This is a genomic window from Microbacterium hydrothermale (assembly GCF_004854025.1).
Lineage (GTDB): Bacteria > Actinomycetota > Actinomycetes > Actinomycetales > Microbacteriaceae > Microbacterium > Microbacterium hydrothermale.
In genome coordinates, this window is record NZ_STGM01000008.1 from 57672 (window position 1) to 115342 (window position 57671).

At 71.7% G+C, this 57671-nt stretch carries 50 protein-coding genes (2 of these 50 cut by a window edge); 35 read left to right on the forward strand and 15 right to left on the reverse strand.

The annotated features are described in order from the left end of the window. From FB047_RS14290 to rbfA, 6 genes are all read left to right on the forward strand, one after another. Positions 1–2037 carry the 3' portion of a glycogen/starch/alpha-glucan phosphorylase gene (locus FB047_RS14290; RefSeq protein WP_136587881.1) on the forward strand. The gene continues 459 nt to the left of window position 1, outside the view, so 2037 of the gene's 2496 nt are visible here — the last part of the coding sequence; its start codon lies off the left edge, out of view; it ends in the stop codon at positions 2035–2037. Positions 2038–2344: 307 nt separating this feature from the next. Continuing rightward, positions 2345–2947, forward strand: a complete 603-nt coding sequence (locus FB047_RS14295) for an HD domain-containing protein (RefSeq protein ID WP_136587963.1) — start codon at positions 2345–2347, stop codon at positions 2945–2947. A gap of 216 nt (positions 2948–3163) precedes the next feature. Next, on the forward strand, positions 3164–4153 hold the full coding sequence (gene nusA, locus FB047_RS14300) for a transcription termination factor NusA (protein WP_136587882.1): 990 nt from the start codon (positions 3164–3166) through the stop codon (positions 4151–4153). A gap of 34 nt (positions 4154–4187) precedes the next feature. After that, positions 4188–4439, forward strand: coding sequence for a YlxR family protein (locus FB047_RS14305; RefSeq protein ID WP_136587883.1), 252 nt, complete (start codon positions 4188–4190; stop codon positions 4437–4439). Positions 4440–4532: 93 nt separating this feature from the next. Then, positions 4533–7340, forward strand: coding sequence for a translation initiation factor IF-2 (gene infB, locus FB047_RS14310; RefSeq protein ID WP_205823050.1), 2808 nt, complete (start codon positions 4533–4535; stop codon positions 7338–7340). Between the two features lie 222 nt (positions 7341–7562). Continuing rightward, positions 7563–8045, forward strand: coding sequence for a 30S ribosome-binding factor RbfA (rbfA, locus tag FB047_RS14315; RefSeq protein WP_136587885.1), 483 nt, complete (start codon positions 7563–7565; stop codon positions 8043–8045). 202 nt (positions 8046–8247) lie between these two features. On the opposite strand, the gene FB047_RS14320 is transcribed toward rbfA, so the two are convergent. Next, positions 8248–9126 carry an HhH-GPD family protein gene (locus FB047_RS14320; RefSeq protein ID WP_136587886.1) on the reverse strand — a complete coding sequence of 293 codons (879 nt, stop codon included), beginning with the start codon at positions 9124–9126 and terminating at the stop codon, positions 8248–8250. Between the two features lie 144 nt (positions 9127–9270). Here FB047_RS14320 and FB047_RS14325 point away from each other — a divergent pair, with 144 nt between their 5' ends. The 5 genes from FB047_RS14325 to FB047_RS14345 are packed head-to-tail and all read left to right on the forward strand — an operon-like array spanning position 9271 to position 12443. Continuing rightward, entirely contained in the window at positions 9271–9774 is a 504-nt protein-coding gene (locus tag FB047_RS14325; RefSeq protein ID WP_136587887.1) for a nucleoside/nucleotide kinase family protein, read from the forward strand. Then, positions 9774–10667: a tRNA pseudouridine(55) synthase TruB gene (gene truB, locus FB047_RS14330; protein ID WP_136587888.1), complete on the forward strand. Its 894-nt coding sequence runs from the start codon at positions 9774–9776 to the stop codon at positions 10665–10667. The genes FB047_RS14325 and truB overlap by 1 nt, the downstream gene beginning before the upstream one ends. Continuing rightward, positions 10664–11032, forward strand: a complete 369-nt coding sequence (locus tag FB047_RS14335) for a hypothetical protein (RefSeq protein WP_136587889.1) — start codon at positions 10664–10666, stop codon at positions 11030–11032. Before truB ends, FB047_RS14335 begins: the two co-directional genes overlap by 4 nt. Positions 11033–11082: 50 nt before the next feature. Beyond that, entirely contained in the window at positions 11083–11502 is a 420-nt protein-coding gene (locus tag FB047_RS14340; RefSeq protein ID WP_136587890.1) for a hypothetical protein, read from the forward strand. Further along, entirely contained in the window at positions 11499–12443 is a 945-nt protein-coding gene (locus FB047_RS14345; RefSeq protein ID WP_136587964.1) for a bifunctional riboflavin kinase/FAD synthetase, read from the forward strand. Before FB047_RS14340 ends, FB047_RS14345 begins: the two co-directional genes overlap by 4 nt. A gap of 162 nt (positions 12444–12605) precedes the next feature. Here FB047_RS14345 and FB047_RS14350 read toward each other — a convergent pair whose 3' ends face one another. Next, a complete protein-coding gene (locus FB047_RS14350; RefSeq protein ID WP_136587965.1) occupies positions 12606–13961 on the reverse strand; it encodes an MFS transporter in 1356 nt (451 codons plus the stop codon). 127 nt (positions 13962–14088) lie between these two features. Here FB047_RS14350 and FB047_RS14355 point away from each other — a divergent pair, with 127 nt between their 5' ends. The 3 genes from FB047_RS14355 to FB047_RS14365 all read left to right on the forward strand — a co-directional run bounded on the left by FB047_RS14355 (position 14089) and on the right by FB047_RS14365 (position 20209). Beyond that, a complete protein-coding gene (locus FB047_RS14355) occupies positions 14089–16446 on the forward strand; it encodes a heavy metal translocating P-type ATPase (protein ID WP_136587891.1) in 2358 nt (785 codons plus the stop codon). A 220-nt stretch (positions 16447–16666) separates the two neighbouring features. Further along, the gene (locus FB047_RS14360; RefSeq protein ID WP_136587892.1) at positions 16667–18826 is read left to right on the forward strand and encodes a DEAD/DEAH box helicase; all 2160 of its coding nucleotides are present in this window, start codon (positions 16667–16669) and stop codon (positions 18824–18826) included. 354 nt (positions 18827–19180) lie between these two features. After that, entirely contained in the window at positions 19181–20209 is a 1029-nt protein-coding gene (locus tag FB047_RS14365; protein ID WP_136587893.1) for a 6-phosphofructokinase, read from the forward strand. 116 nt (positions 20210–20325) lie between these two features. On the opposite strand, the gene FB047_RS14370 is transcribed toward FB047_RS14365, so the two are convergent. Both FB047_RS14370 and FB047_RS14375 read right to left on the reverse strand, forming a co-directional pair. Beyond that, on the reverse strand, positions 20326–21204 hold the full coding sequence (locus tag FB047_RS14370) for an endonuclease domain-containing protein (RefSeq protein ID WP_136587894.1): 879 nt from the start codon (positions 21202–21204) through the stop codon (positions 20326–20328). 184 nt (positions 21205–21388) lie between these two features. Then, positions 21389–23503, reverse strand: coding sequence for a S9 family peptidase (locus FB047_RS14375; protein WP_136587895.1), 2115 nt, complete (start codon positions 23501–23503; stop codon positions 21389–21391). Between the two features lie 209 nt (positions 23504–23712). On the opposite strand from FB047_RS14375, the gene FB047_RS14380 reads away from it, so the two are divergent. The 4 genes from FB047_RS14380 to FB047_RS14395 all read left to right on the forward strand — a co-directional run bounded on the left by FB047_RS14380 (position 23713) and on the right by FB047_RS14395 (position 27936). Continuing rightward, a complete protein-coding gene (locus FB047_RS14380) occupies positions 23713–24930 on the forward strand; it encodes an inorganic phosphate transporter (RefSeq protein WP_136587896.1) in 1218 nt (405 codons plus the stop codon). After that, positions 24930–25259 carry a peptidase gene (locus tag FB047_RS14385; RefSeq protein ID WP_136587897.1) on the forward strand — a complete coding sequence of 110 codons (330 nt, stop codon included), beginning with the start codon at positions 24930–24932 and terminating at the stop codon, positions 25257–25259. The genes FB047_RS14380 and FB047_RS14385 overlap by 1 nt, the downstream gene beginning before the upstream one ends. A gap of 190 nt (positions 25260–25449) precedes the next feature. Beyond that, entirely contained in the window at positions 25450–26358 is a 909-nt protein-coding gene (locus FB047_RS14390; protein ID WP_136587898.1) for a phosphodiesterase, read from the forward strand. 114 nt (positions 26359–26472) lie between these two features. Further along, a complete protein-coding gene (locus tag FB047_RS14395) occupies positions 26473–27936 on the forward strand; it encodes an aspartate ammonia-lyase (RefSeq protein ID WP_136587899.1) in 1464 nt (487 codons plus the stop codon). Between the two features lie 70 nt (positions 27937–28006). Here FB047_RS14395 and FB047_RS14400 read toward each other — a convergent pair whose 3' ends face one another. Beyond that, positions 28007–28873, reverse strand: coding sequence for a fumarylacetoacetate hydrolase family protein (locus FB047_RS14400; protein WP_136587900.1), 867 nt, complete (start codon positions 28871–28873; stop codon positions 28007–28009). An 81-nt stretch (positions 28874–28954) separates the two neighbouring features. Here FB047_RS14400 and FB047_RS14405 point away from each other — a divergent pair, with 81 nt between their 5' ends. The 3 genes from FB047_RS14405 (at position 28955) to FB047_RS14415 (ending at position 31431) form a co-directional block, all read left to right on the forward strand. After that, positions 28955–30115: a PrsW family intramembrane metalloprotease gene (locus tag FB047_RS14405; protein ID WP_136587901.1), complete on the forward strand. Its 1161-nt coding sequence runs from the start codon at positions 28955–28957 to the stop codon at positions 30113–30115. Between the two features lie 247 nt (positions 30116–30362). Beyond that, entirely contained in the window at positions 30363–30728 is a 366-nt protein-coding gene (locus FB047_RS14410) for an FKBP-type peptidyl-prolyl cis-trans isomerase (protein ID WP_013583439.1), read from the forward strand. A 142-nt stretch (positions 30729–30870) separates the two neighbouring features. Next, the gene (locus tag FB047_RS14415) at positions 30871–31431 is read left to right on the forward strand and encodes a YceI family protein (RefSeq protein WP_136587902.1); all 561 of its coding nucleotides are present in this window, start codon (positions 30871–30873) and stop codon (positions 31429–31431) included. An 84-nt stretch (positions 31432–31515) separates the two neighbouring features. Here FB047_RS14415 and FB047_RS14420 read toward each other — a convergent pair whose 3' ends face one another. The 3 genes from FB047_RS14420 to FB047_RS14430 all read right to left on the reverse strand — a co-directional run bounded on the left by FB047_RS14420 (position 31516) and on the right by FB047_RS14430 (position 34142). Beyond that, positions 31516–32433: a DMT family transporter gene (locus tag FB047_RS14420; RefSeq protein ID WP_136587903.1), complete on the reverse strand. Its 918-nt coding sequence runs from the start codon at positions 32431–32433 to the stop codon at positions 31516–31518. A 186-nt stretch (positions 32434–32619) separates the two neighbouring features. Next, the gene (locus FB047_RS14425) at positions 32620–33924 is read right to left on the reverse strand and encodes an MFS transporter (RefSeq protein ID WP_136587904.1); all 1305 of its coding nucleotides are present in this window, start codon (positions 33922–33924) and stop codon (positions 32620–32622) included. Further along, complete coding sequence (locus FB047_RS14430; protein ID WP_136587905.1) at positions 33921–34142, reverse strand: DUF167 domain-containing protein; 222 nt, start codon at positions 34140–34142, stop codon at positions 33921–33923. Before FB047_RS14430 ends, FB047_RS14425 begins: the two co-directional genes overlap by 4 nt. A 201-nt stretch (positions 34143–34343) precedes the next feature. On the opposite strand from FB047_RS14430, the gene rpsO reads away from it, so the two are divergent. Continuing rightward, on the forward strand, positions 34344–34613 hold the full coding sequence (gene rpsO / locus FB047_RS14435; RefSeq protein ID WP_058623437.1) for a 30S ribosomal protein S15: 270 nt from the start codon (positions 34344–34346) through the stop codon (positions 34611–34613). 194 nt (positions 34614–34807) lie between these two features. Here rpsO and FB047_RS14440 read toward each other — a convergent pair whose 3' ends face one another. After that, positions 34808–35824, reverse strand: a complete 1017-nt coding sequence (locus tag FB047_RS14440) for an isopenicillin N synthase family dioxygenase (RefSeq protein ID WP_136587906.1) — start codon at positions 35822–35824, stop codon at positions 34808–34810. Between the two features lie 203 nt (positions 35825–36027). On the opposite strand from FB047_RS14440, the gene efeU reads away from it, so the two are divergent. The 3 genes from efeU (at position 36028) to efeB (ending at position 39657) form a co-directional block, all read left to right on the forward strand. Beyond that, on the forward strand, positions 36028–37041 hold the full coding sequence (gene efeU, locus FB047_RS14445; protein ID WP_136587907.1) for an iron uptake transporter permease EfeU: 1014 nt from the start codon (positions 36028–36030) through the stop codon (positions 37039–37041). Between the two features lie 64 nt (positions 37042–37105). Next, the gene (gene efeO, locus FB047_RS14450) at positions 37106–38335 is read left to right on the forward strand and encodes an iron uptake system protein EfeO (protein WP_136587908.1); all 1230 of its coding nucleotides are present in this window, start codon (positions 37106–37108) and stop codon (positions 38333–38335) included. A gap of 2 nt (positions 38336–38337) precedes the next feature. Beyond that, complete coding sequence (gene efeB, locus FB047_RS14455; RefSeq protein WP_136587966.1) at positions 38338–39657, forward strand: iron uptake transporter deferrochelatase/peroxidase subunit; 1320 nt, start codon at positions 38338–38340, stop codon at positions 39655–39657. Between the two features lie 217 nt (positions 39658–39874). Here efeB and FB047_RS14460 read toward each other — a convergent pair whose 3' ends face one another. Beyond that, positions 39875–40942, reverse strand: a complete 1068-nt coding sequence (locus tag FB047_RS14460) for an acyltransferase family protein (protein ID WP_136587909.1) — start codon at positions 40940–40942, stop codon at positions 39875–39877. Between the two features lie 137 nt (positions 40943–41079). Here FB047_RS14460 and FB047_RS14465 point away from each other — a divergent pair, with 137 nt between their 5' ends. From FB047_RS14465 to FB047_RS14475, 3 genes are all read left to right on the forward strand, one after another. Next, on the forward strand, positions 41080–42312 hold the full coding sequence (locus FB047_RS14465) for an LLM class flavin-dependent oxidoreductase (RefSeq protein ID WP_136587910.1): 1233 nt from the start codon (positions 41080–41082) through the stop codon (positions 42310–42312). 1 nt (position 42313) lies between these two features. After that, entirely contained in the window at positions 42314–42958 is a 645-nt protein-coding gene (locus tag FB047_RS14470; protein ID WP_136587967.1) for a CE1759 family FMN reductase, read from the forward strand. A 663-nt stretch (positions 42959–43621) separates the two neighbouring features. After that, positions 43622–44224 (forward strand): class I SAM-dependent methyltransferase, encoded by a 603-nt coding sequence (locus FB047_RS14475; protein ID WP_136587911.1) that lies wholly within the window; start codon positions 43622–43624, stop codon positions 44222–44224. A 439-nt stretch (positions 44225–44663) separates the two neighbouring features. Here the strand turns inward: FB047_RS14475 and FB047_RS14480 are convergent, their stop codons facing one another. Continuing rightward, positions 44664–45446 (reverse strand): DNA/RNA non-specific endonuclease, encoded by a 783-nt coding sequence (locus FB047_RS14480; RefSeq protein WP_167494257.1) that lies wholly within the window; start codon positions 45444–45446, stop codon positions 44664–44666. A 46-nt stretch (positions 45447–45492) separates the two neighbouring features. On the opposite strand from FB047_RS14480, the gene FB047_RS14485 reads away from it, so the two are divergent. Then, positions 45493–46254 carry a fructosamine kinase family protein gene (locus FB047_RS14485; RefSeq protein ID WP_136587913.1) on the forward strand — a complete coding sequence of 254 codons (762 nt, stop codon included), beginning with the start codon at positions 45493–45495 and terminating at the stop codon, positions 46252–46254. A gap of 189 nt (positions 46255–46443) precedes the next feature. Here FB047_RS14485 and FB047_RS14490 read toward each other — a convergent pair whose 3' ends face one another. Further along, complete coding sequence (locus FB047_RS14490) at positions 46444–47055, reverse strand: DedA family protein (protein ID WP_136587914.1); 612 nt, start codon at positions 47053–47055, stop codon at positions 46444–46446. A gap of 133 nt (positions 47056–47188) precedes the next feature. On the opposite strand from FB047_RS14490, the gene FB047_RS14495 reads away from it, so the two are divergent. Beyond that, positions 47189–49153, forward strand: a complete 1965-nt coding sequence (locus tag FB047_RS14495) for a glycosyltransferase (RefSeq protein WP_136587915.1) — start codon at positions 47189–47191, stop codon at positions 49151–49153. A 79-nt stretch (positions 49154–49232) separates the two neighbouring features. On the opposite strand, the gene FB047_RS17270 is transcribed toward FB047_RS14495, so the two are convergent. Further along, positions 49233–50603 (reverse strand): aggregation-promoting factor C-terminal-like domain-containing protein, encoded by a 1371-nt coding sequence (locus FB047_RS17270; RefSeq protein WP_240752832.1) that lies wholly within the window; start codon positions 50601–50603, stop codon positions 49233–49235. A gap of 305 nt (positions 50604–50908) precedes the next feature. Here FB047_RS17270 and FB047_RS14515 point away from each other — a divergent pair, with 305 nt between their 5' ends. From FB047_RS14515 to FB047_RS14535, 5 genes are all read left to right on the forward strand, one after another. Next, the gene (locus FB047_RS14515) at positions 50909–53206 is read left to right on the forward strand and encodes a polyribonucleotide nucleotidyltransferase (RefSeq protein ID WP_136587917.1); all 2298 of its coding nucleotides are present in this window, start codon (positions 50909–50911) and stop codon (positions 53204–53206) included. A 240-nt stretch (positions 53207–53446) separates the two neighbouring features. Continuing rightward, complete coding sequence (locus FB047_RS14520; RefSeq protein ID WP_136587918.1) at positions 53447–54472, forward strand: aldo/keto reductase; 1026 nt, start codon at positions 53447–53449, stop codon at positions 54470–54472. A 78-nt stretch (positions 54473–54550) separates the two neighbouring features. After that, positions 54551–55153 carry a histidine phosphatase family protein gene (locus FB047_RS14525; RefSeq protein ID WP_136587919.1) on the forward strand — a complete coding sequence of 201 codons (603 nt, stop codon included), beginning with the start codon at positions 54551–54553 and terminating at the stop codon, positions 55151–55153. Positions 55154–55229: 76 nt separating this feature from the next. Further along, positions 55230–56042: a 4-hydroxy-tetrahydrodipicolinate reductase gene (gene dapB, locus FB047_RS14530; protein WP_136587920.1), complete on the forward strand. Its 813-nt coding sequence runs from the start codon at positions 55230–55232 to the stop codon at positions 56040–56042. Continuing rightward, complete coding sequence (locus FB047_RS14535) at positions 56039–56491, forward strand: hypothetical protein (protein WP_136587921.1); 453 nt, start codon at positions 56039–56041, stop codon at positions 56489–56491. Before dapB ends, FB047_RS14535 begins: the two co-directional genes overlap by 4 nt. 25 nt (positions 56492–56516) lie before the next feature. Here FB047_RS14535 and FB047_RS14540 read toward each other — a convergent pair whose 3' ends face one another. Next, positions 56517–57431 carry a TIGR01777 family oxidoreductase gene (locus FB047_RS14540; protein ID WP_136587922.1) on the reverse strand — a complete coding sequence of 305 codons (915 nt, stop codon included), beginning with the start codon at positions 57429–57431 and terminating at the stop codon, positions 56517–56519. Beyond that, positions 57424–57671: the 3' portion of an OsmC family peroxiredoxin gene (locus FB047_RS14545; protein ID WP_136587923.1), read on the reverse strand. It continues 178 nt past the right edge of the window; 248 of the gene's 426 nt are visible here — the last part of the coding sequence; its start codon lies off the right edge, out of view; the stop codon is at positions 57424–57426. Before FB047_RS14545 ends, FB047_RS14540 begins: the two co-directional genes overlap by 8 nt.

The following is a 57671-nucleotide window of genomic DNA, read 5'->3' on the forward strand; positions in this document are numbered from 1 at the left end:
ATCCCGGCGATCGGCTACGGCATCCGCTACGAGTACGGCATCTTCCGTCAGGCCTTCGCCGACGGACAGCAGGTCGAGCAGCCCGACGCGTGGCTGCGCATGGGCTCGCCCTGGGATTTCGCCCACCCCGAGGCCGCGCAGACGATCTCGTTCGCCGGAACCACCGAGACCTACGACGACGAGGGCGTCGAGCGCACCCGCTGGGTCCCCGAGTGGAACGTGCTCGCGGTGCCGTACAACATGATGGTCCCCGGCTACCACAACGGCCGCGTGAACACCCTGCGCCTGTGGCGCGCGGTGGCCACCAACGCCTTCGACCTGCACACCTTCAACTCCGGCGACTACGTCGAGTCGGTGCGCGCGCAGACCTTCGCCGAGAACATCTCCAAGGTGCTCTACCCCGAGGACTCCACCCCCCAGGGCAAGGAGCTGCGCCTGCAGCAGCAGTACTTCTTCGTCGCGGCATCCATCGCCGACTTCATCGAGAACGTCCTGCCCGACGACTTCGACCTCGAGAAGCTCCCCGAGCGCGTGATCTTCCAGCTCAACGACACGCACCCCGTCATCGGCGTGCCGGAGCTCATGCGCGTGCTCGTCGACGAGAAGAAGCTCGAGTGGGATGCCGCGTGGGCCATCACCCAGAAGTGCTTCGCGTACACGTGCCACACGCTGCTGCCCGAGGCGCTCGAGGTCTGGTCGGTCGACCTGCTCGGTCGGCTCCTTCCGCGTCACCTCGAGATCATCTACCGCATCAACGACGAGTTCCTGCTCGAGGTGCGCGAGCGCTTCGGCGACGACGAGATGCTCATCCGCAACATGTCGATCATCGGGGAGCACCCGTTCCGTTCGGTGCGCATGGCGTATCTCGCGACCGTCGCCGGCTCCAAGGTCAACGGCGTCGCGGAGCTGCACTCGCAGCTGCTGCGCGACAACGTGCTGAAGGACTTCGCCACGATGTGGCCCGACAAGTTCACCAACGTCACGAACGGCGTCACGCCGCGCCGCTTCCTGCGCTTGGCGAACCCCGACCTCTCCGCCCTCATCACCGAAGCCCTCGGTGCGGGCTGGACCGTCGACCTCGAGCGCCTGCGCGGCCTGGAGGCCCTCGCCGACGACAGCGACTTCCGCGAGCGGTTCGCCGCGGTCAAGGCCGCCAACAAGCGCCGCTTCGCCCGCGTGCTCGAGGCGCGCGGAGACCAGCCGCTCGACGACGGCCACATGCTCGACGTGATGATCAAGCGCCTCCACGAGTACAAGCGGCAGACGCTGAAGGTGCTGCACATCGTCAGCACCTACGAGGGCATCGTCTCGGGTCGCCTCGACGTCGACACCGTGCAGCCGCGCACGTTCCTCTTCGGCGCCAAGGCCGCCCCCGGTTACGGCATGGCCAAGCGCATCATCCACCTCATCAACGCCGTCGGCGAGGTCGTGAGCGCCGACGAGCGCGTCAAGGGCAAGCTGAAGGTGCTGTACCCGGCGAACTACAACGTGACCCTCGCCGAGAGCATCATCCCCGCCGCCGACCTGTCGGAGCAGATCTCGCTCGCCGGCAAGGAGGCCTCCGGAACCGGCAACATGAAGCTCGCCCTCAACGGCGCCCTCACCATCGGCACCGACGACGGGGCGAACGTCGAGATCCGTCAGCTCGTCGGCGACGACAACTTCTTCCTCTTCGGCATGAGCGAGCCCGAGGTCGAGGCGCTGTGGGCCGAGGGCTACCGCCCCGCCGACTTCTACCAGGCCGACGACGAGTTGCGCCGCGCGATCGACCTGATCGCGTCGGGGGCGTTCTCGGGCGGCGACCGCACGGTGTTCGAGCCCCTCGTGTCGAACCTGCTGTACGACGACCGCTTCATGGCGCTCGCCGACTTCCGCTCGTACCTCGACGCGCAGGACCGCGTTGACGCCGCCTACGCCGACCAGGACGCGTGGGTGCGCTCGGCGATCCTCAACGTGGCCCGCAGCGGATACTTCTCCTCCGACCGCGCGATGCGCGACTACCTCGACCGCATCTGGCACGCCACCCCGGTGAGCTGACGCGGCCTGCGGATGCCGCGACCCGGGCGCTCGCCCGAGGTCGCGGCATCCGTCGTTCCGCCGGTGGGGGCGGGGCGGGCGCGGGATGCGGGGCGGTGGCGCGCGTTGCGGGTGCATAACGCAGGAGATCCGGATGCCGCGCGGCCCGCGCCCCGCGGAACCGCGCGGTCGTCGTGGCGTTCGGTGCCCGGATCTCCTGCGTCCTGCCCGCGCGCTGGCGGGAAGGCTGCGAAGGGTGGCCGCCGTGCGTCTGGTCGACGAGCGCGGGTTCCGCGAGAGTGGGGGTCCACCCGATCCCGGAGGCCCCGTGCGCATCAGCGACTTCCCCGTGCCCGACACCCTCGCCGCCCGCGGCGCCCTCGCGCTGGCGCAGCAGTACCAGTCGCCCGCGATCACGGCGCACGTGCTGCGGTCGTGGCTGTGGGCCGAGGCGTTCGCGGTGGTCGACGGCATCCGGGGCATCGACCACGAGCTGCTGTACGTCGCGGCGGTGCTGCACGACATCGGCACGGTGACGGAGTTCGACAACCACACGATCTCGTACGAGCACGCCGGCGGTCACGTCGGCGTCGCGCTGACCGCGGGCGCGGGCTGGGAGCAGCCCCGGCGCGAACGCGTGCTCGAGGTGGTCGTGCGGCACAACTGGCCGGGCGTGGATCCGAGAGAGGATGCCGAGGGGTACCTGCTCGAGATCGCGACGGGCCTCGACATCTCGGGGTCCCGCCCCGACGCGCTGCCCGAGGACTTCCGCCGCGAGGTGCTTGCCGTCCACCCGCGCGGCGCCCTCGCCGAGGAGTTCGGCGCGTGCGTGCGCGATCAGGCCGCCCGCAAGCCCGACACCGCCGCGCGGCGCCTGGTCGACGGGGGAGTGGTGGCCAAGCTCGCCGCGAATCCGCTCGAGCGTCTCTGAGGGCGGTGGAGCCGGATCGACACAGCGCAGGAGATCCGGCGTCCGAGGCCTCCGGTTCTCGTGCGATGCGCCATTTCGCCCGGATCCTCCTGCGTCGTGTTGCCGTACGCGAGGGGTCCGACGTTCCACGGGTCGCGAGCCGGGTGGCATCCCGGGTATCGTAGGAGGGTTGTCGGCGCCGGTCGCGCCGACGAAAGCTGAACAACGGAGGGCCTTGTGGACATCGATCTCGCACTTCTGAAGACGATCGAACGCGAGAAGGAGATCCCCTTCGACGAACTCGCGCGCATCATCGAGCAGGCGATCCTGACCGCCTACGCCAAGCACATCTCGTCCGAGGGCGAGATCCCGGCGGGCGCCCGCGCCTCGCTCGATCGCAAGACCGGTCACGTGGGCATCTTCACCCCCGTCACCGACGACGAGGGCGCCGTCATCGGCGAAGAGGAGCAGGCTCCCGACGACTTCGGCCGCATCGCCGCCTTCGCGGCCAAGCAGGTCATCAGCCAGCGTCTGCGCGATATCGCTGACGACGCGGTGCTGGGCGAGTTCCGCGGCAAGGAGGGCGACATCGTCGCCGGCGTCGTGCAGCAGGGACCCAACCCCCGCATGGTGCACGTCGACCTCGGCACGGTCGAGGCGATCCTCCCGCCCGAGGAGCAGGTGCCGGGCGAGACCTACCCGCACGGCTCCCGCCTGCGCGTGTACGTCACCAGCGTGGCCAAGGGCAACAAGGGTCCGCAGATCACCGTGTCGCGCACGCACCCGGGCCTGGTCCGCAAGCTCTTCGCCCTCGAGGTGCCCGAGATCGCCGCGGGTCTCGTCGAGATCGTCTCGCTCGCCCGCGAGGCCGGGCACCGCTCCAAGATCGCCGTCAAGGCCAACGACCCGACGGTGAACGCCAAGGGCGCCTGCATCGGAGAGCTCGGCCGCCGCGTGCGCGCGGTCACCGAGGAGCTCGCCGGCGAGAAGATCGACATCATCGACTACGACGCCGAGCTGCCCCGTTTCGTGGCGAACGCCCTGTCGCCGGCGAAGGTGACGTCGTCGTTCGTGCTCGACGCGTCGACCAAGGCCGTGCGCGCCCTGGTGCCCGACTACCAGCTGTCGCTCGCGATCGGCAAGGAGGGTCAGAACGCCCGCCTCGCCGCCAAGCTGACCGGCGCCAAGATCGACATCCAGCCCGACAGCATCCTCGAAGACAACTGACCGTCAGATCGTCCGGGCGATCGCGAGGTGTAGGATGGAACCCGTACGAACGTGCGTCGGATGCCGCGCACGCGCCCCCCGATCCTCGCTTCTGCGTGTGGTCGCCGACGGATCGGTCCTCGTCGCAGACGAGCGAGCGGTGCTGCCGGGCCGGGGAGCGTGGGTGCACGAGACGGACGCGTGCGTGAGCAAAGCGCTCGCGCGTCGCGCCTTCGTACGAGCATTGCGTGTGTCAGGCCCGCTTGACACGCAGACCTTCGAATCAACCCTCCAGCGAAAAGGCTGAACGGCTATGGACACGAAGTGAACGGCTCGAAATGAGACCCGTCCGCAACTAGCGGTCTGCCCTGTCCGGGGTAGGCCCTCAGACAGGAGAATTGTGGCAAAACCACGCGTGCACGAGATCGCTTCCGAGCTCGGCGTCGACAGCAAGGTCGCGCTTGCGAAGCTGAAGGAGCTCGGCGAGTTCGTCAAGAGCCCCTCATCCACCATCGAGCCCCCCGTGGCTCGCAAGCTCCGCGCCGCCCTCGCGGCCGAGGGCTCCTCCGGATCGTCGGATGCCAAGCCCGCCGCCCCCGCGGCGCGCCCCGGTTCCGGCGCCCGTCCGGGCCCCGCCCGTCCGGCGGCCACCCCCGGCGCCCGTCCCTCGGGCCCGACCCCCGGACCCGCCAAGCCCGCCGCGCCGGCGGCTCCCGCCGCAGCGCCCGCGCCCGCGGCATCCGCCCCGGCCGCCTCGGCTCCCGCGGCGTCGACCCCCGCTCCCTCCGCCCCGGCCAAGCCCGGCGCGAAGCCCGCGGCTCCGTCGGCGGCGCCGACCCCCGGTGCCGGTGCGCCCAAGCCCGGCCCCAGCTCGCCTCCGCGTCCCGGTGGCGCGCGTCCGGGCAACAACCCGTTCGCCTCGTCGCAGGGCATGGGCCAGCGTCCCGCCGGCCCCCGTCCGGGTAACAACCCGTTCGCGTCGGCGCAGGGCATGGGCCAGCGCCCGACCCCCGGCAACATCCCGCGTCCCCAGGCTCCGCGTCCCGGTTCGCCGCGCCCCGGCGCGCCGCGCCCCGGCGGTGCCGGTCGTCCCGGCGGCGGCGGTCGTCCCGGCGCCCCGTTCCAGCAGCGTCCCGGCGGTCCCGGTCGTCCCGGCGGTGCCGGTGGCGGCTTCCAGCGCCCCGGTGGCGGCGCTCCCGGCGGCGGTTTCGCCGGTCGTCCCGGTGGCGGCGGTGGCCGCGGCCGTGGTCCCGGCGGTGGCACCGCGGGTGCCTTCGGCAAGGGCGGCGGCAAGTCCAAGCAGCGTAAGTCGCGTCGGGCGAAGCGGCAGGAATTCGAGATGCGGTCGGCGCCGGTCGTCGGCGGCGTCAACGTCTCGAAGGGCAACGGCGAGATCATCCGACTGCGCCGCGGTGCCTCCATCGCCGACTTCGCGGACAAGCTCGAGGCGCTGCGCGGCTACACCGTGCAGCCCGGCACGCTCGTGACCATCCTGTTCAACCTGGGCGAGATGGCCACCGCGACCGAGTCTCTCGACGAGGCCACCTTCGAGGTGCTCGGTGCCGAGCTCGGCTACAAGATCCAGATGGTCTCGCCCGAGGACGAAGACAAGGAGCTCCTCGAGGGCTTCGGTCTCGACCTCGACGCCGAACTCGAGGCCGAGAGCGAGGACGATCTCGAGATCCGTCCTCCCGTGGTCACCGTCATGGGCCACGTCGACCACGGTAAGACGCGACTGCTCGACGCTATCCGCCAGACCAACGTGGTCGCGGGCGAGGCCGGCGGCATCACGCAGCACATCGGTGCGTACCAGATCTGGACCGAGCACGAGGGCATCGAGCGCGCGATCACCTTCATCGACACCCCGGGTCACGAGGCGTTCACCGCCATGCGTGCCCGTGGTGCGCAGGTGACCGACATCGCGATCCTCGTGGTCGCGGCCGACGACGGCATCATGCCCCAGACGGTCGAGGCGCTGAACCACGCCCAGGCGGCGAACGTGCCGATCGTGGTCGCGGTGAACAAGGTCGACAAGCCCGACGCCAACCCGGCCAAGGTGCGCCAGCAGCTCACCGAGTACGGTCTGGTCGCCGAGGAGTACGGCGGAGACGTCATGTTCGTCGACGTCTCGGCCCGACAGAACCTCAACATCCAGGCTCTCCTGGATGCGGTCCTGCTCACCGCCGACGCCGGTCTCGACCTCACGGCCAACCCGAACAAGGCGGCCCGCGGTGTCGCGATCGAAGCGAAGCTCGACAAGGGCCGCGGTTCGGTCGCCACGGTGCTCATCCAGTCCGGAACCCTGCGCGTCGGTGACGCGATCGTCGCCGGAACGGCGTACGGCCGCGTCCGCGCGATGATGGACGAGAACGGCGAAGCGGTCGAAGAGGCCTACCCGTCGCGTCCCGTGCAGGTGCAGGGTCTCAACTCGGTTCCCCGCGCCGGCGACGTCTTCATCGTCACCGAAGAAGACCGCACCGCGCGTCAGATCGCCGAGAAGCGCGAAGCCGCCGAGCGCAACGCCCAGCTGGCCAAGGCCCGCAAGCGCATCTCGCTTGAGGACTTCACCCGCGCTCTCGAAGAGGGCAAGGTCGAGTCGCTCAACCTCATCATCAAGGGCGACGTGTCGGGTGCCGTCGAGGCGCTCGAGGAGTCGCTGCTCAAGATCGAGGTCGACGACAGCGTCCAGCTGCGCATCATCCACCGCGGTGTGGGTGCGATCACCGAGTCGGACATCAACCTGGCCACGATCGACAACGCGATCGTGATCGGCTTCAACGTCCGCCCCGACACGAAGGCCCGTGAGCGTGCCGCCCGCGAGGGTGTGGACGTGCGGTTCTACTCGGTCATCTACAACGCGATCGACGACGTCGAGCAGTCGCTCAAGGGCCTGCTCAAGCCGGAGTTCGAAGAGGTGCAGTCGGGTGTCGCCGAGATCCGCGAGGTGTTCCGCTCCTCGAAGTTCGGCAACATCGCCGGTGTCATCGTGCGATCGGGAACGATCACGCGAAACGCCAAGGCCCGCGTCATCCGCGACGGTGTCGTGCTGGCCGACGGCCTGGCCATCGAGTCGCTGCGCCGCTTCAAGGACGACGTCACCGAGGTCCGCACGGACTTCGAGTGCGGTATCGGCCTGGGCAAGTTCAACGACATCCAGGTCGGCGACGAGATCGAGACCACGGAGATGGTCGAGAAGCCGCGAGGCTGATCACACCTGGCGGGAGTCGCGTCTTCGGGCGCGGCTCCCGCTTCGGCCTGCGGGGGTGTGCATTCCCCCGAGCAGAGCGGGGCCCCTACCCCGATGCTCGGAGGAATGCACACCCCCTCCGGCCTACGCTGGGTGCAGCGTCGCCCAGCGCGGCCCTCACCCGGCGATGAGCCACGGGGGCACTCGTACTCGCGGCGGTATGAAGAACAGAAGGAGAAGGCTGTGGCAGGGGAACGACAGGCACGCGTGGCGGACCGCATTCGCGTGGTGCTCGCGGAGCGCCTCGAGAAGGGGTTGCGCGACCCGCGGCTCGGATTCGTCACGATCACCGACGTACGGGTCACGGGCGACCTGCAGCGCGCCTCGGTGTTCTACACCGTGATGGGCGACGAGGCGCACCGCGCCGACACCGCCGCGGCGCTGAAGTCCGCGACCGGGATGCTGCGCAGCGAGGTCGGCAAGCACCTCAACACGCGGCTCACTCCGTCGCTGGAGTTCATCCTCGACGGCATCCCCGAGAACGCCGATCACATCTCGGCGCTGCTGCGCGAGGCGCGCGAACGCGACGAGTCGGTCGCGGGTCTGGCCGCCTCGGCCGCGTACGCCGGCGAGGCCGATCCCTACGTGAAGCCCCGCGCGGACGAGGACGACGACCTCGACGACGATGAGGACGACGACGAAGACGACGAGGCCGCGCGCATCTGAGCGTGCGGACCGTGAGGCCGGATGCCACCCCGAGCGGGCGGCATCCGGCCTTCTTCGCGTTCTGGCGGTGTCCGCGGGCCGGGGCGGGCGGAACTCCTGAGGTTCCGCGTTCGGGGCGGCCGGGAAGGGGCTCGCGGGGGTCGCGGCGCGCGATTCTCCGGAGTTTCGCACGGGGCCGTCGCGGGGCTCGGGCCGAAGCGGGTCAGGATGCCGGGTGGCCCGGCAGGCGCAGGTGCTCGTCGATCGCCTCGACGAGGCCGTCGGCCACGAGCGAGTCGATCGCGCGATCGCGTTGCGCGGCATCCGGCCAGTCGGGCAGCACCGCGAAGAGGGGGACGGCGGCGGGAGCCGCGCCGCGGAGGGTCTTGAGCACTGCACCGCGGGCCTGTCGATCGCTTCCCTCGTAGGCGGCCTGCTTGCGCCGACGGTCTTCGGACTCGGGGTATCCGGCCGCGCGCCAGGCGCATTGCTTCGTCAGCGGGCACGCCTCGCACTTGGGGGCCCGCGCCGTGCACACGATCGCGCCGAGCTCCATCGCCGCGGCGTTCACGATCGCCGCTGCGGCGACGTCGGCCGGGAGTTCGGCTTCCATGCGCTCGAGGTCGCGGCGGTGCGGCGGGCCGGGCTGGGCGCGACCCTCGACCGCGCGGGCGAGCACGCGCCGGGTATTCGTGTCGACGACGGGATGCCGATCGCCGTAGGCGAAGACCGCCACCGCGCGCGCGGTGTAGTCGCCGATGCCGGTGAGGGCGAGCAGGGCGTCCACGTCGTGCGGGACCACACCGTCGTGCCGATCGCGGATCTCGACCGCGGCGCGGTGCAGCCACAGGGCGCGGCGCGGGTAGCCGAGGTTGGCCCACTGGGTCACCGCGTCGCCCGGGGGAGAGGCGGCGAGATCGGTCGGCGTCGGCCAGCGCGCGAGCCACGCCTCGAGGTGCGGGATGACGCGGGCGACCGGGGTCTGCTGCAGCATGAACTCGCTCACGAGGGTGCCCCACGCCCCGAAGCCCTCGCGGCGCCACGGCAGGTCGCGCGCGGCCCCGCGGTACCAGTCGATGAGCGGGGCGGCGAGTCCTGGCATCCGTCCAGCCTACGAGGCCTGGGGCGGGCGGGCCCTCGCCGATGAGCACCGATCGCGTTCATCGGTGGAGGGGGATGCCGCGCCCGGGCCGTCGCGGGGCGGCCGGAGCGGTCCGGTGTCGGCGGTCGATCGTAGGCTGGAGGCATGTCGAGTGAGAACGCCGTCGAGACCCTGCAGAGAAGTCTGCGCGACCTGATGCGGCAGAACAACCGCGCGGGGCGCGTGGTCGTCGCGGTCGACGCCCTCGATCTCGGCGCGGCGATGAAGTTCGCCGGTGATTTCGAGAAGGCGATCGCCGAGGAGGGAACGGCGGTGTTCCACGTCTCCGTCGCCGACGGGGCCCCGCAGGTGCGTGAATGGTTGATCGGACCCTTCCGTGCGGGCGACCCCTTCGGTCCCGACTACGTCGCCCCGGCGGACGCGGTCCTCGTCGTCTCCGGACGCTTCCTGCACGACGCCGCCGTGCGGGGGCTCTGGAACTTCTCGATCTGGCTCGAGAGCAATCCGCCGATCGGCGCCCCCCGCCCCGAGCTCCCGGACGCCGAGAAGCACTACCTCGCCACCGCGCGGCCGAAGGCGGCGGCATCCGTCATCGTCGAGAACTCCGACCCCGCCCACCCCGTGCAGGTCTTCGGGGACTTCTGCTGATGGTGCGCCCCGGCATCCTCCTGGTCGACAAGCCCGGAGGCATCACCAGCCATGACGTCGTGTCGCGCGCTCGGCGGGCGCTCGGCACCCGCAAGATCGGCCACGCCGGCACGCTCGACCCGATGGCGACGGGCCTCCTCGTGCTCGGCGTCGAGGGGGCGACGCGCCTGCTGACCTACATCGTCGGCGCCGACAAGACGTACGAGGCGACCATCCTGCTGGGGGTGTCGACCGACAGCGACGACGCCGACGGGGTCGAGACCGCGCGGGCGGATGCCGACACCGTCGCCGCCGTCACCGAGACCGCGATCCGCGACGGCATCGCCGCGCTGACGGGTGAGATCGATCAGGTGCCGAGCACGGTGTCGGCGATCAAGGTCGACGGGCGCCGCGCCTACGACCTCGCCCGAGCGGGGGAGCAGGTCGAATTGAAGTCGCGGCGGGTCACCGTCTCGCGTTTCGACGTGCGCGCCACCCGCCGTGGACAGGGGACGATCGAGCTCGACGTCGTCGTCGACTGCACGAGCGGCACGTACATCCGCGCCCTCGCGCGCGACCTCGGGCGCGCCCTCGGCGTGGGCGGGCACCTGACCGCCCTGCGCCGGACGCGCATCGGCGCGTTCGACGTCGCTGCGGCGGCATCCGTCGACGAGATCTCCGAAGACGCCCTCATCGCGCCCGCCACCGCCGCGGCGGTCGTGATGGGCGCCCTCGCGGTCGGACCCGACGAAGCCCGCGACCTGCGCCACGGCAAGCGCATCGACGGCGGCGGCCGCCTCACCGGCCCCGTGGCCGCGGCGATCGACCCCGACGGCCTTCTGGTCGGCGTCGTCGAGAAGCGCGGCACGCAGCTCAAGAGCGTCATGAACATGCCCGAGGAGGTCGCGCGATGATCCTGTGGTTCACCCTCGTGCAGGTGGGTCTCGCGGTGCTCGCCGGACTCGTCGCGGTCGGCGCGGGCCTGATCGGACGGCGTCCGGGAGACGTCACCGTCGGGTCGCTCGCCCTCATCGAGCTGCTGCTCATCGTGCAGATCGTCGTGGCGATCATCGCTCCGTTCGCGGGCAACCCTCCCTCGGGCAGTCTGCTCGAGTTCTGGACCTACCTCGTGTCCGCGGCCCTCGTGCCGATCGCGGGCGTCGCGTGGGCGCTTCTCGAGCGCAGCCGCTGGAGCACCGTCGTCATGGGCGTCGCGGCCCTCGCGGTGGCCGTGATGGTCTGGCGCATGCACGTCATCTGGACCGTGCAGATCGCGTGAGCGTGCTCCGCCGCTCGGCGGTGGCCCGGGCGAACTAGAATCGTCAGGTCATGGCATCCACCACTCCCACCCGTTCCCGGGGGATGACCGGCATCGGCCGTGTCCTCGTCGTCGTCTACGGCATCATGGCGCTCGCCGCCACGGGCCGCTCCTTCGTGCAGATCGTGCGCGAGTTCGACGACGCCCCGGTGGCGTATTCGCTGTCCGCTCTCGCCGCCGTCGTGTACATACTCGCGACGCTCGCCCTCGTGTTCTCCGCGCGACCGGCGTGGTACCGCGTGGCGTGGGTGGCGATCGGCTTCGAGCTCGTCGGGGTGCTGGTCGTCGGTACGCTGAGCCTCGTCCTGCCGGAGCTGTTCCAGCACCCGACCGTCTGGTCGGTGTACGGCTACGGGTACCTCTTCATCCCCCTCGTGCTGCCGTTCCTCGGGCTGTGGTGGCTCGTGCGGCACCGCCGGGCGACGTCGTGATCGTCTTCCGCGATCCCGCGGAGGTCCCCGCCGGTTTCGGTCCGACGGTCGTCGCGATCGGCAAGTTCGACGGCGTGCACACCGGCCACCGCGCGGTGATCGACCGGGCCCGCGTCGACGCGTCCGACGGTGCCCGCGTGGTCGCCGTGACCTTCGACCGCAACCCGCTGAGCGTCCTGCGCCCGGAGAAGTGCCCCGCCGACGTCATCGGTCCGCACCAGAAGCTCGACCTGCTCGAGCGTGCCGGGGTGGATGCCACCCTGCTGCTGACCTTCGACGCGGCGCTGGCGGCGATCCCGGCGGAGGACTTCGTGCGCGGCATCCTGGTCGACGCCCTCGAGGCGCGCACGGTGCTCGTGGGGCGCGACTTCCGCTTCGGAGCCGGGGGAGCGGGAGACCCCGCACTTCTCGAGCGCATGGGTGAGGAGTTCGGCTTCCGTGTCGACGTCGTCGACGACGTCCGCGCCGTGCACGCCGATCGGCGCGTGTCGTCCACGTGGATCCGCGAAGCGCTGTCGGCCGGCGACATCGCCACGGCGGCCCGACTGCTCGGGCGCGCCCCCTCGGTGTGGGGCGAGGTCGTGCACGGGCTCAAGCGCGGGCGCGAGCTGGGGTACCCGACCGCGAACCTCTCCGCCGACCTCGAGGGCTTCGTCCCCGCCGACGGCGTCTACGCCGGGTGGCTCGTCGACGTGGACGGGACTCGGCGCACGAGCTATCCCGCGGCGATCAGCGTCGGCACGAACCCCACGTTCGACGACGTGCACGCGCGCCAGGTCGAGGCGTACGTGATCGACGAGACCGGCCTCGACCTCTACGGCCACCACGTCGAGGTGCGGTTCGTGGAGCGCGTGCGCGAGATGACGGCCTTCGACGGCATCGACGCGCTGCTCGTTCAGATGGCCGACGACGTGGACCGCGCGCGGGCGATCCTGCGCTGAGCGACGCGGCGGGCCGGGGGTCGTTCGTGGGCAGGCTGCGGTCCCGATGCGCGTGCGCTTCGAGCGTCCGAAACACCCGGAACGTTTCCTGATTCGTCCGGGTGCCCTGGACAGTCGATGGGTTGTTCGGGCGGGGTCCGCCGCCGGACCGCCGCCGCGCGCTCAGTCCTGACGCGACAGATGATTGCGGATGCCGAGGAACGACGCCGCCGCCCCGAGGAGCATCAGTGCGGCGGTGAAGACGGCCGCGCGGTGGAAGCCCCCGAGATCGAGTGAGCCGCCCACGACCGCCGACACCGCCGCGATCGCCAGAAGACCCGCGACGCGCGAGACGGCGTTGTTGACGGCCGAGGCGATGCCCGAGCGCTCGGTGTCGATCGCGCCGAGCACGGCCGCGGTGAGCGGTGAGACGGTGGCGGTCAGACCCAGGCCCCACACGACGACGCCGGGCAGGACCTGCGTCCAATAGTCGAAGTCGTCGTCGACGTTCAGCAGCAGGAGCGCACCCGCCGCCATCACGAGAGGCCCGAGCGTCATGAACAGCCGCGGACCGAAGCGCCCCGCGAGAGCGCCCATGCGCGAGCTGAGCAGGATCATCAGCACCGTGCTCGGCAGTGACGCGAGCCCGGCGAGGGTGGCCGTCAATCCCGCGCCCTGCTGCAGGTAGACGCTGACGACGAACCCGTTGAGGGACAGAGCCGCGTAGACGAAGACGGTCGCGAGGTTGCCGGCCCAGAAGTTGCGTGCGCGGAAGAGGTCGAGCGGCATCATCGGGTCGCGGGCGGTGCGCTGGCGCACCAGGAAGCCCGCGAACGACAGGATGCCGACGACACCGGGTACCCAGATGACGGGCGAGGCCCACCCCAGGTTCGGCTGCTCGATGAGGGCGAACACGATGCCGCCCAGACCCGCCGCGCACAGGACGGCGCCGAGGATGTCGACGCGCGCTCCGGGGCGCCGGTGATCGCGGTGTCCGAGCCGGGCGAGCAGCCACATCGTGACCGCGATGGGCAGGACGTTGACGAGGAAGACCAGACGCCACGAGAGGGTGTCGACGAAGATGCCGCCGATCAGCGGCCCCGCGATCATGGCCACGGTCGTCGCCCCGGTCCAGATGCCGATCGCGCGCGCCTGCGCCGCGCCCCGGAACGTGGAGGTGATGAGGGCGAGCGAACTCGGCACGAGGAGGGCGCCGGACACGCCCTGCAGGGCGCGCGCGACGATGAGGAACTCGGCCGTGGGTGCTGCGGCGATCGCGAGCGAGGTGACGCCGAACCCGATCAGACCGATCCGCAGGACCACGACGCGCCCCAGGACGTCGCTGAGCGAGCCCGCGACGAGGATGAACGCGCCGAGGGTGACGAGATATGCATCGACCACCCACTGCTGCGTCGACAGGCCGCCGCCGAGGTCGCCCGCGATGGCGGGAAGGGCGACATTGACCACGGTGCCGTCGAGGAACGACACGAAGGATGCCAGGACGGCGATCGTCAGCACCACGCGCTGCTCGCGTCTCATCGGCTCGGCCACGTGCCCAGCGTAGGGTCGACCGCCGACATCGGGGCCGGGGTGGACAGAAGCGATCACTGCCCCGGGAATACCCCCTGGGGGTATCCTGTTATCGCGGGTGAGCGAGGGAGGCGTCATGACCGACGACACCGACAGGACGGCGACCGCCGAGGCGGTCCTCGACATCGAGGGGATGACCTGCGCGAGCTGCGTCGCCCGCGTCGAGAAGAAGCTCCATCGCGTCGACGGCGTGGATGCCGCTGTGAACCTCGCGACCGAGACCGCGCGCGTGCGCTACCCGGCCGACCTCGACCCCGCGTCTCTCGTCCAGGCGGTCCGCGCGGCGGGCTACGACGCGCGGGTGCGCCCGCTCACCTCGTCGGCATCGCCGCGGCCGGTCCCGGTGGCGATCCCCGGGGGAGAGCTCGACGCCGTGACCGGGGGCGACGTCGTCCCCGGCGGCGACGGCAGGACGGCGTCGTCGCAGCCCGAGCCCTCGCACCCCTCCAGCCACGTGCACGACACGGCCGACGCGCCGGGCGCGGCGCCGCTGCGCACCCGCCTGACGATCTCGCTCGCCCTCGCGATCCCGGTCGTCGCGCTGGGGATGATCCCGGCCTGGCAGTTCCCGGGATGGCAGTGGGTCTCGCTCGTGCTCGTGACGCCCGTCGTCCTGTGGGGCGGATGGCCCTTCCACCGCGCCACCCTGCGCAACGCCCGCCACGGCGCGGCCACCATGGACACCCTCATCACCCTGGGCACCTTCGCCGCCTACCTGTGGAGCATGTGGGCCCTCGTCTTCGGGACGGCCGGGCGCATCGGCATCCGTCACGAAGTCACGCTGTTCGGCCCCGTGCACGACGCCTCCTCGGTCGTCTACTTCGAGGTCGCGGCCGCGGTGACCGTGTTCCTGCTGCTCGGCCGGGTGATCGAGCAACGCTCGACGCGCACGGCCGGAGCGGCGCTGCGCTCCCTGCTCGACCTGGGGGCGCGCGAGGCCGAACTCGTCGACGGACGACGCATCGACGTCGACGACCTGACCGTCGGCGACGTCTTCGTCGTGCGCCCCGGGGCGACCGTCGCCACCGACGGCGAGGTGCAGGAGGGGCGCGCCTCGGTCGACGAGAGCATGCTCACGGGGGAGTCGCTCCCGGTCGACGTCGGCCCCGGCTCGAGAGTGACCGGCGGAACGATCGCCTCGGGCGGCCGTCTGGTCGTCCGCGCGACGAGTGTCGGCGCGCAGACCCGCCTCGCCCGCATCGCGCGGCTGGTCGAGGACGCCCAGCTCGGCAAGAGCCGCGTCCAACGTCTGGCCGATCGCATCTCGGGCGTCTTCGTCCCGGTCGTGATCGCCCTCGCCGTGCTGACCCTCGTCGGGTGGCTCGTGGCCGGGCAGCCCCTGTCGGCGGGGTTCACCGCCGCCGTCGCCGTGCTCATCATCGCCTGCCCGTGCGCGCTGGGACTGGCGACCCCCATCGCGATCCTCGTCGGAACCGGACGCGCCGCCCAGCTCGGCATCCTGGTCACGGGCCCCGCGGCCCTCGAGTCGGCCGAGCGCATCGACACGATCGTCCTCGACAAGACCGGCACCCTGACGACGGGGCGTATGAGCGTCGCGCGGGTCACCACCGACGGATCCGCGGATGCCGCTGACGCCCTGCGCCGCGTGGCCGCTGTCGAGCGCGGGTCGGAGCACCCGATCGCCCGCGCGATCGTCGCCGTCGCGGGGGAGGGGCCGGTGGCCGCGGATCTCGAGGCGCTGCCCGGTCGCGGCGTCCTCGGCACGGTCGACGGTGCGCGCGTGTTCGCGGGGCGGCCGGCCCTCGCCGCCGCGCTCGGCGCCGAACTGCCCGCCGCGCTCGCCGCGGCCGTGGAGGCCGGCGAGCGGCGCGGAACCGTCGTCGTGGCCGGCTGGGCGGGTCCCGCCGGCGGGATGGAGGCCCGGATCGTCGTCGAGATCGCCGACACCGTGCGCTCCGAGAGCGCCGACGCTGTCGGGCGGCTGAGGGCGATGGGTCTTGAGCCCGTGCTCCTCACCGGCGACAACGAGCACGTCGCCCGGGCCGTGGCCGCCGAGCTCGGCATCGAGAGGGTGCGCGCCGGCGTCCTGCCCGAGGGGAAGGTCGACGAGATCGCGGCCCTGCGCGCGGACGGCCGCACCGTCGCGATGGTCGGTGACGGTGTCAACGACGCCGCGGCCCTGGCATCCGCCGATCTGGGCATCGCCATGGGCGGAGGGACGGATGCCGCCCTCCACGCCAGCGACGTCGCCCTCATGCGCGACGATCCGCGGGGCATCGTCACGGCGGTGGCGCTGAGCCGGCGCACGATGCGCGTCATCCGCGGCAACCTCTTCTGGGCGTTCGCGTACAACGTGGCCGCGCTGCCCCTGGCCGCGCTGGGGCTGCTCAACCCCATGCTCGCGGGGGCGGCGATGGCGTTCTCGAGCGTCTTCGTGGTGCTCAACAGCCTGCGGTTGCGGCGCGCGGCCTGAGGACCGCGCGTCTTGGCGGTCTGTTCGGTGGCGCTTCGCGCTAGAATGGGCTCGATCCCGCCATCCGCCCCTGTCGCGAACCGTTCCGGTTCCGGCGCACTCGGGCCGCAGGCACCGCCGCTCCGGTGGCGTGCCGGGTGATGTTCCCCGGGGTCACTGATCCACCGGCCTCGCGCCGGAACGTTCCGGACTCTTTCCGGACGACACGCTCAGGAGGAGCATGCCGACCACGGCAACCGCCGCCCGAAGCTCGAGCCAGCGGCGCAGGAAGACCACGTCATCCCGACGCGACGACGAAGCCCCCGTCATCCCGATCCTCGCCCGCAAGGTGCGCGAGGTCGAGGCGAAGGCTCAGCGCGGAAAGCTCGGGCCCACCAACCGCGTCAAGTTCCAGGTGATCGCGTTCCTCGTGCGCGAGGAGCGCGCCCGGGTGAAGGCCGACACCGAGATCACCGACGCCGCCCGCGCCGAGCTGCTCAAGCGTCTCGACGGCGTGGCGACGATCCTGGCGAAGACCGCCGCGCGCGACACCTCGCTGATCCAGCTGCTCGAGGTCGACCAGGCCACCTCGCCCGTCGCCCGCCGCATGCGCCGCGACTGGCTGCTGGAATCCGGCGCCGAACTGCCGCCCGACGAGCTGATCATCACCGACAACACGCCGAAGATCACCCCGGTCGTCTCGGCCGCCCTCGCCGAGAAGCAGGTCGTCCCGGCCTCGATCGAGGCGCGTCAGATGGCGAACCCGTTCCGCGCCCCCGACCTCACGCCGCGTCCGAGCGGAGACGCCCCGCGCCGCCGCCTCGACGGCTGGGAGCTCATGGGCCCGCTGTACAAGGCGTTCGAGACCGGCGCCGGCGGATCCGCCGCGAGCATGGAGCTGCCGCCCGTGCCCGAGTTCGACCGGCTCTCGCCGCGCGGGCTCGAGGTCATGCCGCACCAGTCGCGCTTCCTCGAAGCGGTGCGCCTCGGCCACCGCGAGTTCCTCCTCGCCGACGAGCCGGGCCTGGGCAAGACCGCGGAGTCGGTGCTCGCGGCATCCGTCGCCGACGCCTACCCCCTGCTGGTCGTCGTCCCCAACGTGGTGAAGATGAACTGGGCGCGCGAGGTGCAGCGCTGGACGCCGCAGCGCCGCGCGACCGTCATCTCCGGAGGCGGAGCCGACATCGACGCCTTCGCCGACGTCTTCATCGTCAACTACGAGATCCTCGACCGGCACCTGTCGTGGCTGTCGTCGATCGGGCTCAAGGGCGTCGTCGTCGACGAGGCGCACTTCATCAAGAACCTCACGTCGCAGCGTTCGCAGAACGTGCTGGCCCTGGCATCCCGGGTGCGCGAGCAGACGCGCGACCCCCTGATGCTCGCCCTCACCGGAACGCCGCTGATCAACGACGTCGAGGACTTCGACGCGATCTGGCGCTTCCTCGGCTGGACCAACGGCGAGAAGCCGGGCCCCGAGCTCATGCAGAAGCTGGATGCCACGGGCCTGACCCCCGCCGACAAGGCGTTCTATCCCGAGGCGCGCGAGGCCGTGATCTCGATGGGCATCGTGCGGCGCAAGAAGAAGGACGTCGCCGCCGACCTCCCCGACAAGCTCGTGGCAGACCTCCCCGTCGAGCTCGACGACGAGTACGGCCGCTCGATCCGCCAGGCCGAGCGCGAGCTGGGTGCGCGGCTGGCCGCGAAGTACCGGCGCATCATCGAGGCGCGCGGCGACCGCGGCCTCGCCCCGGGCGAGATCGACGACGACATCGTGCGTCTGGTGGCCCACGGCGAGCTCGAGGAGTCCAAGGCCGCCGGCTCGGGCAGCGAGAACGTCTTCACGATGGTCCGGCGCATCGGTCAGGCCAAGGCGCACCTCGCCGCCGACTACGCCGTGCAGCTGCAGCGCTCGGTGGGCAAGGTCGTCTTCTTCGCCAAGCACATCGACGTCATGGATGCCGCGGAGGCCCACTTCAAGGCCTCCGGCCTCAAGGCCGTCTCGGTGCGCGGCGAGCAGACCTCGACCGCCCGTCAGGCCGCGATCGACGCGTTCAACAGCGACCCCGACGTGGGCATCGCGGTGTGTTCGCTCACCGCCGCCGGCGTCGGCCTGAACATGCAGGCCGCGTCGAACGTGGTGCTCGCGGAGCTGTCGTGGACCGCCGCCGAGCAGACGCAGGCGATCGACCGTGTGCACCGCATCGGCCAGGAGGAGCCCGTGACCGCGTGGCGCATCATCGCCGCGCACACGATCGACACGAAGATCGCCGAGCTCATCGACTCCAAGGAGGGCCTCGCGCAGCGCGCCCTCGACGGCCAGGCCGTCGAGCCCGGGTCGAGCGACTCGGTGCAGCTCTCGGCGCTCATGCACCTGCTGTGTCAGGCGCTCGGCACGGCCTGATCGCCCGTCGCGAACGCCCCGGTCGCTTCGGCGCCGGGGCGTTCGTGCGTGCGCAGGCGGCGGGGCGTTCGTGCGCTGAGGCTTTCGTGCGCGGGCCGGTTCGGGCTGCGGGGCGCCGGCGTTCCGGGACAGGGGATCGTCCGAGAACAGGTCGGGCGGGTGCCCGCGCGGCCTGTGCCGGTGCGATCGCCTGTTCTCGCGGGGCGCGGTCGGACCGGCCGCGGGGCCGGGAAGACGGCATCCTGCTCCGGCGGCATCGTGCCGTGTGGCAGCGTTCCCGCCCGCGGCGATAGGGTCGAAGACGGCAACGGCGCCGACCCTCCACCCGAATCACAGCACCAGAGGATTCTGCCCATGAAGATCGGCATCCTGACCAGCGGCGGCGACTGCCCCGGTCTCAACGCGGTCATCCGTGGCGTCGTGCTCAAGGGCACGACCAACTACGACATCGAGTTCGTCGGCATCCGCGACGGCTGGCGGGGAGTCGTCGACGGCGACTTCTTCCCCCTGACGCGTCATGAGGTGAAGGGTCTGTCCAAGGTGGGCGGCACCATCCTCGGCACCAGCCGCACCAACCCCTACGAGGGGACGCGCGGCGGCGCCGAGAACATCTCCAAGACCATGTACGGTCACCGTCTCGATGGCATCCTGGCCATCGGCGGCGAGGGGACCCTCGCCGCGGCCGATCGCCTGTCGAAGGACGGCATCAACGTGCTCGGCGTGCCGAAGACCATCGACAACGACCTGCGCGCGACCGACTACTCCTTCGGCTTCGACACCGCCGTCAACATCGCGACGGATGCCATGGACCGCCTCCGCACCACGGGCGACTCGCACCAGCGGTGCATGGTGGCCGAGGTCATGGGTCGCCACGTCGGCTGGATCGCGCTGCACGCCGGTATCGCGGCGGGTGCCCACGTGATCTGCATCCCCGAGGTTCCGATGTCGATCGAGGAGATCACCGAGCAGGTCACGCGCGCCCACGACCGCGGTCGTGCGCCCCTCGTCGTCGTGTCGGAGGGCTTCAAGCTCAAGGGCATGGACGAGGCTTTCAGCGACAAGGGCCTCGACGCCTTCAACCGCCCCCGCCTCGGCGGCATCGGCGAGCTCCTCGCCCCCGAGATCGAGCGCCTGACCGGCATCGAGACCCGTTCCACCGTGCTCGGCCACATCCAGCGCGGCGGCTCGCCCTCGGCCTTCGACCGCGTTCTCGCGACGCGCCTCGGCCTGCACGCCGCCGACGCCCTCAACGAAGGGGCGTGGGGCCAGATGGTCGCGATGCGCGGCACCGACATCGTGCGCGTGCCGTTCGCCGACGCCCTCGGCGAGCTCAACAGCGTCCCGCTGTACCGCTACGAGGAGGCCGCCGCGCTGTTCGGCTGAACCTGACGCTCCGACGCCCCGTCCCGCACTGGTCCGTGCGGGGCGGGGCGTCGCGCTCGTTCCGACGCAGGAAATCGTTCGAGAACAGGACTGGTTCTGAGTGCGCCGTCCTGTTCTCACGCGATGTCCTGTTGTGAATGAGACCTGCCGGGGCGATGCGGTCCGAGATGCAGGCCTTGTGCCATCGCTGTTCGGATGCGATCGACCACCGTTTCGGGTTCGAACATGACCTGCGCATAGTCGAATCGCAGCACGGTGTACCCGCGGAGGGCGAGTCGAGCGTCCTGATCCAGGTCACGACGGCGGTCGGTGGGACTGCTGTGGAAGGCGAAGCCATCGAGCTGGACGATGAGTCGCTCCCCGATCAGCCCGTCGACGGCATGTCCATCGATGCGCACCTGCTGCCGCACCGAGATGCCGGCGGCGAACATGAGCGAGCGGAAGTGGCTCTCCAGTCCGGAATCCGACAGGGTGCCAGCGACGTGGGCGATCTCCGACGCACGCGGAGATCGCCAGATCACACGTGCCAGCACGTCGGGGTCGACGGCCCGGCGCCGCAGGGCGGACTCCCAGACGGCGAGAGCATCCGCGGCCGGGAGGCAGGTCGCCACGTGGAAGAGCACGTTGATGATGTGCTCGTCCGGGTCGGTGTTCGCCAGGGGCACGGGGCCGACCCCACGGTGCAGCCTGACGCCGGTGGCATCCAGCCGCGACGCCGTCGGCGGCACCCAGATGTGGGGATGCGCGGTTGCCGGCGCCCAGAGTCCCCTTTCCGCGGCTGCGGTGAGGCAGGTGACTCGACCTCCGCGTGCGGCGGCGGCACGGCGGGGATGGGAGCACGCCGGGTGGACCAACCACGACCGGCGGATGCGTTCGATCCGTCCCTCGCTCACCGCCGTGATCATCGTGTGCGGGGTGAACCCGGCGGCACGCGCGGTGCGGGTGTGAACGGCGCCGCCTCGACGGCGGACGTATTCGACGAAGGCGTCACTCATCCTCCGATGCTGCCCGCCGACGTCGGGCGGACGGGGACTCCACGTGCCCCACGGTGGAGTGATCAGGATGCCGTGAGGGTGAGGAGGAGTCGTGCTCCCGCGAGCGAGGACAGGCGATCATTCGAGAACAGGACGCGGGGGCTGAGCCGAGTCCTGTTCTCGAACGATCTCCGGCAGCCGCCCCCTACTCCGCGAGCCCCAGCACGTCGAGCAGCCACGCCAGCTCGAACGCGCGCTCGCGCCACGCGTTGTAGCGACCGCTCACGCCGCCGTGACCGGCGACCATCTCGCACTTGAGCATCGCGTCGGCGCCGACCTCGCGCAGGCGCTGCACCCACTTGGCCGGCTCGACGTAGAGCACGCGGGTGTCGTTGAGCGAGGTGACGGCGAGGATCCGCGGGTACTCGACGCCGTCGCGCACGTTCTCGTACGGCGAGTACGACTTCATGTACGCGTAGACGTCGGCGTCGTGGAGGGGATCGCCCCACTCGTCCCACTCGATCACCGTGAGCGGCAGCGAGGGGTCGAGGATCGTGGTCAGCGCGTCGACGAACGGCACGTCGGCCAGGATGCCGGCGAACATCTCGGGAGCGAGATTTGCCACCGCCCCCATGAGCAGACCTCCGGCGCTGCCGCCCTCGGCGACGATGCGGTCGGGGGTCGTGTATCCCTCGGCGACGAGGTGCCGTGCCGCCGCGACGAAGTCGGTGAAGGTGTTGCGCTTGGCCGTGAGCTTGCCGTCCTCGTACCACTGCCGGCCCATCTCGCCGCCACCGCGCACGTGCGCCACGGCGAAGACGACCCCGCGATCGAGCAGGGACAGGCGCGGCACCGAGAACCCGGGCTCGATCGAGTGCTCGTACGAGCCGTAGCCGTACAGGTGCACGGGGCGGGGCGCGTCGCCGGGCTCGCCGAACGAGCGTTTCCAGACGAGCGACACCGGCACCCGGGTCCCGTCGTCGGCGGGTGCCCACACGCGCGCCTGCGCGTAATCGTCGGGGTCGAAGCCCCCGAGCACCGGCTGGCGCTTGCGCAGCAGCAGTTCGCCGCTGTCGATGACGTAGTCGAAGACGGTGCCCGGCGTGACGAACGAGCCGTAGCCGACCCGCAGCACCGGTGGCGCCCACTCGGGGTTGCCGCCCGTGCCGACGCTGTACAGGGGCTCGTCGAAGTCGATCTCGGTTACCGCGCCGTCGGTGTACGAGAGCATGCCCAGGCGCGCGAGGCCCTCGCGGCGGTAGGCGACGACGCCCCAGTCGCGGAACGTGTCGACCGCCAGCAGACGCTGGCCGGGGCGGTGGGCGATCACGGTCTCGCGCGGTCCCTGGGGCTCGGATGCCGCGACCCGGACGAGCTCGAAATCGAGGGCGTCGTCGTTGTGGAGGATGTACAGCACGTCTTCGCCGTCGACGACCGCGTGGTCGACCGAGTACTCCACGCCCTCCCGCCGGGGCCAGACGACGCGGGCCTCGCCGCGCAGATCGTCGGCGTCGATCAGGCGTTCCTCCGAGGTGATCGAGGAGCCCACGCCGATGACGAGGTACTTGTCGCTGCGGGTGAAGTCGGCACCGACCCAGTAACGGTCGTCGCTCTCGTGGAACAGCTGGACGTCGGCATCCACCCCCGTGCCGATCTCGTGCAGCCAGACGGTGTCGGGACGCCAGGCGTCGTCGACGGTGGTGTAGACGATGAAACGGCCGTCGGGGGAGAAGGTCGCTCCCGAGAACGTGCCGGGGATCTCGTCGGCGAGCGTCTCTCCGGTGATCAGGTCGCGCACGCGCACGGTGTAGCGCTCGTCTCCCGCGACGTCGATGCCGTAGAGCATGCGCGTGCCGTCGTTCGAGATCTCGAAGCTGCCGAGCGAGAAGAAGTCGGTGCCCTCGGCCTCGACGTTGCCGTCGAAGAGCACCTGCTCGCCCGGAACGGGTCGGTCGGGGGAGAGGGTCGGCGGCGTCCAGTCGTCGGGGGAGTCCAGCGGTGCGCGGCACTGGATGCCGTACTGCGCTCCCGCGACGGTGCGTCCGTAGTACCACCACTCGCCGCGGCGGGCGGGGACCGAGAGGTCGGTCTCGAGCGTGCGGCCCTTGATCTCGCCGAAGATGGTGTCGCGCAGGCGCGAGAGGTGCGCGGTGCGGGAGGTCGTGTAGGCGTTCTCGGCCTCGAGGTGGGCCACCACCTCGGCGTCGTCTTTCGCGCGCAGCCATTCGTACGGGTCGTCGAAGGTGTCGCCGTGGTGCGTTCGGGCGACGGGGCGGCGGTCGGCGACGGGAGGCGTGGGCTGCGGATCGAGGTCGGTCACCGTTCCACGGTAGTGCGCCCCTGCGACATCGGCCCGGGAGGACGCACCGGATGCCACCCGCCCCGTCGTCCGCGCGTTTGACCCTCACAGGTCGGGGTGAAAGGATGTCGTCGCGTCTTCCGGTGAACGGAAGGACAACGCCAGGTGAACTCTTCGTTCGTCACGCCGATCCCGTCGGCATCCCCCCTCCTTCTCACGGAAAGCGAACGGTGGAGAGCGCAGCCCTCATCATCGTGCTGGTCATCGCGCTGGCACTGTTCTTCGATTTCACCAACGGATTCCACGACACCGCGAACGCGATGGCCACCCCCATCGCGACGGGTGCGCTGAAGCCGAAGGTCGCGGTCCTCCTCGCGGCGAGTCTGAACCTGGTCGGCGCGTTCCTGTCGACCGAGGTCGCCAAGACCATCTCGGGCGGGATGATCCGCGAGGAGCAGCTGAGTCCCGACATCTTCCCGCCGATCATCTTCGCGGGGCTCATCGGCGCGATCACGTGGAACATGCTCACGTGGCTGCTCGGCCTCCCCTCCAGTTCGTCGCACGCGCTGTTCGGCGGTCTCATCGGCGCGACGCTCGTGGGCGTCGGCGCCTCGGCGATCGACACGGGCGTGGTGCTGAGCAAGGTGATCCTGCCGGCCCTGATCGCTCCGCTCACGGCCGGCGTGATCGCGTTCGTCGTGACGAAGATCGCCTACGGCGTCACGCGTCGCTACGACGCGAAGGCCGACGGTCGCGACGGCTTCCGCTGGGGGCAGATCTTCACCTCGTCGCTCGTGGCCCTCGCCCACGGCACCAACGACGCGCAGAAGACCATGGGTGTCATCACCCTCGCCCTGATCACCGTCGGGTGGCAGTCCACGGCGAACCCCGACCCGCAGCTGTGGGTCGTCTTCGCCTGCGCGATCACGATCGCCCTGGGCACCTACATGGGCGGGTGGCGCATCATCCGCACGCTCGGCAAGGGCCTCACCGACGTCAAGCCCGCGCAGGGCTTCTCGGCCGAGACCTCGACCGCGGCGACGATCCTCGCCTCCAGCGCACTCGGTTTCGCGCTGTCGACGACGCAGGTGGCATCCGGTTCGGTCATCGGCTCGGGCCTGGGCCGCCGCGGATCGACCGTGCGCTGGAACACCGTCGGACGCATCATGATCGGCTGGGTGCTGACGCTGCCCGCCGCCGGGGCGGTGGGCGCGGCTGCCGCGCTCATCGTCGTGTGGCTGGGCGGGTGGGGCGTCGCCGTCGATGCCGTGATCGCCGTGGCGATCGTGCTCGGTCTGTTCCTGCGCTCGCGGCGCGACTCGGTCACCTCCGCGAACGCGATGAGCGAGGTCGCCGACTCGGGCGCGGCCGTGAAGGTGCCGCGCAAGCCCGGACCGACCCGCCGTCAGCGTCGCCTCGAGCGCGAGAAGGCCGGGAAGGACGCCTGATGCTCATCAACTGGGAAGCCTTCCTGCAGGTCTTCGTCGCCGCCCTCCTGGGCGCCTCGATCGTCGTCACCTTCTACGCCCTCGGTCTGCGCCTGCTGGTGCGCGGGGGCCGCCCGCCGCTGGTCGCCCCGGCGGAGTTCACCGACGCCATCACGGTGCTCAGCGACAAGCAGCGCCGTCGCGCCGAGAAGGCCGTGGCGAAGGCCGCCAAGAAGAACCCGCTCAGCGAGGGGCAGAAGCGCCTGTCGCTCGTCGGCGCCTACGCGTGCTTCGCGGTGTGCGGCGCGGCCGTGCTGGGCGCCCTGCTGCTGATCCTCTTCAACCACTGACCTCGCGTCGTCGTCGGCGGGGCGCGGGCGGATGCCACGGCGCCGGGCCGCGTGGGATGGTCGCTGCCGCGCGACGCGGCGAGGGACGCCCGGGAGCGGATTCCGGAGCGCCGGGCCGGCGCGGGCGATCGCCGCCGCGTGAGGCGCCGCCCGGACTCCCGGTGTCGGAGCCCCCTCGTAGGCTGAGGTCATGGCATCCGTGCAGTTCGGTCAGCACGCGCCCGCCGCGCGCGTGATCCTCCACCTCAGCGACACCCACCTGCTCGGCGGCGGTCGGCTGCTCGGCGACCGGTACGACACGGCCGTGCACCTGCGCCGCACCCTCGCCGCGGCCGAGGCGACCGGGGTGCGACCGGATGCCGTGGTCTTCACTGGCGACCTCACCGACCTCGGCGAGCCCGAGGCCTACCGCGCCCTGCGCGCGGAGGTCGAGCCCTGGGCCGAGCGCCTCGGCGCGCCGGTCGTCTGGGTCGCCGGCAATCACGACGAACGCCCCGCGCTGCGGGCGGAGCTGCTCGACGCCGAGGCCACCGAAGAACCGGTGACGAGCGTGCACGATCTCGGCGGTCTGCGGCTGATCGCCCTCGACTCCACGGTGCCCGGCTGGCATCACGGCGACCTCGACCCGGCCCAGCTCGATTGGTTGCGCGCGGAGCTGTCGACCCCCGCACCGCGGGGCACCATCCTCGCCCTGCACCACCCGCCGCTGCCCACGCACATCCCGTTCTTCGACATCCTCGAACTGCGCGACCAGCCCGGTCTCGCGGCGGCGATCGCCGGCAGCGACGTGCGCGCGATCCTCGCCGGGCACCTGCACTACTCCACCTCGGGAACCTTCGCCGGGGTGCCGGTGAGCGTCGCCGCGGCCTCGTGCTACACGATGGACCTCGCGCGTCCCGCCGACGCGGTCAACGGCATGGACGGCGGGCGCTCGTTCCACCTCGTCCACGTGTGGGATGACACGATCACCCACGCCGTGGTGCCGGTGGTCGACGCCGAGACGACGGGGTACTTCACCCCCGCGTGGGTGGAGCGGATGGCGGCGCTCACCCCCGACGAACGCCTCGAGGCCTTCTCGCGCAAACCGGCGGTGCAATAGACGCGCGGGACAGTGACGATGTCGGCACGTGCCGCCGTGTCCAACGACCGTGTCGGCCGTGGTGGTTAGGCTCGTGGCATCCCTGCTCGCCGTGACACCCACGAGGACACCCACATGGCTTTGGACGCAATGACGCGCACCCGTATTGAGACCGACTCCCTCGGATCCCTGGAGATCCCCGCCGACGCGTACTGGGGGATCCACACGGCTCGTGCCCTCGAGAACTTCCCGATCGCCAAGCGGCCCATCTCGGTCTACCCGGATCTCGTGCGTGCCCTCGCGATGGTCAAGCAGGCCTCGGCGCGCGCCAACCGCGAGATCGGCGTGCTCGACCCGGCGAAGGCCGACCTGATCGACCGCGCCGCGCAGCGCGTCATCGACGGGGAGTTCCACGACGAGTTCACCGTCGGCGTCATCCAGGGCGGCGCGGGGACCTCGACCAACATGAACGCCAACGAGGTCATCACCAACATCGCCCTCGAGATGGCCGGTCGAGAGAAGGGCGATTACGCCTTCCTGTCGCCCATCGACGACACCAACCGCAGCCAGTCGACGAACGACGTCTACCCGACGGCCATCAAGATCGGCCTGTCGCTCACGCTGCAGAGCCTGCTCGAGGAGCTCGCGCTGCTGCGCCAGTCGTTCCTGTCGAAGTCCGAGGAGTTCCACGACGTCCTCAAGGTCGGTCGCACCCAGCTCCAGGATGCCGTGCCCATGACGCTCGGCCAGGAGTTCCACGGCTTCGCGACGACGCTCGGCGAGGACTACAACCGTCTGACCGAGAACGCGTACCTGCTCTTCGAGATCAACATGGGCGCGACCGCGATCGGAACGGGCATCACCGCGCACGCCGGCTACGCCGGATCGGTGCTGCGGCACCTGCGCGAGATCACGGGGCTCGACCTCGAGACCGCGACCGACCTCGTGGAGTCGACCAGCGACACCGGCGCGTTCATGTCGTTCTCGTCGTCGCTCAAGCGCAACGCCGTCAAGCTGTCGAAGATCTGCAACGACCTGCGGCTGCTGTCGTCGGGACCGCAGGCCGGCCTCGGCGAGATCAACCTGCCCCCGCGGCAGGCGGGCTCGAGCATCATGCCGGGCAAGGTCAACCCGGTCATCCCCGAGGTCGTGAACCAGGTCGCCTTCTCGGTGGTCGGCGCCGACATGACCGTCACGATGGCGGTCGAGGGCGGTCAGCTCCAGCTCAACGCCTTCGAGCCCGTGATCGCGCACTCGGTCTTCCAGTCGATCACCTGGATGCGCCAGGCGATGTGGACCCTGAGGGTCAACTGCGTCGACGGCATCACGGCGAACCGCGAGCGACTCGGGGCGATGGTCGGCTCGTCGGTCGGCGTCGTCACCGCCCTCACCCCCTTCATCGGGTACGCGGCCGCCGCGGCCCTGGCGAAGACCGCGCTGCTGACGCACCGCAACGTCGCCGACCTCGTCGTGGAGGCGGGCCTGATGACCCGCGAAGAGGTCACGAAGCAGATCTCCCCGGCGCGGCTGTCGGGCCTGCAGGCGGTGACCGCGGCGATCCCGATCGTGCGCGCCGCCGACAGCGTCGTCGAGGACTGACCCGCCGTCCGGCATGAGCGCCGCGAAGGGCCGGGACGCATCGTCCCGGCCCTTCGTTGTGGATGCCGCGTCAGTCGAGGATGCGGCAGTGCGTCGTCAGCTCGCCGATGCCGTCGATCCCGACGGTGACGGTCGAGCGATCGCGCAGGAAGATCTGCGGGTCGCGGGAGTAGCCGGCGCCGCCGGGGCTCCCCGTGGAGATGAGGGTGCCCGGCAGCAGGGTCACCGACTCGGACAGTTTGTTGATGAGCGTCTTCACCGAGCGCACCATCTGGCCGGTGCTGGCATCCTGCACCGTGTGTCCGTCGACGACGGTCCAGATGTGCAGGTCCTGCGGGTCGGGGATCTCGTCGGCCGTGACAACGAACGGGCCCGTCGGGGTGAAGCCGTCGAACGACTTGCAGCGCGACCACTGCGCCTCGGAGAACTGGATGTTGCGCGCGGTGATGTCGTTGACGACCGTGTAGCCCCAAACGTGATCGAGGGCGTCGGCCTCCGCGATGTCGCGGCCGGGGCGGCCGATGATGACCCCGAGCTCCGCCTCGTAGTCGACGGCCTCGCTGAGCGCCCGCGGCCACGACGTGGTCGCCTCGTGGGCGGTGAGCGAGTTGGGCCACAGCACGAAGACGGTCGGGCCCGCGTCGGTCTTCAGACCGAGCTCGCCGGAGTGCGCCGCATAGTTCAGGCCCACCGCGAGGATCGACGGGGGAGCGAGGACGGCGGAGGCGAACCGGATGCCGCTGAGCGGTGCGCGCGGGGCGGTCGTGGCGGCGTCGCGGACGCGGTCGAGCAGGGTGTCGCCGCCGGCGATCAGCTGCTCGAGCGTGGCGGGAGCGCCGTCGAAGAGCGCGTCGACGAAGGAGAACTCCTCGCCGTGGACGCTGACGAGACGGGGGGCTTCCGCCCCTTCCTGAGACCGGACGTGGGCGAAACGCATGTCTCCACGCTACCGGGCCGTCCCCGGGCGCGCGTTCGCAAGCCTCGACAGCGTGGCGATCGCCGACCCTAGGCTGTGCCCATGAGCTCCCCGTCGCCGCTTTCGCGACCCGATTCGATCGAACCCGACCGCATCTCCACCGCTCCGCAGGTGGCGGTCTCCGCCGCGCCGCCGCGGCCGCGGCGAGGGGGAGTGGCGCTGTGGGTCGTGGCGGTGCTCCTCGTGCCCCTGCTGGCGCTCCTCGTGCGCTACTTCACCGGGTTCCTCGGGACGGCGGCGACGTTCCTCGGTCTGGTCCTGGCCGCGATCCCGTTCGTGATCGTGTGGTTCGCGGTGCGCTACATCGACCGGTGGGAACCCGAGCCGCGGCGCCTGCTCGTGTTCGCCGTCGCGTGGGGAGCGATCGCCGCGGTCGTCATCGCGCTCGGGGTCGACCTGCTGCTCACCCTCGCTCTCGGCAGACTGCCGGAGGCGTTCAGCGCCGTGGTGCAGGCGCCCATCGTCGAGGAGATCGCGAAGGGTCTCGGCGTCCTGCTCATCTTCGCGTTCGCGCGTCGCGCCTTCGATGGCCCCGTCGACGGCATCGTGTACGGCGCGCTCATCGGCGCGGGCTTCGCCCTCACCGAGAACGTGCAATACTTCGCGATCAGCTACCTCGAGGGCGGTCCCGCGCAGGTGGCGAGCACGTTCTTCCTGCGCGCGGTGCTGTCGCCGTTCGCGCACGTCATGTTCACCAGCCTGACGGGGTTCGCGTTCGGTCTCGCCGCGCGGCGCGGCCTGCGGACCGGAGCGGCCCTGGCCTACGGCATCCCGGGTCTGATCGGGGCGATCCTGCTGCACGGTCTGTGGAACGGATCGGCCACCTTCGCGAGCTTCTTCGAGGTCTACGCGGCGCTGCAGGTGCCGCTGTTCGTGCTCTTCATCCTGGGGATCCTCGCCCTGCGCCGCGAGGAGGCGCGACTGACGCGCGCGCGCCTCGGCGAGTACGCGGCGGCCGGATGGTTCACCCCGCAGGAGGTCGACATGCTCGCGACCGGGCCCGGGCGTCGTTCCGCTCTCGCGTGGGCGCGCACCCTGCCGGGGGACCGCTCGCCGGTCATGAAGACGTTCATCGCGGATGCCACGGCGCTCGCCGCCGCGCGTCAGCGCACTCTGTCGGGGCGCGATCCGCAGGCCCCGGCGACCGAGCGGTACCTGCTCGAGCGCACGACGGCGGCGAGGGCGGCCCTGCTGTCACGGTGACGCGTCTCGCGCCGTCGTCGAAACGCGTGAGGATGCCGGCACAGCGCGCGTCCCGGTCGTGCCCTGTGCGGTCTCGGTGATCGCGTGCGGTCTCGCCGACCGGGGTCTTGACACCGGCGCGAGGCGGGGGGACCATCGAGGTAGGCCAACTCAGCGCCCGGGAGACACGCAGGCATCGCCGCGGCACCGGGCGCTGAGTCTTTGTCCAGGGGCTTCGCCGATCGGGTCGGCGTGCTTGGATGGATGCATGACTGATCGCACCAAGCCGGAGTTCGACGCTCCCAGCGGCCCCGCCCCCTCCGACCTCGTCATCCGCGACATCATCGTCGGCGACGGCGACGAGGCCAAGCCCGGTGACACCGTCACCGTGCACTACGCCGGTGTCGAGTACGAGTCGGGCGAAGAGTTCGACTCGTCGTGGGGCCGGGGCGAGAGCATCCAGTTCCCCCTCCGCGGCCTGATCCAGGGCTGGCAGGACGGCATCCCGGGCATGAAGGTCGGCGGACGCCGCGAGCTCGTGATCCCCCCGCACCTCGCCTACGGTCCCGCCGGCGGCCACTTCCTCGGCGGAAAGACCCTCATCTTCATCATCGACCTGCTCAAGGTCGGCTGAGAAGAAACCCGATGTTCACGAACCCGAGGGGGCTGCGGCACCCTCGGGTTCGTCTTTTTCCACGATCGTGGAATACATTCGTGTGAATGGGAGTTGGGCTCGTCAGGACGCCGACACGGCTCCCCAGACCTCTAGGAGTGACATGACCGACGCAACCACCCTCGACATCCCCGGCTACAAGACCGGAACCTGGGTCCTCGACCCCGCGCACAGCGAGGTCACCTTCTCGGTGCGCCACATGATGATCTCGAAGGTGCGCGGCACCTTCGGCGTCAAGAGCGCCACCATCGTCGCCCCCGAGAACCCGCTCGAGGCCACTGTCGAGGCATCCGTCGACGTCACCTCGGTCGACACCAAGGACGAGGGTCGCGACCAGCACCTGCGTTCGGCCGAGTTCTTCGACGCCGAGACCTACCCGACGCTCGACTTCCGCTCGACCGGTGTGCGCGTCGAGGACGGCGACTTCCTCGTCGATGGCGACCTCACCATCCGCGGCATCACCAAGCCCGCCACCTTCTCGCTCGACTTCGGCGGCTTCGGCACCGACCCGTGGGGCAACTACAAGGCCGGCGCGACCGCCAAGACGGTCGTCAACCGCGAGGACTTCGGCCTCACCTGGAACGCCGCCCTCGAGACCGGCGGCGTCCTCGTCGGCAAGGACGTCACGATCGAGCTCGACCTGCAGCTCTCGCTCCAGGCGTGATCCGACCGCAGCGCACGCTGCGGTGACCATGCAGTGCGAAGGACCCGGATGCCACGGCATCCGGGTCCTTCGTCGTCTTCGAACTCAGGCGGCGACGCGACGGGGGAGGCGCAGGCGCTGCTGCACGAGCAGGATGCCGAGGAACACCACGGCCGCGCCGACGGGCTCGTTCCACGAGATGCGCTCGCCGAGCACCAGGATGCCGAGAGCCACCCCGACGACGGGGGTGATGTACGTGACGGTCGAGGCGCGCGTGGGGCCCCAGGCGCGGAGGGTGTTCTGGTTCCAGACGTACGCAACCCCGGTCCCGAGGACGCCGAGGGCGACGATGCTGCCCACGACGGGGAGGTCGAGCCGCATCGGCTCGGCCAGGATGACGGGCGACAGCAGCACCATGAACGCCGCGGCCGGACCGATGTACCCGAACGCGAACGCGATCCCCGACAGGCCGGTGTCGCCGAGGAAACGGCGCATGTAGGCGAGGCTGAAGCCGTAGCACGCGGTCGCGCCGAGCAGCGCGAGCTGGGCGACCGTGCTGCCGCCGACGTCGGCCACCGCTCCGGGCGCGATGATCACCACGACGCCGACGATGCCCACCGCGATCCCCACGAGCTGACCGGGCCGGAGGCGTTCGACGCGGAAGACCGCCCACGCCATGATCGCCGTCATGATCGGGGTCGTGGCGTTGAAGATGCTGGCCAGGCCCGACGACACGTGCTGCTCGGCCCATGCGAACAGCAGGAACGGCACGACGCAGAAACTGAACCCCAGAACGACCAGGTGGGCCCAGACGCGTCGGCTGCGGGGCAGGCGCTCGCGCCGGACGGCGACGATCGCCCCGAGCGCGAGAGCGCCGAACAGCAGGCGCCCGCCGGCCACCTGCGCCGGCGTCATGCCGGTCAGCGCGACCGCGATGAAGAGGAAGCTCGACCCCCACACGACGCCGGTGAGCACGAACTGCACCGCGATCGACGCGGGGGAGGGGGAAGGACCGGATGCCACGATCCCGACGATAGGGCGTCCCTCCGACACCGGCGGGGGCGGGCGGATGCGACGTCCGGAATCCGCCGGGGTTCGGCAGTCACGAGGCGTCCGTTCGTCGAGCGGCGCGGCGTCCCACCGCTCCGTCCGGCGCCGCAAGACGCGGTGCAGTGCAGTGCGGTGCGCCGTGGGACCGCTCGGGCGTGGTCAGGGCTGCGGATTCAGCGCGTCGTAGTCGCGGAAGCGCGGCGAGAACCGCACGAGCGTGCCCACGAGGGCCAGGATGACGATCCCGCCCAACAGGGGCGGAACCCACAGGGCGGCGAGGGTGGCCAGGGTTCCGGCGTAAAGCGCCCCGACGCGGGGGCCGCCGGCCACCACGACGATGAAGATGCCCTGGAGTCGTCCGCGCATGGCATCCGGGACCGCGGCCTGCATCATCGTGGAGCGGTAGATGGCGCTGACGTTGTCGGCGGCGCCCGAGACGGCCAACGCGACCGCCGCGAGGACGATCAGCGCGACGGCGGCGTGCGTCTCGTCGACCAGATCGGGGCGGAGCCAGCCCAGGCTCCCCGCGAGCAGCACGAGACCGAACGCGCCGATCGAGAGGCCGTAGACCTGGATGGCCCGCTCGATTCCGAGGCCCTGGCGCCGGACCCGGCCGACGGGTCCGGAGAACAGGCTCGACAGGAACGCCCCCGCGGCCACGGCGGCGGTGAGCACGCCGGTGGTGATGGCTCCACCGCCGAGCAGGACCGCGCCGATCGCGGGGAACAGCGCCACCGGCTGACCGAAGGTCATGGCGATGATGTCGAGGATGTATTGAAGACGGATGTTGGGGGCGCGGCGCAGGAAGCGCGCGCCGTCGCGCAGCGACTCGAGGCCGGGGCGCACGACCTCGCCCTCGGGCCGCAGTCGCGGCAACGACCACAGGCCGAGGAACAGCGAGGTCATCAGCAGCACGTCGAGCGAGTACGTCCACGCGTAGCCCGCGAAGGCCACGAGCACGCCGGCGAGGGCGGGACCGGCCATGACCATGATCCCGACGGTGACCCCCTGCAGGGCGGCGGCAGCGGGGAGGAGGTCGCGGGGGAGCAGGCGGGGCGTGATGGCCGATTTGGTGGCCATCACGATCGAGTTCGCCGCCGAGTTCACGACGCTGAGCACGAAGAGCCACCCGACCGTCTCGAGCCCCGTCCACGCGAGGGTTGCGAGCAGGGCGGTCGAGGCGAAGGTGACGACCGCGGAGAGCAGGGCGACGGTGCGCCGATCGAAGGCGTCGGCGAGCATGCCGCCGTAAAGCCCCGCGGCCACCATCGGGAGCAGGCCGGCGACCGCGATCATCGACACCGCGAACGTGCTCTGCGTCAGCTCGAACACGTGCAGCATGACCGCCACGACCGTGAGCTGTCCGCCCAGGCCCGCGAGGGTCGACCCGATCCACAGGCGCGCGAACGCCGGCGAGGTCGTCAGCGGACGCAGATCGATGAGGGCGCTCTGGCGGGTCGTCACGCGTCGACCTCGACCCGCTTCGTGCGGGAGGTGTGCCCGCGCACGATCTCGACGTCGCGCGGTGCCACGCCGAAGTGGGCGGCGAGGGCCTTCACCACTCCGCGGTTGGCGGCGCCGTCCACAGCCCGCTCGCGCACGTGCACGACGAGCCCGTCGGCGTCGTCCTCGACGAGAGGGCCGCGGGAGCTGCCGGGCTTGACGCGAACGGTGAGCTGCACGGATCGAGGCTACGCCAGGCCTCCGACACGACGGCACGCGGGCGACCCCGGCGGGCGGACGGTCGGCCTGTCCACGGCGGGTCGTTCGCGGCATCCCGATGCTGGTAGACTCATGCGGTTGCCGTTCGATCGGCCGCGGATAAAGAGAGCTCGCACATCAGGTGCCGGGCGCCGCGCAACAAGAGGAAGGGGATCCCATCTATGGCACTCGAAGCAGACGTCAAGAAGGCGATCATCGAAGAGTACGCGACGCACCCCGGTGACACCGGATCCCCCGAGGTGCAGGTCGCGATGATGACGCAGCGCATCAAGGACCTCACCGAGCACCTCAAGCTCCACAAGCACGACCACCACTCGCGCCGTGGGCTGTTCCTGCTCGTCGGTCAGCGCCGCCGCCTGCTGGGTTACCTGCAGGACGTCGACATCAACCGTTACCGCTCGCTCATCGAGCGTCTCGGTCTGCGTCGCTAATCGCACCAGCGTTCTATCGCGCAAAACATTCTTGGAAGGCCGCCCCACGGTGTGGGGCGGCCTTCGGCGTTCCCGGGCGCTCGCCGCTCCCGCTCCGCCGTGCCTCCACGCGATAAACGCCGTCGCTGTCGAGACACGCGGTGACGCGGCGGGTCTCGGCAGGATCGGCGTTTATCGAGAGGGTTCCCCGGGGCTCAGGATGCCGCGCGCGCGGCCAGCAGATCCGCGTGCCAGCGCTCGGCCACGTCGGGGTGGGCGCGTAGGCGCGACTTGAGGGCGTTCTCGCCGTAGGTCGCGTGGATGGGGTTGGTCGGGTCGTCGGTGACGCCGCGGACCTCGGATGCCAACTCCTCGGGCAGTTCGATGATCGGCAGGCGCGCGTCGAGGGCGGGGTTGAAGAAGAACGGCACCGAGATGCGCTCGTCGGGGAACGTCGGCGAGATGACGCGGTGGTTCGTCGCCGTCAGGTACCCCTGCGTGGCGTATTCGAGAAGTTCACCGATGTTGACCACGAAGGCGCCGGGCACCGGGGGAGCGTCGACCCACTCGCCGTCCCGCTCGACCTGCAGGCCGCCCTTGCCGGGCTCGACCCACAGCAGGGTGAGCACGCCCGAGTCCTTGTGGGCGCCGACGCCCTGCTGGGGAGTCGGGTCGTCCTTGCCGGGGTAGCGGACGATCTTGATGAGGGTCTGCGGGTCGCCGAAGTGGCGGTCGAAGTACTGCTCCTCCGCTCCCAGGGCGAGAGCCCACGCGCGCAGCAGCTTGCGAGCGACGCCGGTGAGGTGGTCGTGCCACTCGGTGACGACGTCCTTGAGCTCGGGCTGGGCCGCGGGCCACAGGTTCGGCCCGACGAGGCGGTTGTAGCCGGGGCCGTCGGCATCCGGGATCGCCTCGCGCTCGGGGCCGATGTCGATCTGCTCGCGCCAATCGACACGACCCTGCGTGCGCTCGCCGCCGACGCGGGTGTAGCCGCGGAAGTGCGGGCTCGTGACGTTCTCGATCGCGAGCTTGTCGGCCTCGGGGAGGGCGAAGAAGTCGTGGGCGGCCTGCAGCAGACGCGCCTCGAGATCGGGGGTCACACCCGTGCCGGTGAGGTAGAAGAAGCCGACGTCGTGGGTCGCGGCGCGCAGCTCGTCGCGGAAGCGGGACGCGGCCTCGGGTCCCTGGTCGAGGAGCGAGAGGTCGAGGATCGGGAGGTTCAACGCGGACATGGATCGAGGCTAGGTCGGGGCGGGGAGCGGCGCGCGATTGTTGCCGAGCGTTACCGCCGCCGGGGGTGGCGAACGAGGCGTCGAGGAATCGGGGATGCGCGATCCGGCGAAAGTGCGTAATCTGTCACAGTCAGGTGAGGCTGTCCTTACCTGATCCGCAGCGTCGCGGTCCTTCCTCCTCGTGAAAGTCGGAATACCCGCCCGTGCTTGCCAGCTTCTTCGCCACCTTCCTCATCGGCCTCCGTGAAGGCCTCGAGGCCGCGCTCGTCGTCGGCATCCTCGTCGCCTACCTGACGCGCCTCGACCGCCGCGACGCGCTGCCCAAGCTGTGGACGGGCGTCGGCCTCGCGGTCGCCCTCGCGCTCGGGGTGGGAGCGATCTTCACCTTCGGCGCGTACATGCTGACCTTCGAGGCGCAGGAGCTCCTGGGCGGCGGACTGTCGCTGCTCGCCGTGGCCATGGTCACCTGGATGATCTTCTGGATGCAGAAGGCCGGCCGCACGCTCAAGGCGGGCCTCGAGGGCGGGATCGACAAGGCCCTGCGCGGCGGGGTGTGGGCGCTCGTCGCGATCGGATTCGTCTCGGTGGCCCGGGAGGGCGTCGAGACGACCCTGCTGCTGTGGTCGATGGTGCAGTCGTTCGGGGAATCCCCGATCGCCCTGCTCGGCGCCCTCCTGGGACTCGCCACCGCGGTCGTGCTCGGATGGTTCATCGCGCGCGGGATGCTGCGGCTCAACCTCGGCCGGTTCTTCACCTGGACCGGCGGCGTCCTCGTCATCGTCGCCGCCGGCGTGCTCGCCTACGCCTTCCACGACCTGCAGGAGGCGGGGGCGCTCCCCGGCCCGTTCGGGGCCGGCGCGCCCGTCGACCCGACGACGGGGCTGGTCGCCGTCGGCTGGGCGGGTTTCCCCTTCGGCTGGGCGTTCGACGTCTCGACCTCGATCGCCCCCGACAGCGCCCTGGCCGTGCTGCTGCAGGCCACCGTGGGCTTCATGCCGCAGATGACGTGGCTGCAGGTGCTCGCGTGGGTGGTGTACGTCGCCGTCGTCGCCCCGCTGTTCATCCGGGGCGTGCGCGCGGGCCGTCGTCCTCGCCCCGCCGTCTCGGCCCCGGCCGTCCCCGTCCCCGCCGGACAGGCGCCCTCCGAGGCGCCGCACCCCGCGCGCGCGGCGACCGCACGCCCCGCGGCGGCGGTCGGCACGCCCACGGCCCCGTAGCCCCCGCTTCTCCCGCGCGCGCCCGACGCCGCGGCATCCTTCTTCCTTCATCGAACGGAGCATCATGAACTCGACACGCCTCCTCGCGGCCTCGGCTGCGGCCGGCGCGGCCGTCCTCGTCCTCTCGGGCTGCGTGGCCAAGACCGACGCCGCCGCCTCCGGCGCGCTCACGGTCACCTCGACCGCCGACGGCTGCGCCGTCTCGGCGGGCAGCGCGCCCAGCGGCACCGTCGCCTTCACCGTCGACAACAAGAGCGAGCAGACGACGGAGTTCTACCTGTTGGCATCCGACGGCCTCCGCATCGTCGGCGAGGTCGAGAACATCGCCCCGGGCGCCTCGCGCAACCTCACCGTGGTCGCCCAGCCGGGTGACTACTACACCCTGTGCAAGCCGGGGATGGTCGGCGACGGAGTCGGCAAGGCCGCGTTCACCGTCACCGGCGACGCGGTGGCCGTGGAGGGACCGGATGCCGAGCAGAAGCAGCAGGCCGTCGACCTCTACGCCGCGTTCGTGAAGGACCAGGTCGGCCAGCTCATCCCCGCGGTGCAGACCCTCGCCGCCGCCTACGAGGGCGGGGACGACGCCGCGGCCCGCGAGCAGTTCCCCCGCGTGCGCGCCTTCTACGAGCGCATCGAGCCCATCGCCGAGGCGCTCGGCGACCTCGACCCCCGCATCGATTACCGCGAGGTCGACGCCGTGGCCGAGGGCCTGGACTGGACCGGGTTCCACCGCCTCGAGAAAGACCTGTGGGTCCCCGCGCAGGACGCCCTGAACGCCGACGGCGAGACCCCGGCCTGGAACAACTGGGCGCCGTCCACCCCCGCCGAGCGCGCCACCTACGGCGACAAGCTCATCGCCGACACGCAGGAGCTGTACGACTACGTGCACTCCGACGCCTTCACCCAAGCGCTCGACGCGCAGGGCGTCGCCGGCATCTCGAACGGCGCGATCGCGCTGCTCGACGAGGTCGCCACCGGCAAGATCAGCGGCGAGGAGGACTGGTGGTCGAGCACCGACCTGTACGACTTCGCCGCGAACGTCGAGGGGTCGAAGATGGCGTTCTCGCTCGTGCGCGACTTCGCCGACTCGAAGGGCGACAAGGGCACCGAGCTCGTCTCGCGCATCGACAAGGGATACGCCGACCTCGAGGCGGCCCTCGCCGCGCACGGCTCCGCAGACGCCGGGTTCGTGCCGTACTCGCAGCTCACCGAGGCCGACAAGCGGCAGCTCACCGACCTCATCAACGCCCTCGCCGAGCCGCTGTCGCAGCTGACGGTGACGATCCTGGAGTGAGCGTGCACGACGACCGCACCGACGCCGCCTCCCCGGTTTCCGAGCCGGCGGCAGAGCCGGCCGCCCCGAGTCAGGGGCTGTCCCGCCGCGGCCTGATGGGCCTGGCCCTCGGCGCCGGCGCCACGGGGCTCGTCGTGGGCAGTGGCGTCGGGCTCGTGGGCGGAGCGGCGTACGGCCGCGAGCAGGAGCGGGCGGCGACGGATGCCATCGCCCCGGCCGCGGGCGTGCACCAGCCCGGGATCACCACCCCGGTGCAGGACCACCTGCACTTCGCGTCGTACGACATGATGGCCCGCACCACCCGCGACGACCTCGCGGAGCTGCTCGCGGACTGGACCTACGCCGCGACGCGGATGATGCAGGGACTCGACGTCAGCGCGACGGGCGCGGTCGGCGGCTCTCCCGAGGCTCCGCCGGACGACACCGGTGAGGCGCTGGGCCTTCCCGCGAGCAACCTCACGATCACGTTCGGCTTCGGCCCGTCGCTGTTCGACGACCGTTTCGGGCTCGCGGACCAGAAGCCCGCGGGGCTCGAGCGCCTGCCGGCGTTCCTCGGCGACGACCTCGATCCGCTGCGCTCCGACGGCGACCTCTGCATCCAGGCCTGCGCCGACGACCCGCAGGTGGCCGTGCACGCGATCCGCAACCTCAGCCGCATCGCGTTCGGCCGGGCGACGATCCGCTGGTCGCAGCTCGGCTTCGGCCGCACGTCCAAGACCACGGCCTCGCAGGCGACGCCCCGCAACCTCTTCGGCTACAAGGACGGCACGGCGAACATCCTCGCCGACGACACCGCCGCCCTCGACGAGAACGTCTGGGTCCCGGCATCCGAGGGGCCGGCGTGGCTCGCGGGCGGGTCGTACCTGGTCGCCCGGCGCATCGCGATGCTCATCGAGACATGGGACCGCACCCGCCTCGCGGAGCAGGACCGCGTCGTCGGTCGCGACAAGGCGAACGGTGCGCCGCTCTCGGGCGGCGACGAGTTCGCGACCCCCGATTTCGCGGCCGTGGGGGCGAGCGGCGCGCCCGCGATCGATCCGCGCAGTCACGTGCGTCTCGCGCATCCCGACATGAACGGCGGCATCCGGCTGCTGCGGCGGGGCTACAACTTCGTCGACGGCACGACCGACCTCGGTCGGCTCAACGCGGGGCTGTTCTTCCTGTCGTTCCAGAAGAGCCCGGAGCGCTACATCACCGTGCAGAAGGCCCTGGCGACGGATGCCATGGGCGAGTACCTCCGCCACGTCGGGTCGGGACTGTGGGCCGTGCCGCCCGCGGCTCCCGCCGGAACCTCGATCGGCGCGGGCCTGCTCGGCGCGTAGCGACCGCGCGCCGCCGGGCCGCGCCGCTGCGGCGTCGCGCCGCGCCGCGCCGCTGCCGCGTCGCTCTGCGCCGCGCCGCTGCCGCGGTCGAGATCACACGTTCGGCGCGAGGTCACACGGAAGCGGTGCTGCCGAGGCTGTGCTCTCGCGCCGATCGTGTGATCTCGCGGGGCGGGGGTGCGCGGGGCGGGGGTGCGCGGGGCGCGGGGCGCGCCGGCTAGAGCGAGCCGCGGCCCGCGCCGAGCTCGCGGTCGCGGAAGAGCCACGGCATCCGGGGCTCCACCAGGGGGCGCGTGAGGCGCCGCACCGGGCGGCTCGACAGGACCACGGCGATGACGACGCTCGCGACCACGACCACGGGGATCCACAGCCACACGGGTTCGAGGCCGCGCAGCATCCCCGACTGCCGGAACGGATAGAGCACGAACGTGTGCAGCAGGTAGACGTACATCGTGTACCGGCCCAGAGGGGTCCAGCGGGTCTCGCGGCGGGGGATCAGCGCCAGGAACGCCGTCATCAGCACGAGCGCGAGCGCGATGATCGCGAGGCGGACGGCCCCGGCCCACCACTGCGGGGCGTCGAGGTCGACGTAGGCGTCGACGAAGAAGAACCACGTGCCGAGGCGCATCGCGCTCCAGGCGTCGACGAAGACGTACGCGAGCACGCCGGCTCCCGCGAGCACCCCCGCCGCGATCAGACGCAGCCACACGGGTCGGGCGGCGAGGAGGCCCGCTCGAGCGACGACGTCGTGCTCGCGCAGCCACCACCCCAGGGTGAAGAACGGCAGCAGTCCCAGGAACCGCGACACCGAGAACGTCGAGTCGATGCTGGGGAGATACCCGGCGACCACCGAGATCGCGAGGGCCCAGACGAGGGGGCCCCGCAGCAGGGCGAGGTACGGCAGCACAAGGCGGAACAGGGCGAGGGCGAGGAGGAACCACAGTGTCCACGACGGTTGCGCGGGGTCGAGGTTGGTCCTCCCCGTGACGAGGAACTGCGTGATCGTCCACAGGGTCTCGAAGATGACGTACGGCGCGACGAGATCCGTGAACAGGCGGGCCATGCGACGCCGCGTCGGCTCGGCCGCCGACGAGAAGTAGCCCGAGACGAGGGCGAACAGCGGCATGTGGAACGCGTACACGAGCAGGTAGACGGCCTCCGCGGCATCCGAGTCGTAGGTCAGCCGCTGGATCGCGTGCCCGAGGACCACCAGCACGATGGCGGCGAAGCGCGCGTTGTCCCAGAAAGGTACGCGGGTCGGCGGGGAGGGGGTGGCATCCGTCATCCCCGGCGACGATAACCGCGGCGTGCCGCGCGGTCCACGGGGTCGGATCCCGGATGACGATGGGGTAGGGCGGAATAAAGTCGGGCGTCGTGCGTTCTTCCATGTATATTCAGATGCATACAAAACGGAGGCGCATCATGAGCGAGAACACCACCTGGCCGGGCATGCAGTTCGGTGTCATGACGGTGAGCGACATCACCCAGGACCCGACCACGGGGAAGACCCCGAGCGAAGCCCAGCGCATCAAGGACACGCTCACCATCGCCAAGCACACCGAAGAGGTCGGCCTCGACGTCTTCGCCCTCGGCGAGCACCACAACCCGCCGTTCTGGTCGTCGTCGCCCACGACGACGCTCGCGTACATCGCCGCGCAGACCGAGCGCCTCATCCTCACGACGTCGACGACGCTCATCACCACGAACGACCCGGTGAAGATCGCCGAGGACTTCGCGATGCTGCAGCACGTCTCGGGCGGTCGCGCCGACCTCATGCTCGGCCGCGGCAACACCGGCCCGGTCTACCCCTGGTTCGGCAAGGACATCCGACAGGGCCTGCCGCTCACGATCGAGAACTACGACCTGCTGCACAAGCTGTGGCGCGAGGACGTCGTCGACTGGGAGGGGAAGTTCCGCACGCCCCTGCAGGGCTTCACCTCGACCCCGCGTCCCCTCGACGGCGTTCCCCCGTTCGTGTGGCACGGATCGATCCGTACGCCCGAGATCGCCGAGCAGGCCGCCTACTACGGCAACGGTTTCTTCGCGAACAACATCTTCTGGCCCAAGGAGCACTACCAGCGCCTCATCACGCTGTACCGCGAGCGCTTCGCGCACTACGGACACGGCACGCCCCAGCAGGCGATCGTCGGCCTCGGCGGACAGGTGTTCATGCGCGCCAACTCGCAGGACGCCGTGCGGGAGTTCCGTCCGTACTTCGACAACGCCCCCGTGTACGGCCACGGCCCGAGCCTCGAGGACTTCAGCGAGATGACCCCGCTGACCGTCGGTTCGCCGCAGCAGATCATCGACCGCTACGCCGCGATGCGCGAGACTTTCGGCGACTACCAGCGCCAGCTCTTCCTCATCGACCACGCGGGTCTTCCCACCAAGACGGTGCTCGAGCAGCTCGACATCCTCGGTGGCGAGGTCGTGCCGGTCCTGCGCAAGGAGCTGCAGAAGAACCGCCCGACCGAGGTGCCCGACGCTCCCACGCACGCCAACCAGGTCGAGAAGATCTACGCCGGCGCGGCCCCGCGTCAGGCCGTTCCCGGCGCGAACCGCGGCGACAACATGGTCTCGGGAAGCCCCTACCAGGATGCCGCGCCCCGCTCCGGCAGCGCGTTCGGCGCCGCCGCGACGAAGGTGGGTGCCTGAGATGGCCGCCCGCCGCATCGCGGTCGTGACCGCGGGCCTGTCGACACCCTCGTCGACGCGCATGCTCGGCGACCGTCTCGCTCACGCCGCGCTCGCCGAGCTGCGCGAGCGCGGCATCGAGGCCACGGCCGACGTGTTCGAGCTCCGCGACTTCGCACACGACCTGACCGATAACCTGCTCACCGGCTTCGCTCCCGCGGCTCTCGAGCAGATGATCAACACGGTCGTCTCGGCCGACGGCATCATCGCTGTCACGCCGATCTTCTCCACGAGCTACTCGGGACTGTTCAAGTCGTTCATCGACGTGCTCGACCCGCAGGCGCTCACGGGTACCCCGGTGCTGATCGGCGCGAACGCCGGCACCGCCCGGCACTCGCTCGCGATCGACTACGCCATCCGGCCCCTGTTCACCTACCTGCACGCCAACCCGGTGCCGACGGGCGTGTTCGCGGCATCCAGCGACTGGGGTGCCAACGCCGACGAGGTCGCCCCCCTCGGTTCGCGCGTCGACCGCGGCGCCCGGGAGTTCGCGGATGCCATCGCGGCCCGCGAACCCGTGCAGGACGCCGATCCGTTCGACCCTTCGTCGTACCTCGGCGAGGGCCGGTCGTTCGGTCACCTGCTCGGCGGCCTCTCGGGGGAGTGAGCCCGATCCGACGCCCCGTCGCCCGTGTGGGCGGCGGGGCGTCGTCGTTGTAGGGGCGGAGGAGTGTGTGGGGTTCGGGATTCGCGCGGTTTTCGGGGTTTCGGGCTGAGATTGTGCGGATCGCGGAGGTTGTGCGCGAGCGGGGCGCGGAGGGCAGGATGCCGGCGCGGGTGGGCGCAAGCTCAGTGATCTGCATAACCTCCGGGGGTTCTCGGGGTTGCGGGCTGAGGTTGTGCGGATCGCGGAGGTTGTGCGCGAGCGGGGCGCAGAGGGCAGGATGCCGGCGCGGGGGGGCCCAAGCTCAGTGATCTGCGTAACCTCCGTGGGGTTTCGGGGTTGCGGGCTGAGGTTGTGCGGATCGCGGAGGTTGTGCGCGAGCGGGGCGCAGAGGGCAGGATGCCGGCCCGGGGGGCCCAAGCTCAGTGATCTGCGTAACCTCCGTGGGGTTTCGGGGTTGCGGGCTGAGGTTGTGCGGATCGCGGAGGTTGTGCGCAAGCGGGGGCGCGTGCGCGGGCGCCGGCGTGAGGGCGCAAGCTCAGTGATCTGCATAACCTCCGGGGGTTCTCGGGGTTGCGGGCTGAGGTTGTGCGGATCACGGAGGTTGTGCGCGGGCGACGAAGCGGCGGGCCGATCTAGGGTGGGGGCGAGCAGAAGGAGTCCGGAATGGATGCCACGCAGTGGGACGAGCGATACCGCGCCTCGGCCGGAGGGGTGTGGGCCACGCAGCCGCCCGCGGTCGTGCGGGAGATCGTCTCCCCCCTCGCGCCGGGACGGGCGATCGACGTCGCCACCGGTGACGGACGCACCGCGCTCTGGCTCGCCGAGCGGGGATGGTCCGCGGTTGGCGTGGACTTCTCGAGCGCGGGTCTCGCGCTGGCCGCGGCGCGCCCCGGCGGCGACGCCGTCGCGTGGGTCGAGGGCGATGTGCACGAGTGGGAGCCGGCGGCATCCGCCGATCTCGTCGTCTCGTGCTACCTGCACCTGCCCGACAGTGCGACCGTGATCACGCGGATCGCGCGATGGGTGGCACCCGGGGGCACGCTGGTGGTCGTCGGTCATGACGTGCAGAACATCGCGGCCGGAGGTCACGGGCCCACCGACCCGGCGATCCTCTACACGCCCGAACTGCTGAGGGGGGCCCTGGACGAGGGGTTCCGCATCGAGAGGTGCGAACGGGTCGTGCGCACGAGTGCCGACGCCGAACTGCGCGACGGCCACCCCGCCGCGGCGGTGGACACCGTGCTGCACGCGGTGCGCGTGAGCTGACGCACGCATCGCGCGGCCGTCGGCTCAGGCTGCCTCGGGGTCGCCCCTGGACGCGCACGTGCGGGGAGGGCTCGGTCATGCCCGTCGAGGCCCCACGCCCGGCCCCGGCGACCCGGCCCGTGTGCCCGACGCCCGCGACCCGGCCGTACGCCGGCCCCCGGCCCCGGGCCTCCGCTGCCGCGACACGGCCCGTGTGCCCGGCGCCCGGCACACGGGCGCGCGCCCGCCACCCGGCCCGGCCCCCGGCCCGTGCGCCAGGCCCCCGCGACCTGGCCCGGCCCCGGGCCCCCGCTCCCGCGACACGGCCCGTGTGCCCGGCGCCGGCCGCCCGGCCCGTGCGCCCGGCTCCCGCCACCCGGCCCGCGCGCCCGGCGCACCCGGCCCGCGCGCCCGGCGCACCCGGCCCGCGCGCCCGGCCTGACACACGCGCCCCCGCCCCTCAGAGCACGATGTCGTCGCGACGGCGCAGCTCGCGGGCGGTGGCGGGGCGCAGCCCGCGGCGCACGAACGTGTCGGCGGCGGCGAGCGGACCCACTTCGACGCCCGCCTCGGCGGCGATCTCGGCGATCGGCATCTGAAAGGTGCGGAACGCCCCGAGCGGACCCACGACGAGACCCTGGCGCGTGTCGACGAGGTCGCTCTGATCGAGCACGAACCCGGCCGCCGCGAGCGCGTCGCCGTCGCGCCACGCGGCGATCTTCCAGAAGCGAAGGGGCACCCGGATGCCGCGGTACGGGGGATCGTCGTCGCCGAGCACGGGCGCCGTGAAGACGGCGAGTCGCCGATCGGTGCTCTCGGCGTAGGTCAGCACGTGGTCTTCGAGCCCGAGCCAGAGCTCTTTCGACTGGTTGAACCCCGCGGCCTGCGGGGCCGCGTTCGTGTAGAAGAAGGTGGCCTCGGTGGCATCCTGCGCCTGCGCGGGCGTGCCCCAACCGGGGTCGCGCCGGCGCACGAGATGCCCGCGATCGAGATCGTTGCGGCTGTACACCTCGGGTCCCGCCTGCGCGTCGGCGGTCACCCGCGGGTCGAGGCGCCACTCGCCGGTGCGGGGGAGGTCGCGCAGCGTCGCCCCGTCGATCACCACCCCGGTGACCGCCGCGAAACGGCGTCGCTCGTCGAGCAGCACCGAGAAGCGGGGGTAGTCGAGGCGCGTCATGGCTCGCGCGGGGGAGGGGAGGGGCAGGGGGATGCCGAGGAAGTCCGGGTCGTAACCGTCGCTCATGCCCCCATCGTGCCCGGGGCCTCCGACATCGCGACAGACTGGGCCGATGGAACAGCACGTGAAGAGCAGGTCCGACGCGCCCGCGGGGTTCTTCGCCGCGGAGGCCGCGGGGCTGCGCTGGCTGGCCGCAGCCGACGGCGTGCGCATCGTCCGCGTCGTCGACGCCGGGGAGGAGCGCATCGTCCTCGAGCGCGTCGTCGAGACCGGGCCGACCCCCGAGGCCGCGGAGGCGTTCGGTGCCGCGCTCGCCGCGACCCACGACGCCGGCGCCCCGGCCTTCGGCTCCCCGCCGCCCGGGTGGGAGGGCGACATCTTCATCGGTCGTCGCTCGCAGCCCGCGCGCGCCACCGTCACGTGGGGCGCGTTCTACGCCGCGCAGCGCGTCGAGCCGTTCCTCCCCGTCGCTCTCGCGGCGGGCTCGCTCTCGGCATCCGGGGCGGAGGTGGTCGCCCGCGCCTGCGCGCTGATCGCCGCGGGGGCCTTCGACGACGACGAGCCTCCCGCGCGCCTGCACGGCGACCTGTGGACCGGGAACGTGCTGTGGGCCTCCGATGGCGCGGTGCTCATCGACCCGGCCGCGCACGGCGGCCACCGCGAGACCGACCTCGCGATGCTCGCCCTCTTCGGCTGTCCCTTCCTCGATCGCGTCGTCGCGGGGTACGACCGCGCCCATCCGCTGCGCGCGGGCTGGCGCGACCGCCTGCCCGTGCACCAGTTGCACCCGCTCGCCGTGCACGCCGCGGGCCACGGGCCGTCGTACGGCCGCGCCCTCGTGGACGCCGCCGAACGGACGCTCGCGCTGGTCTGAGGCGCCGGCGTCGCGGCCTCCGGGGCTCAGGGGAGTGGTGGCTGCTCGCGGGATCCCGGGGTGGTGGATGCGAGGACGTGGGGTTCTGCGCTCGCGCCGGCGTGAGGCGCCGGGGGAGCGGCATCCGGGGCTCGGGGATGCCGCGGCTGCTCGCCGGACTCCGGGCAGGGATGCGAGGATGCGCCCGCGTCAGCCCTGCGCCGCCGCCCGCCGCTTCGCCCGACGCGCCAGCACGAGGTCGATGCCGACGCCGATCCCCACGGCGACGAGGATCGACACGACCACCGCCACCACCGGACCTCCCGGCACGAGCGCGGCCACGACCGCGCCGATCACCGCCTGATACGCGGCCCAGGCCAGCGCGGCCAGGGCGGCGACGCCGAGGTACCGGCCGGGATTCACCCGCGCGGCACCCGCCGCGAGGTTCACCGCGAGCCGCGCGAACGGCACGAAGCGCGCGGTGAACAACACGACCGCGGCATTGCGCTCGAGACGCCGACGCGCCCACTCCAGGGCCGCCGACACCCGCGGCCCGCGCATCCAGGCCCAGCGCTCCACGCCCACGGCGCGTCCGACGAGGTAGCAGCCCAGGTCTCCCGCGAAGGCCGCCGCCCCCGCGACGAGGATCACCGCGGCGAGCGAGGGCGTCCCGTGCGCCACGGCCAGAGCGCCGAACGCCGTCACGGCCGCTTCGCCCGGGACGACGACGAGGAACGCGTCGGCGAACACCAGCACCGCCATCGCGGGGAGAGCCCACGGGCTCGCCGCGATCGCCTGCAGCCAGGCGTCGACACCGTCCATCCCGTCACTCTCCGCCGCCGATCGAGACGCCCCGCCCACGGGCCGGTGACCGCCCGCGGAGCATCCGGTGAACATCGCGAACGTCCGGCCCCTGCGCGCCCCGCGGCGGGCGCGGAGGTCGCACCCTGGAGGCGTGAGAGTCGCGCTGCTGGCCGAGTCCTTCCTCCCGCACATGAACGGGGTCACCGGTTCCGTTCTGCACGTCCTGCGCCATCTCGCCGAGATGGGGCACGAGACCCTGGTGATCGCCCCCAAGGCGGGCGATGTCACCGCCGATCTGCACGGCGCGCGCACCGAGCTGCTGCGCTCGGTGCCCCTTCCCTCGTACCCCGAGGTCCGCGTCGTGTTCGCGCGCGCCGCCCGCCTGGGCGCGCTGCTGCGCGACTTCGACCCCGACGTCGTGCACCTGGCATCCCCGTTCGTGCTCGGATGGCAGGGGCTCGCCGCCGCCGACGCCCTGAAGATCCCCTCGGTCGCGGTGTATCAGACCGACGTCGTGGCGTACTCGCAGAAGTACGGCCTGCCCCACGCCACCGCCCTCGTCGCCGCGCACGTCGCGCGCCTGCACCGCCGCGCGACGCTGACCCTCGCTCCCTCGTCGGCGTCGACCGGGCAGCTCGAGGGCCTGGGCGTCGACCGCATCCGCCGGTGGGGACGGGGAGTGGATGCCGTGCGCTTCGCCCCCGCGCACCGCGACGAGGCGTGGCGCGCCGAGGTGGCGCCGGAGGGCCAGCGCATCGTCGGATACGTCGGCCGGCTCGCCCCCGAGAAGCAGGTCGACGATCTGCGCGCGCTCGCGGGTCTGCCCGGCACGCGGCTGGTCATCGTGGGCGACGGACCCTCGCGCGCCGCGCTCGAGAGGGCGATCCCGGATGCCGTCTTCACCGGCCACCTGTCCGGAGCGGCCCTGTCGTCGGTCATGGCGGGCTTCGACGTGTTCGTGCACCCGGGTGAGAGCGAGACTTTCGGGCAGACCATCCAGGAGGCTCTCGCGAGCGGGGTGCCGGTGGTCGCCACGGGCGTCGGCGGGCCCCTCGACCTCGTGCGTTCGAGCGTCGACGGCTGGCTCTACCGGCCCGGCGACCTCGACGACCTCCGTGCGCGCGTGTCCGACCTCGTGGGCGACGACGCGAAGCGGCGGGCGTTCGCGCGGGCCGCCCGCGACGCGGTGCAGGGGCGCACGTGGGAGGCGCTGACGCGCGACCTCGTCGGACACTACGCGGATGCCGTGGCCCTGCGCCGCATCGACGACGGCCTGCTGCTGCGCGGCGGACCGCGCCCGGCCGCACCCGAGGCGACGCGCACGCGGGGGCGGTGGAGCCGGTTCGTCGCTCTCGGCGACTCGCTGACGGAGGGGCTCTGCGACCGGTCGCGCATGCCGTCGGGGCAGTTCCGCGGCTGGGCGGACCGTCTCGCGGAGCTGCTCGCGCACACGAGCGACGAGGGGCCGTTCCGCTACGCCAATCTCGCGGTGCGCAGTCGGCGGGTGCGGCACCTCATCGACGAGCAGATCCCCGCGGCCCTCGCCCTGCGTCCCGACCTCGTGTCGATCCTCATCGGCGCGAACCACCTGGTGGGTCCCGCTCCGGTGCTGCCCGCGCTCGTGGCCGAGGTCGAGTCGGCCGTGCGGGCCGTGCGTCGCACGGGAGCCGACGTGCTGCTCGTGACGACCTTCCTCCCGCGGCGCCCCGCGGCGCGCATCTTCGCCCGCCGTTTCGCCGCCTACAACGTGCACCTGCGCCGCATCGCCGCCGAGCAGGGGGCGATCCTGCTCGACCTCGAGGCGGTCGCCGAGATCGGCGAGCTGCCCCTGTGGGCCGACGATCTGGTGCACCTTCGCTCCTCGGGACACCGCCTGGTCGCCTACCGGGCGGCCGAGGCTCTCGGCGTCCCCGATGCCCGCGCCCTGCTCGGTCTCGACGAGGCGCTGCACGCCGACGACGACGCCCCGCGGGGCGGGTGGCTCACGCGCGACGCCCTGCCGTGGGTCTGGCGCCGCGTGCGCGGACGCACCGCCGGAGACGGCATCCACGCGAAGCACGAGGGCTACGTCGACCTGCCCACCCGTGGCGATCGGGAGCGCACGCGCACCGCCTGATCCGCCGGGGAACTCGTGCCCGGCGCGGCGTCCTCACGAGCAGGAGCGTGGTCGGGTCGCACGGCTCAGGGCCTCGCGGTCAGTACCAGCCGGTCTGCTCCGAGTGCGCCCACGCGCCGCATGGGCTGCCGTAACGCGCGCTGATGTACGACAGTCCCCACGAGATCTGCGTCGCGGCGTTGGTGCGCCAGTCCAGACCCGCGGATGCCATCTTCTCGCCCGGGAGCGCCTGCGGGATCCCGTAAGCGCCGCTCCACGGGTTCAGCGCGTCGGCGCGCCAGCCCGACTCGCGGTTCCACAGCGACACCAGGCACGAGAACTGGTCGTCGCCCCAGCCGTAGCCCCGGATCGCGCCGCGCGCGTGGTCGCGCGCCTCGCTCGGGCTCATGACGGGTCCGGCCGGCGCCGTGGACCCGCCTCCGCCGGAGCCGCCGCCGTTCGAGCCGCCGCCGGAACCGGACCCGCCGCCGTTCGAGCCTCCGCCGGAGCCGCCACCGTTCGAGCCGCCGCCGTTCGAGCCGCCGCCGGAGCCGCTGCCGCCGCCGGAACCGCCCCCGGACCCGGAGCCGCCGCCGGACCCGGACCCGCCGGAACCGCTTCCGCCGCCGGACCCGCCCGAGCCGCTCCCGCCGCCCGATCCGCCCGAGCCGCCGCCGGTGGAGCCGCCTGACCCCGATCCGCCCCCGGTCGCGCCCCCCTCGTCGGCGGCGTCGCGCGCCGCCTTCTCGCGTTCGCGCGCCGCGCGCTCCTCAGCGGCGGTCGTCTCCCGCAGGGCCGCGAGCCGGGCGTAGAGGTCGTCCAGACGCGCTTGCGCCGACGACACGGCCGCCGTCTCGGCATCCGCTTCGGCCGACGCCGTCGCGGCACTGGTCTGCGCCTCGGCCGACAGGCGCGTCGCCTCGTCGCGCGCGGTCTCCGCCTGGGCGCGCAGCGAGGTCGCCACATCCGCCGCGCTGCGGGCCTCGCCCGCCGTGCGCGCGCTGACCGCCGTGACGTGGTCGAGCAGACCGAGGCGCTGCAGCAGCGAGTCGGGGTCGGCCTCGGTCAGCAGCTGCGCGACGAGGGGACCGGCTCCGACCGTGCGGTAGAGGCGGGCGGCACTCGCCCCGGCCCGAGAGCTCGCCTGCGAAAGCGCGGCGTCGGCCGCGGCGCTCTGCCGCGTCAGCGTCTCGGCGCGCTCGGTCGTCGTGGCCGCGAGTTCGCGGGCGCGCTCGGCGGCCGCCGACGCATCCAGCGCGCGTCGTGATGCGGACGCCGCGGTCGCCTCCGCGGCATCCAGCTCCTGCTTCACGGCGGCGACAGCTGCCTCGTCGACGGCCGCGGGGCGCGGAACCGACGAGGAGGAAGTGAGGGGCGGCGCGGGTGTCGCCGAGGCGGGCAGCGGCGTGAAGACGGCGCCGAGCACCAGGCACGCGGTGAGCGTGTGACAGGTGAGACGCGTGAGACCCATGAGGTCACGCTAGAGCACGCAGGTGCGGCGCGACCACCCCGGCGGAGTCGACGCTGGTAGGGTGGTGCGCGAATGCCGTCTTGGCATCCGCTCAACTGCATATGAGCTCACGGAGCAGGCCGGCAGACGCTGGTCCCCTGTGGTGGACTCCCCGTCGGATCGCCGGGTGGTCGTCTACTGGTGGCCAGTCGCCGGGATTTCCGGGTCGATTCGTCGGCGCGCCCTTTCTGCCTGTTCCTGCTCCTTCGCATGTCAGCTCGTCGCCCACACGGGGCGGCGAGCCTAAACAAAGAAGGAGGGACCTCTTGGAAGGTCCAGAAATCACCGCCGCCGAGGCCGTTCTCGACAACGGCCGCTTCGGTACCCGCACGATCCGTTTCGAGACCGGACGCCTCGCCCAGCAGGCGCAGGGCGCCGTCGCCGCCTACCTCGACGAAGAGACGATGCTCCTGTCGGCCACCAGCGCCGGCAAGCACCCCCGTGAGGGCTTCGACTTCTTCCCGCTGACCGTCGACGTCGAAGAGCGCTCGTACGCCGCGGGCAAGATCCCCGGCTCGTTCTTCCGCCGCGAGGGTCGCCCCTCCACCGAGGCCATCCTCGTGTGCCGCCTCATCGACCGCCCGCTGCGCCCGTCGTTCGTCGACGGCCTGCGCAACGAGGTCCAGATCGTCGTCACCGTGCTCTCGATCGCCCCGGGCGAGTTCTACGACGCGCTCGCGATCAACGCCGCCTCGATGTCGACCCAGATCTCGGGCCTGCCGTTCTCGGGTCCCATCGCCGGTGTGCGCCTCGCGCTCATCCCCGGCCAGGGCGAGCACGCCGACCAGTGGGTCGCTTTCCCGACCGTCACGCAGCTCGAGGATGCCGTCTTCGACCTGATCGTCGCGGGCCGCGTGCTCGACGACGGCGACGTCGCCATCATGATGGTGGAGGCCGAGGCCACCGAGGGCAGCTGGAACATGATCAAGGGCGGTGCGACCAAGCCCAACGAGCAGGTCGTCGCCGAGGGCCTCGAGGCCGCCAAGCCGTTCCTGCGTCAGCTCGTCGACGCGCAGAACGAGGTCGCGCGCACCGCGGCCAAGGAGATCCAGCCCTACCCGGTCTTCCCCGCGTACAGCTCCGAGGTCTACGACTTCGTCGCCGGCCGCTCGTACGACGACCTCGTGGGCGTCTACCAGATCGCCGACAAGCAGGAGCGTCAGAACGCCGACGACGCCGTCAAGGACCGCGTCAAGGGCGAGCTCATCGCCGCCGTCGAGGCGGGCGAGCTGCCCGCGGGCGCGCCGCTGGAGTTCTCGGCCGCGTACAAGTCGGTCACCAAGAAGATCGTTCGCGGTCGCATCCTCAGCGACGGCGTCCGCATCGACGGCCGCGGTGTCGCCGACATCCGCCCGCTCGACGCCGAGGTGCAGGTCATCCCGCGCGTCCACGGCTCGGCGATCTTCCAGCGCGGCGAGACCCAGATCCTGGGTGTCACCACGCTGAACATGCTCAAGATGGAGCAGCAGATCGACTCGCTCTCGCCCATCACGAGCAAGCGCTACCTGCACCACTACAACTTCCCGCCCTACTCGACCGGTGAGACCGGCCGCGTGGGTTCGCCGAAGCGTCGCGAGATCGGCCACGGCTTCCTCGCCGAGCGCGCGCTCGTGCCGGTGCTGCCCAGCCGCGAGGAGTTCCCCTACGCGATCCGTCAGGTGTCCGAGGCACTCGGCTCCAACGGTTCGACGTCGATGGGCTCAGTCTGCGCTTCGACCCTGTCGCTGCTGAACGCGGGTGTGCCCCTTCGCGCTCCCGTCGCCGGTATCGCGATGGGTCTGGTCACCGACGAGGTCGACGGACAGACGCGCTACGCCGCGTTGACCGACATCCTCGGCGCCGAAGACGCGCTCGGCGACATGGACTTCAAGGTCGCCGGTACCTCCGAGTTCATCACCGCGATCCAGCTCGACACCAAGCTCGACGGCATCCCGTCGTCGGTGCTGGCCGCGGCCCTGACCCAGGCCAAGGAGGCTCGTCTGACAATCCTCAACGTCCTGAACGCCGCGATCGACGCGCCCGACGAGATGGCGCCCACCGCGCCTCGCGTCATCAGCGTGCAGATCCCGGTCGACAAGATCGGTGAGCTCATCGGCCCCAAGGGGAAGACGATCAACGCCATCCAGGACGAGACCGGCGCGCAGATCTCCATCGAGGAGGACGGCACCGTCTACATCGGCGCGACCGACGGCCCCTCGGCCGAGGCCGCCCGCGCCCAGGTCAACGCGATCGCCAACCCGACCAACCCCGAGGTGGGCGAGCAGTTCCTCGGAACCGTCGTCAAGATCGCGACCTTCGGTGCGTTCGTCTCGCTCCTCCCCGGCAAGGACGGCCTGCTGCACGTCAGCGAAGTCCGCAAGCTCGCCGGCGGCAAGCGCGTCGAGAACGTCGAGGACGTGCTCTCGGTCGGTCGTAAGATCCTCGTGCGCATCACGAAGATCGACGACCGCGGCAAGCTCTCGCTCGAGCCCGTGCTCGACGAGGAGGCCACCACGCCCGAGCCGGCCGACACGCAGAGCTCGGCCGCCGCGAGCGAGGGCCCCGAGGCTCCCGCCGAAGGCTGATCCCGCGATCACCGGATGCCCGTCCCGCACTGCACTGTGCGGGGCGGGCATTCGTCGTGTGACGGAAGTGAACAGAGGGGCCCGTGCGACGGCGCCGCGCGCAAGCGTTACGCAATGTTTATCGCCGAGCCGGGTGAAAATGCGGCCCCGTCCGGGCGAGCGAATACCGTTGAAGTACGTCGGGGGGCGAGGGGGTGCGGCATTTCCGCACCGGTTCCCGGCGCGAGAGGGGAGCCCACCATGAGCGGCTCGGGCGTCGACGAGACGGCCTCGCCGCGCCTGCGTCGGGATCGCGCCCCTCATCCGTCCGCCCCTATCACCCTGCAGGGCCCCGGTCTCGGTTCGCACGTGCGCGTCCCGCTCGGCGAGACGGGGTTCGAGGTGTTCCCCCTGTTCCTCGGCGGCGGCGAGTTCGGCTGGAACGTCGACGCCGCCGCCAGCCACGACATCCTCGACGCGTACGCCGAACTCGGCGGCAACGCGCTGCACACCGCCGACAGCTACGCCGCGGGACGCAGCGAGTACATCATCGGCGAGTGGATGCGCTCGCGGCGCATGCGCGACGACACTGTGCTGACGGTGCGCGTGGGCCGCCATCCCGACAACCCCGGGCTCGACTCCGTCAACCTCGTGCGGGCGGTCGAGGCGTCGCTGACGCGTCTGGGCACCGACCGCATCGACGTGCTCTCCCTCGACGCGGCGCGCGGCGACACGGCGATGCTCGAGGACACCCTCGCGACGAGCGAGTGGTTGGTCGAGGCCGGCAAGGTCCGCGCGATCGGCGCCCACGGCTACACCGCCGCGCAGCTCGTCGAGGCGCGCATCCTGTCGTCGGCCGGCTACCCGCGCATCACCGTGCTCGACGTGCCCTACAACGTGCTGCGCCGCTCCGAGTTCGACGGCGACGTGCGCCTGATCGCGTCGGCGCAGAACATGGCGGTGACCCCGTCGCATCCGCTCGCCCACGGCTTCCTCGCCGGAGAGACGCGCACGCGCGGGCAGTCGACGCAGTCCGTGCGCGGCTCGCAGGTCGCCGCTCACCTGAACCGCCGCGGGTCGCGCGTGCTCCGCGCGCTCGACGCCGTCGGCAGCGAGCTCGGCATCCCGGATGCCGCGGTGGCCGTCGCCTGGCTGCTCGCGCAGAAGATCGTCACCGCCCCCATCGTGAACGCCTTCGCCCCGCGCCACGTCGTCGAGTGCATGCGCGCCGTGGGGGTGCGTCTCAGTCGCGCCCAGCTCTCCGACATCGCACGCGCCGCCGAGTGACGACCGCCCCCGCCGACGTGTGACGTAGGCTGGAGGGACCGGCCGGGGGACGGCAGATCGACAACGGGGTGAGCTGACGTGACGCACTACATCTACCTGGTGCGCCACGGCGAACACCAGGATGCCGAGCACGGGCTCGCTGACGGACCCCTGTCTCCGCGCGGCCAGCGTCAGGCGGCGCTTCTCGCCGATCGGCTGTCGGGACTCCCGCTCGACGCGGTCTGGCACTCGCCCCTCGAGCGCGCGGCGCAGACCGCCCGCGCCGTGGCCGACCGGCTCCCCTCGGTCTCGCCGGAGTCGTCGGCGCTCCTGTTCGACTGCGTCCCGACGGGGATGACCCCAGAGACGCCCGCCGCGTACGAGCCTTTCTTCGGGGCGGTGACCGAGGCCGAGATCGATGCGGGTCGCGCCCAGATGGCCGATGCGACCGCGGAGTTTCTCGCCCGCAAGGCCGGCGAGGTGCACGAGCTGCTGATCACCCACAACTTCGTCATCTCGTGGTTCGTGCGCGAGGTGCTGCAGGCGCCCGAGTGGCGCTGGATGACCATCAACCAGGCCAACTGCGGGCTCACGGTCATCGCGCAGAAGAAGGGCCGCCCCTGGACGCTGCTGTCGCACAACGACCTGGCCCACCTGCCGGTCGAGCTGCGCACCGGGCTCGTCGACCCCCTTCCCGTCTGATCCCCGGATGCCGCCCGCGCGGCGCGTCTGTGGACGACGCCCGACCCGCGGGGGCGCCGCCGCCTAGGCTGGGGGCATGACCACACGCGTAGCCATCGTGGGCGGAACCGGAAAACTGGGCGGGGTGATCCGCGAGGTCGTCGAGGCCGAGGACGGGTACGAGGTCGCCGCCGTGCTCGGCTCGCAGTCCGACCTCGCCGAGCTCGACGGAGCCGACCTCGTCGTCGACGCCTCGACTCCCGCGGTGTCCATCGACGTGGTGCGGGCCGCGATCGATCGCGGCATCAACGTGCTCGTCGGCACGTCGGGCTGGTCGAATGAGCGCATCGCCCTCGTGCGCCCCCTGGCCGAGGCCGCGGGCACGGGCGTCGTGTTCATCCCCAACTTCTCGCTGGGGTCGGTGATCGGCAGCGCCCTCGCCGCCGCGGCCGCCCCGTTCTTCCCGTCGATCGAGATCGTCGAGGCGCACCGCGACACCAAGGTCGACTCGCCGAGCGGCACCGCCGTGCGCACGGCGGAGCTCATCGCGGCGGCCCGGGCCGAGGTCGGTCCGGTCGAGTCCCCCCACGTCGACCAGCGCGCGCGGGGTCAGCGCGTGGCATCCGTCCCCATCCACTCCCTGCGGCGTCCGGGCGTCATCGCCCGGCAGGAGACCGTGCTCTCGGGCGCGGGGGAGTCGCTCACCCTCGTGCACGACACGGTCGATCCGGCCACCGCCTACGCGCCCGGCATACGCATCGCCCTCGCGGCGGCGCGCGAGGCGCGCGGAGTGACGATCGGTCTCGACAGCTGCATCGACATCGGCGTGCGCACGCGGCCGGTCGAAGCCGGAGCGCCCGTCGCCGACGGCGACGTGTCGGGGCAGGTCGCGAGCGCCACCAGCGCATGAGGGTCCGCATCGCCGTCGCCGTCATGACGGTCCTGCTGCTGCTCTACGTCGTTCTGGCGGGTCAGCGCGCCCTCGTGCTGCTCTCCAGCGGAGAGACGGTCGGGGTCGTCATGGGCCTCGCGCTCATCGTCCTCCCGCTGCTGGCGCTCTGGGCCATCGGACGCGAGCTGTGGTTCGGGGTGCGCGCGCAGCAGATCGGCGAGCGACTCGACGCCGAGGGTGGTCTGCCCGACGAAGACCTCCCGGTGCGTCCCAGCGGCCGCATCGAACGCGCCGACGGTGACGCCCTCTTCCCGCGTTATCGCGCCGAGGTCGAAGCCGATCCCTCCGACTGGCGCGCCCGGTACCGGCTGGCGCTCGCGTACGACGCCGCGGGAGACCGTCGTCGGGCGCGCGAATCCGTTCGCACCGCGATCCGCCTCGAGGCGGCGGAACGGCGCGCGCGCTGACCCCGACCGTTCCGCCGCGGAGGGGTCAGGTCGCCGCGGGCACGGCGGCGGCGATCGCGTCCTCCACCGTGGAGTGGCGGAAGGCGAAGCCGCCGTCGCTGAGCACGGCGGGCCGCACGTCGGCGTCGGAGGTGAGGAGGGCCTCGGTGGCATCCGTTCCGAGCGCCAGCTTGACGCCCCAGATCGGCGCCCGCAGCACGTAGGGACGGTTCATGCGGCGCGCCAGGGCGAACCCGAGGTCGTTCGCGGTCGCCCGCGTCGGCCCGGTGAGGTTGACCGGTCCCTCGATGTCGGAGTCGATCACGTGACGGATGGCGCGCACCTCGTCGTCGAGCGAGATCCAGGGCCAGACCTGCGTTCCGCGTCCGATGGGACCCGAGATCCCGAGCTTGGTCAGCAGCAGCAGCGGCTTGAGCACGCCCTGCTCGTGCACGACCGGGGCCGTGCGCAGCAGGGCCACCCGGGCGTTCTCGCCCGCGTCACGCGCGGCGGACTCCCACTCCACGCAGATGTCGGCGAGAAGGCCCGTGCCGCGGCCCGAGGACTCGGTGAGCTCGACGCCCGGCTGCGAGCCGTAGAAGCCCGTCGCGCTCGCGTTCACGAGGGCGGGGGCGTCGCGCCCGAGGGCGCGGACGGCGGCGGCGAGCGTGCGCGTCGGGGTGACGCGCGACCACAGCAGCGTGCTCTTGTACGACGGCGTCCACGGGAACCTGCCGATCGACGCGCCGTTCAGGCACACCACGGCGTCGGCTCCGGCGATCACCTCGGGGTCGAGCGGGGTGGCGTCCTGCAGCCACTGCCGCTCGTGCGGCGCCGAGGGCGCGTGACGCACGAGTGAGACGACGTCGACGCCGTCGCCGCGGAGGGAGTCGATGAGGGCCGAGCCGATGAGGCCCGACGCGCCGGCGATGACGACGCGTCGGGCGGGAGTCTCAGCCAAGCGTGGCCTCGAGGGTGATGTCGATGCCCGCGAGCGCCTGCGACACCGGGCAGTTCGCCTTGGCGTCGGCGGCGATCTTCTGGAACGTCTCGTCGTCGAGACCGGGGACGACCGCGTTGACGTTCAGGTGGCTGCCCGAGATGCCGGTGCCCGGCTTGAAGGTGATGGATGCCGTGGTGTCGACCGAGGTGGGCGGGGTGCCGTTGTCGGCGAGGGCGTTCGACAGCGCCATGCTGAAGC

What these genes read in the sequence shown, in the direction of transcription:
- FB047_RS14305 (WP_136587883.1), top strand. Translation starts at nt 4,188, where the DNA reads ATGGAACCCGTACGAACGTGCGTCGGATGCCGCGCACGCGCCCCCCGA.
- FB047_RS14320 (WP_136587886.1), bottom strand. Translation starts at nt 9,126, where the DNA reads ATGCCAGGACTCGCCGCCCCGCTCATCGACTGGTACCGCGGGGCCGCG.
- FB047_RS14325 (WP_136587887.1), top strand. Translation starts at nt 9,271, where the DNA reads ATGTCGAGTGAGAACGCCGTCGAGACCCTGCAGAGAAGTCTGCGCGAC.
- truB (WP_136587888.1), top strand. Translation starts at nt 9,774, where the DNA reads ATGGTGCGCCCCGGCATCCTCCTGGTCGACAAGCCCGGAGGCATCACC.
- FB047_RS14335 (WP_136587889.1), top strand. Translation starts at nt 10,664, where the DNA reads ATGATCCTGTGGTTCACCCTCGTGCAGGTGGGTCTCGCGGTGCTCGCC.
- FB047_RS14340 (WP_136587890.1), top strand. Translation starts at nt 11,083, where the DNA reads ATGGCATCCACCACTCCCACCCGTTCCCGGGGGATGACCGGCATCGGC.
- FB047_RS14350 (WP_136587965.1), bottom strand. Translation starts at nt 13,961, where the DNA reads ATGAGACGCGAGCAGCGCGTGGTGCTGACGATCGCCGTCCTGGCATCC.
- FB047_RS14355 (WP_136587891.1), top strand. Translation starts at nt 14,089, where the DNA reads ATGACCGACGACACCGACAGGACGGCGACCGCCGAGGCGGTCCTCGAC.
- FB047_RS14360 (WP_136587892.1), top strand. Translation starts at nt 16,667, where the DNA reads ATGCCGACCACGGCAACCGCCGCCCGAAGCTCGAGCCAGCGGCGCAGG.
- FB047_RS14365 (WP_136587893.1), top strand. Translation starts at nt 19,181, where the DNA reads ATGAAGATCGGCATCCTGACCAGCGGCGGCGACTGCCCCGGTCTCAAC.
- FB047_RS14370 (WP_136587894.1), bottom strand. Translation starts at nt 21,204, where the DNA reads ATGAGTGACGCCTTCGTCGAATACGTCCGCCGTCGAGGCGGCGCCGTT.
- FB047_RS14385 (WP_136587897.1), top strand. Translation starts at nt 24,930, where the DNA reads ATGCTCATCAACTGGGAAGCCTTCCTGCAGGTCTTCGTCGCCGCCCTC.
- FB047_RS14390 (WP_136587898.1), top strand. Translation starts at nt 25,450, where the DNA reads ATGGCATCCGTGCAGTTCGGTCAGCACGCGCCCGCCGCGCGCGTGATC.
- FB047_RS14395 (WP_136587899.1), top strand. Translation starts at nt 26,473, where the DNA reads ATGGCTTTGGACGCAATGACGCGCACCCGTATTGAGACCGACTCCCTC.
- FB047_RS14400 (WP_136587900.1), bottom strand. Translation starts at nt 28,873, where the DNA reads ATGCGTTTCGCCCACGTCCGGTCTCAGGAAGGGGCGGAAGCCCCCCGT.
- FB047_RS14405 (WP_136587901.1), top strand. Translation starts at nt 28,955, where the DNA reads ATGAGCTCCCCGTCGCCGCTTTCGCGACCCGATTCGATCGAACCCGAC.
- FB047_RS14410 (WP_013583439.1), top strand. Translation starts at nt 30,363, where the DNA reads ATGACTGATCGCACCAAGCCGGAGTTCGACGCTCCCAGCGGCCCCGCC.
- FB047_RS14415 (WP_136587902.1), top strand. Translation starts at nt 30,871, where the DNA reads ATGACCGACGCAACCACCCTCGACATCCCCGGCTACAAGACCGGAACC.
- rpsO (WP_058623437.1), top strand. Translation starts at nt 34,344, where the DNA reads ATGGCACTCGAAGCAGACGTCAAGAAGGCGATCATCGAAGAGTACGCG.
- FB047_RS14440 (WP_136587906.1), bottom strand. Translation starts at nt 35,824, where the DNA reads ATGTCCGCGTTGAACCTCCCGATCCTCGACCTCTCGCTCCTCGACCAG.
- efeO (WP_136587908.1), top strand. Translation starts at nt 37,106, where the DNA reads ATGAACTCGACACGCCTCCTCGCGGCCTCGGCTGCGGCCGGCGCGGCC.
- FB047_RS14460 (WP_136587909.1), bottom strand. Translation starts at nt 40,942, where the DNA reads ATGACGGATGCCACCCCCTCCCCGCCGACCCGCGTACCTTTCTGGGAC.
- FB047_RS14465 (WP_136587910.1), top strand. Translation starts at nt 41,080, where the DNA reads ATGAGCGAGAACACCACCTGGCCGGGCATGCAGTTCGGTGTCATGACG.
- FB047_RS14470 (WP_136587967.1), top strand. Translation starts at nt 42,314, where the DNA reads ATGGCCGCCCGCCGCATCGCGGTCGTGACCGCGGGCCTGTCGACACCC.
- FB047_RS14475 (WP_136587911.1), top strand. Translation starts at nt 43,622, where the DNA reads ATGGATGCCACGCAGTGGGACGAGCGATACCGCGCCTCGGCCGGAGGG.
- FB047_RS14480 (WP_167494257.1), bottom strand. Translation starts at nt 45,446, where the DNA reads ATGAGCGACGGTTACGACCCGGACTTCCTCGGCATCCCCCTGCCCCTC.
- FB047_RS14485 (WP_136587913.1), top strand. Translation starts at nt 45,493, where the DNA reads ATGGAACAGCACGTGAAGAGCAGGTCCGACGCGCCCGCGGGGTTCTTC.
- FB047_RS14490 (WP_136587914.1), bottom strand. Translation starts at nt 47,055, where the DNA reads ATGGACGGTGTCGACGCCTGGCTGCAGGCGATCGCGGCGAGCCCGTGG.
- FB047_RS17270 (WP_240752832.1), bottom strand. Translation starts at nt 50,603, where the DNA reads ATGGGTCTCACGCGTCTCACCTGTCACACGCTCACCGCGTGCCTGGTG.
- FB047_RS14520 (WP_136587918.1), top strand. Translation starts at nt 53,447, where the DNA reads ATGAGCGGCTCGGGCGTCGACGAGACGGCCTCGCCGCGCCTGCGTCGG.
- dapB (WP_136587920.1), top strand. Translation starts at nt 55,230, where the DNA reads ATGACCACACGCGTAGCCATCGTGGGCGGAACCGGAAAACTGGGCGGG.
- FB047_RS14535 (WP_136587921.1), top strand. Translation starts at nt 56,039, where the DNA reads ATGAGGGTCCGCATCGCCGTCGCCGTCATGACGGTCCTGCTGCTGCTC.